Genomic DNA, 56,431 nt, shown 5'->3' on the forward strand with positions numbered 1-56,431 from the left:
ACCCGGTCTCGTAGAAGGCGTCGAGCGCCGCGGAGAGAATGGGAGTCAGCTCCATCGGCTCGAGGCGACGCCAGTCCGGCGCAGCGACACCGTCCGCGACGGTGTCGTCGGTGGAAGTTCCCATTGCCGTACCCAACCTATCGATCGCTACATTCGGACGGCTCGAGGATACCTGTGCGGCGGCCCCGGCCGGGACGCCTGCGCACTCGGGGACTCGCCGCGAGCGATGGACGCGCGCAGGAAGCACCACGGCGCGGGGACGACGAGGTGGGGGCTAACCCATCGGATCGTCGGCGCCGGCGCGTCCGGTGTCGTGGAACGGCGCCTGGAAGGTGCCCCAGCGCACGCACTCCCAGCCGCCGCCGGGCAGCGGGACCAGTTCGACGCTCTGGGTGTTGGCGAGGTGGTTGCTGGTCGCGAAGCTGCCCGGCACCCGGCCGAGGTGCGCGGCGACGAGACGGATGGCGGCGCCGTGGCTGACCACCACGACGTCCCCCGAGCCGTCGTCGAGGTAATCGGTGCGCAGCGACTCGACCACCGGCAGGTACCGGTCCAGGACGTCGAGGCCGGATTCGCCGCCGGGCACACGGTCGCGCAGGTCGCCGGTGTGCCAGGACTCGTACACCTTCATGAACAGCGCGTGGGATTCCTCGTCGCTGCGGTCCTCGAGCTCACCGACCTGCACCTCGTGCAGGCCTTCGCGGACGACGGTGGTCACACGGGCGGCGATCTCGACGTGCTCGGCGGTCTGCCGGGCGCGCAGGGCCTGCGAGGCGAACAGGGCTGTCGGCGGCTGCTGCGCGAAGCCCTGTCCGAGGGTGCGGGCCTGCGCGACGCCGAGGTCGGTCAGTTCGGCGCCCGGCAGCTTGGTGTCCAGGCGACGTGCGACATTCGCCACCGTCTGCCCGTGCCGGACCAGGATCAATCGGCCGCTCAACGCTCTTCCTCCCCGCGCCGCAGCCGTTGCAGCCACTGCGCATCCTCTTCGTCCGATACCGGGGCCACACCGTGCTGGGACACCGCCGCCCAGGAGCCGAGGAACCGCACCTGCGCGAAGCGGTGCAGCGCCTTGAGCGCCTCGGCGACGAGCGCGTCGTCGATGTGGCCGACACAGTCCAAGTGGAAAAAGTAGGTCCCGTATTCCTGGCGGGTAGGGCGGGACTCGATGCGGGTGAGGTCGATGCCGCGGGTGGCGAACTCGGTCATGGCCCGCACGAGGGAGCCCGGTTCGTTCGGCAGCTGCAGGATCACGGAGGTGCGGTCGATGCCGGTGCGCGCCGGCGTGGGGGCGGGCCGGGTGGCGAGCACGAACCGGGTGCGGGCGCCGGCGTGGTCGGCGACGCCGTCGGCGAGGACCGGCAGGCCGAGCCGCTGCCCGGCCAGGGCGGTGGACACGCCGGCGTCGGCCTTGCCGGCGGCGACGTCCTCGGCGGCGCCGGCATTGGACGAGGCGGCCACCACGTCGGCCTTCGGCATGTGGTCGACGATCCACTGGCGCACCTGCGCGGCGGCCACCGGATAGGCGTGCACGGTGCGGACCTCGTCGAGCGTGATGCCCGGCCGGGCCACGACGGTGAAGGCGACGTCCAGCTCGGTTTCGGCCACGATCTGCAGGCGCGGGCCGACCGCGAGGGCGTCCATCGTGGGGGGCACCGAGCCCTCCACCGAGCTCTCGATGGGCACCACTGCGCCGTCGACCGCGCCGTCGCGCACGAGTTGCAGCGCCGCGGGCGGGCTGGCGGCCGACACCCGCTCGACCGGGCCGTCGAAGGTGCCGGCGTCCTCGAACCGGGCGAGGGCCATCTCCGTGAAGGTTCCGGTGGGGCCGAAGTAGGCGATGCGGGGCACGCCTAGAAGGGTACGCATCGAACGTGTCCGGGCCCTGTCATCGCGGCAACGGGGTCATCGCGGCAACGGGGTCATCGCGCCGCCAGGCCGAGGGCTGCGAGGTCGCGCGCGACGCCGGCCGGGTCGTCGACCTCGACGGCGAGCAGGATCTCGCGCACGGCCGCGGCCGCCTCGGGGATCAGGGCGGTCAGCCGGCCGGGGTCGGGCGCGGCGAGGGCGGCGCGCACGTCGTCGCCGCGCAGGGCCGCGACGGTGGCGGCGAGCAGGGCGAGCACCTCGTCGGCGTCGCGGGCTCGGGCGACGTAACCGGTGCCGGCGTGGGCGAGGACGGACAGGAAGTCGGCGATCTCCCCCACGTCGCGTCCGGTGGGCAGGCCGGGGCTGTGTCCGGCGCCGACGAGTGCGCGGGCCGTCACGGGCAGGTCACCGGCGTCGACGTAGACGGTCAGAGGGGCGGGTACCGCGACGGCGAGCGCGTCGTCGAGGTCCGCCGCGGTGCAGTCGAGCTGGTAGCGGACCGGGACCGGGCGCAGGCCGGCCAGGCGCTCCGCGTCGGGGGCGACGTCGAGTTCACCGACGATCCGCACCGCCCCGGTGGTCTCCCCGAGGGCCTCGGTCAGCGTGGACACCGGCACCACGGGGTCTCCGATCGCGTCGAGCGCGGGGGCGGCGAGCGCGTCGGCGAGGGTCGGATGCCGGCGGGTGAGCAGTGCGGTGAGCAGGCCGCGGGGCTCCTCGCGGGACGGCGGCATTCCGAGGGTGAGCGGGATCGGCACGTCTCCAGGCTAGTCGCCGGGGTGTTGCGACCCCGCTCACCATGACTTAGGTTTGCCTCACCTACCATTCGAGGAGGATTCGATGCCGGCCACCACCGCCCGTTCCGCGCCCACGACCGCCGAAGCGGTCCGCACCGCCGTCGCCCGCACCGGCTCCGTCGCAGTTGTCACCGGCTCCGCCGCAGTTGCCACCGGCTCCGCCGCAGTTGCCACCGGCTCCGCCGTACTCGCCACCGACGGGGCCGCGCCCGTCACCGCGGTGCTGCACCACCTGCACAGCGACGGCGACCTGCTCGTCGTCGTCCCCGACGACTGTGCCGCCGTCGCGCTGACCTGGCAGCGCGGCGCCGCGGGCCTGCACGCCGTGCTGGAACTGACCGACCACTCGCCGCTGCGGCTGCGCAACCCCGTCCGCTCGCTCATCTGGCTCAGCGGCACCGCCCACGCCGTCGCCGAACCCCGCCGGCTCGCCGCCGACATCGCCGCGACCCTGCCCCACCCCGCGCTGCTCGACGTCGGGCACCGCGCCGAACTGCTGCGCCTACGGCTCACGTCCGTCGTCGCCGCCGACACCACCGGCGCCGAGTCCGTGGAGGTCGCCGACGTCCTCGCGGCCGCGCCGGACCCGTTCGCGGCCGTCGAGTCCGCATGGTTGCAGCACCTCGAGCAGGACCACGGCGACCTCGTCCACCGCATCGCCCGGCACATCCCCGTCAACGACCGGCGCGGCCGCATCCGGCCTCTCGGCCTGGACCGTTACGGCCTGCGCCTGCGACTCGAGTCCGGCCGCGGCGACCACGACGTCCGGATTCCGTTCCCCGAACCCGCCGACGACGTCGAGTCCCTGAGCCGCGCCCTGCGCCGCCTCGTGGGCTGCCCGTTCGCCAACGGGCTGCGCGCGAGGCACTGATCGGGCCCCGCGCTTCGGCGGTATCCTCGAGTCAGCACTCCCCCGAGCGCGTCGCACGCCGAAAGCCGGGAACCATGGCCGATTTCGATCCGGAAGCCACCCGCCCCGCGGGGCAGGGGATCGCGGCGGAACTCGCCGCGGCGGGGTTCGACGACGCCCTCGTCGTCGGCCGGGGCGGCTTCGGCGTCGTCTATCGGTGCCGGCAACGCTCCCTCGGGCGCACCGTCGCGATCAAGGTGCTCTCCTCCGACCTCGACGCCGAGAACCGCGAACGGTTCCTGCGCGAGGGGTTCGCGATGGGCGGGCTGTCCGGCCACCCGAACATCGTCAACATCCTCCAGGTGGGCGTCACCTCCACCGGCCGGCCGTACATCGTGATGCCCTACCACCCCAACGACTCGCTGGCGGTGCGGGTGCGCCGGGACGGGCCGATGCCGTGGTGGGACGTCGTCCGCGTCGGGGTCAAGCTCGCCGGCGCCCTCGAGACCGCCCACCGCGCCGGCACCCTGCACCGCGACGTCAAGCCCGCCAACATCCTCGTCACCGAGTACGGCGAGCCGCAGCTCACCGACTTCGGCATCGCCCGCATCGCCGGCGGCTTCGAAACCGCCACCGGCGCCTTCACCGGATCCCTCGCCTTCACCGCACCCGAGGTGCTCGAGGGCAAGCCGCCCACCCCGGCCTCGGACATCTACGGTCTCGGCGCGGCCATGTTCGCCCTCATCACCGGCCGCGCCGCGTTCGAGCGACGCACGGGCGAGGAGATCATCGCGCAGTTCCTGCGCATCACCAGCCAGCCCATCCCGGACCTGCGCCCCCACGGCATCCCCGACGACGTGTGCGCCGCCATCGAGCACGCCATGTCCGTCGACCCGGCCCGCCGGCCCGCGACCGCGGCCGACTTCGGCCGCGAGCTGCAGCAGACCCAGGCCCGGCACGGCCGCCACGTCGACGACATGGCCCTGCCCGGCGAGCTGCGGTTCCACGACCAGCCGACGGGCCGGCACCCCCTCGCGAAACCCGTCACGGCCACACCCGTCACGGCCACACCCGTCACGGCCACCGCGGCACCCGTCAAACCCGCACCGCCGGGACCGAACGGTCCCCCACCGCCACCGCCGCCCGGCCCACCCCGCCCGAGCGAACCCCCCGCGCGACGAACCGTGCGGCTGCCGGTGCTGCTCGCCGTGCTCGCCGTCGCGCTGCTCGCCGTCGCGGCCACGGCGGTCTACGTGGCGACACGGCAGCCCGGCGACGCCGGGACCGCCGCGGCCGGCGAGACCACCGAGGTCGCCCCGACCGCCGCGTGGCGACCGCTGCGGGACGCGCCCACCGCCCGCCAGCAGACCGCCGCCACCGTCGCCGACGGCACCGTATGGGTGTTCGGCGGCCTGGACGACTCCGGCTCCTCCCCCGCCCACGAGGGCTACGACCCGGCCATCGACACCTGGAAGGCCGGACCCGACCTGCCGATCCCGCTCAACCACGCGACGGCCGTCACGTGGGACGGCGTGCCCGTCGTCCTCGGCGGCTGGATCCCGGACGGCCCCGACCTCACCGCCACCGCATCGAACCGGGTCTTCGCCGTCCGCAACGGTGAATGGGTGGAGATGCCACCGATGCCCCGGGCCCGTGCCGCCGGCGCCGCCGTCACCATCGGAAACAAGATCTACGTGTTCGGCGGCCAGGCCGACGACACCCTGATCCGCCCCACCGACGTGTTCGACGGCACCACCTGGACCACGGTCGCCGACCTGCCGACCCCGCGCGAGCACCTCGCGGCCGCGACCGACGGCACCTACGCCTACGCCATCGGCGGCCGGGACCTGTCCGCCGACAAGAACGTCGCCACCCTCGAGCGCTTCGACCCCACCACCGGCGCGTGGACCGCCCTGCCCGACATGCCCACCCCGCGCGGCGGGCTCGGCGCCACCTACATCGACGGCCGCATCGTCGCCGCCGGCGGCGAGGAACCCACCCGCGTCCTCGCCGACGTCGAGGCGTTCGACCTGACCACCGGCACGTGGTCCGAGCTGCCGGACCTGCGGACCCCGCGGCACGGTCTGGCCCTCGGCGCGGTCGGCGACACCGTCTACGCCATCGACGGCGCCACCGGACCCACCCACGCCGAGTCGACCTCCGTCACCGAGGCGCTGCAGATCCCGCCGCGCCGCGTCCAGCCCGGGCCGGCGTGGCGGCAGCTGCGCGACGCCCCCACCGCCCGCCAGCAGACCGCCGCCACCGTCGCCGACGGCACCGTGTGGGTGTTCGGCGGACTCGACAACAACGGGTCCACCGCCCGGGTGGAGGGCTACGACCCGGCCATCGACACCTGGAAGGTCGGACCCGATCTCCCCCTCCCGCTCAACCACGCGATGGCCGTCGAGTACGCGGACGAGCTGGTCGTGCTCGGCGGCTGGGTGCCCGAGGGCGCCGACCTCACCGCCCGACCGTCGGATCGGGTGTTCGCGCTGCGCGACGGGCAGTGGACCGAACTCCCGGCCATGCCGCAGGCGCGTGCCGCCGCTGCCGCCGTCACCATCGGGGACAAGATCTACGTGTTCGGCGGTCAGGCCGACGACACCCTCCTCGCCACGACCGACGTCTTCGACGGCAGCGGCTGGAGCACGGTCGCCGACCTGCCGACCCCGCGCGAGCACCTCGCCGCCACCACCGACGGCACCTACGCCTACGCCGTCGGCGGCCGGGACCTGGCCGCCGACAAGAACGTCGCCACCGTCGAGCGCTACGACCCCGCCACCGACACCTGGACGCAGCTTCCCGACATGCCCACCCCCCGCGGCGGGCTCGGTGTCACCCACCTCGACGGCCGCATCGTCGCGGTCGGCGGCGAGGAACCCACCCGCGTCCTCGACGACGTCGAGGCGTTCGACCTGACCACCGGCACCTGGTCCGAGCTGCCACCGATGGGCGTCGCCCGGCACGGTCTCGTCGTCGCGACCGTGGGCACCACCGTCTACGCCGTCGACGGCGCGCAGCGGCCCACCCACGCGCAGTCCACCGCGTTGGCGGAGGCACTGGACTTCTGGTGAGGAAAGGCCGCTTCGCGGCCGGTGTGTCCTTCAGGTTGCCCCAGCCGCCCGAAGAACACACCGCGGCCCTACCTCCTCCGCGCCACATGACGCGGCCGACCGGAGGTCATCGTGGTCGGCCCACCGACGACCCGCCAGGCATGGACGGGAATGTCATCTCCGACGAACGACCGACGAGGACCCGTTCGAAGCTTGCACACCGCTCCGCGCCCGCACTCCGAGGGTCAGGGCTTCGGCGTGGCGGAACGTGCCCGCCACCAGCCCACCGCACCGGTGACGAGCAGCGCCCCCACGAGCGAGCCGATGATCCCGCTCGGCCGTAGCGACAGTCCGTCGCCGGCCAGAAGACTGACGAGCAGCCCGCCTACGAAGGAACCGGCGAGCCCGGCAGCGAAGGCGAGGGTCCAATCGATCCGCCCCGCCGACCTGCCCAGCAGCAACTGGGCCGCGGCGCCGACGACCATGCCGAACACGAGGATTCCGATGAGCAACATGGCGACAGCATAGACGCTGAGATCGAATGCGAATGATTATCGGGGCGAACGTCTTTCGGGACTCTCGCCGCTGTGGTGTTCACCGCGGCCGACCGGAGGGACCCCGGACAGCGCACGTCGAGTGCGGCCCACCCGTTCGCCTCGACTGTCGCTGCGCTGGGAGACGTCCGTGAACTCACCCGTGCGCGGGAACTGCTCGACGGTGTGCCCCCGAGCGACGAGCACGGGGTCCCCTGGCCGGTCTACACGCGTATGGCGCACGCCCTGCTCGTGGAGAGGTCGGTCGGGTCCGCCCGTGCGATCCACCTGGCCGATCCGCTGCGGCACACCACGAACGTCCCCGTCGTCACGGCACTGACGGCGAAGTGATATCGCCGTCCTCGTCACCCGAAGCGCGCTGTCGAGGTGTCGGCAACCCCTCCGGCGTGCAGGCTCTCGCGTTCGTCTAGGCGAGCCGCCTTGTCGCCGCACGCCTCGTCCGGGCCGACGAGACGCTCGCGGCTGCTCGGGTACTGTCCGCCCGGGAGCGGGAGATACTCGCCTACCTCCGCACCCCGATGACAGCGGAGGAGATCGCCGCCGCGCTGTTCGTGTCCGTGAACACCGTGCGAACCCACCAGCGCTCGATCTACCGCAAGCTGGGCGTCAACTCCCGTCGGGACGCGATCAAGATCAGGATGTGAGAGGCCCGCCGCGACGCGGCACAATCGCGACCGTGACGATCCGTACCTGGCTGACGCCACCGCCCCGGCCACCCGCCGAGCCCCTCGACCCGACGGCCCGCCGCGCCCTGTGGGTCGAGGTCACCATCGTCCTGCTCGTCACCTTCGGCCTGAGCGGGCTGTCGTCGATGCTGTCGCTGCTCGAATCCGCACTCGCACCGGAGCCGCTGTCCGACCAGACCGTCGCGCTGAACGTCCCCCGCTCGTCGCAGCAGTTCATCGACCTGGCCCGGCAGGTACTCGGCATCGTCCGGTTGCTGGCATGGGCTGCGCTCGGGGTGTACCTGCTGTGGCGCAGCGGCATCGGCCCGAAGGCGATCGGCTTCGCCCGGGACCAGCTGCGCCGCGGCCTGCTCCCCGGCGTGGGGCTGGCCGCGCTCATAGGAATCCCCGGGCTCGGCCTGTACCTGGTGGCACGGGCGGCGGGCATCAACCTCACCGTCGCGCCCAGCACTCTCGAGGACTATTGGTGGCGGCTGCCGGCGCTGGTGCTGTGGGCGATCGCGAACTCCGCCGCCGAGGAGGTTCTCGTCGTTGCGTACCTGATCACCCGACTGCGGCAGCTCGGCTGGTCGGAGAACTCCTCGCTGCTCGCCTCGTCGCTGCTACGCGGCAGCTACCACCTCTACCAGGGCCTCGGCGGCGGGCTCGGCAACGTCGTCATGGGTCTGGTGTTCGGCCGGTACTGGCAGCGCACGTCGCAGCTGTGGCCGCTGGTGGTGGCGCACGCGCTGATCGACAGCGTCGCATTCGTCGGCTACCAGGCGCTGCGCGGGCACGTGTCCTGGCTGCCCTAGCCCGGGCTGCGTACATTGGGAGGTCGTGAACGGCGACCATCCCGACCCCCGGCCCCGGCCCCGGCCGCCGCATCAGCCTCCGCAGATGCCGCCGCCGCGCCGCCCGGCACCGATGGGCCGGCCGGCGCCGCCGTCGTCGCCGTCGCCGGAGGGACCGCAGATCATCCGTCGCGACGGACGTCCCCCCGCCCCGCAGCAGGCCTGGTCGCAGGCGCCCACACCGCAGTACCGGCCGCCGGCACCCCCGCCGCGGCAGCCGCGGCCGGCCCCGCCGCCACACGAACCCCCGAGGCAGCAACCGCCGAGGCAGCAGCGCGACTGGGCGCCCAGACAGACCCCCGAACCGTACGACGAGCCGCGCCGCGCCGCGGCGCCCCCACCGCCGGCCCCGCCGCCGCGACGTCGGCCCACCCCGCCCGCGCCCGAGCCGGCCCCGCGCCGTCGCCCCGTCGGCGCCCGTCGCCTGCTGCGCCGCGCCGCGATCGTCGTGCTGGTGCTGATCGCCCTCGTCGGCGCCGGTGCCGTGTACCTCGACGGCAAGCTCACCCGCGTCGACGCGCTCGCCGACTACGACGACCGCGTCGGCGACACCCCGGGCACCAACTGGCTGCTTGTGGGGTCCGACAGCCGCACCGGCCTCAGCACCGAGCAGGAGCAGGAACTCGCGACGGGTGGGGAGACCGGCCCGGACCGCACCGACACCGTCATGCTGATCCACGTGCCCAGCGGCGGCGGGGCCACCACGATGGTGTCCCTCCCCCGCGACTCGTACGTCCCGATCCCGGGCCACGGCCAGGACAAGCTGAACGCGTCGTTCGCGCTGGGTGGTCCGGCGCTGCTGGTGCAGACCGTCGAGGGCGCCACCGGCGTGCACATCGACCACTACGCCGAGATCGGGTTCGGCGGCTTCGCCTCGATCGTCGACGACCTCGGGGGTGTGGACGTCTGCCTGCCGCAGGCCATCGACGATCCGCTGGCGGGGATCTCCCTGCCGGCCGGCTGCCAGGAACTCACCGGTCCGCAGGCCCTCGGCTTCGTGCGCACCCGCGCGACGGCGCTGGCCGACCTCGACCGGATGAACAACCAGCGGCTGTTCATGTCCGCCCTGCTCAGCAAGGCCACCGGCCTGAGCACGCTGCTGAACCCGGTGCGGATGTGGTCGCTGGCCTCCGGGGTCGCCGGCTCGTTGCGGGTCGACGAGAGCGACCACATGTGGCACCTGGCCCGGCTCGGGTGGGCGATGCGCGGCGAGACGGTGACCGCCACCGTCCCGGTCGGCGGCTTCGAGGACGTCTCCGGGATCGGCAATGTGCTGCTGTGGGATCGGTCGCGGGCCGTGCCGTTCTTCGACGCGTTGGCCCAGGACCAGCAGATTCCGCCGGAACTGCTGACGCCGCCGTCGTGAGCCCGCTCGCCCCGAGCCGAGCGAATGTATCGCTCATCTCCGTAGGCCGACGGAACGATACATTCGCTCGGCCCGGGGTCGGGCCGGGGTCGGCGACGGGACGGGTCAGCGCAGAGTGACCTGACGACTGCGCAGGCCGTCGCGCGAGCGCCGCTCGGCGGCGGTGAGCGGCGCGTCGACCGCCAAGGCATCGGCGAGCCGGGCACCGAACTCGGCGGTCGGGGCGACCCACTCGTTGGGGTGCCGCTCGGGGTCGAGATCGAACACCGGCACGAGCAGGCCGTGGGTGCGGAACGATCCGGCGAACCGCGAGCCCTCCCCCAGGTGCAGTCCGCCCGCGGCGTGCACCCGCGACAGCGCGGACATCAGGGTGTCCTCGTCCTCCGGACGCACCCAGCGCAGGTGCGCCTTCTCACCGGCATCCACCCACCAGGCGGCGACGACGCCCTCGCCCTCGAGCCGTGCGGACGGCATGATCGCGTCGTTGGCGTGCTTGACGGTGTGCGCGACGTCGGGTGAGACCTCGACGCCCTCGGGGATCCACCAGTCGAAGTCCTGGTGCACGGTGATCTCCGGGACGACGTCGACGTCGATCAGATCGTGCAGGCGCGGCTCGTCCGGTCCGGGTTCGGCGACGGCGAGCGACGACCCGGCCTCCGCCTCCCGGGCCCACGCGATCGCCGCGCCGAGCTCGGCGGCCGGGTCGGGGCCGGCGGCGGCGAGCTGCAGCCCGACGTACGCGGTGGTCTCGTCGCCCTCCTCGCGGGCGAGCGCGGCGACGGCGCCGGGCAGCACGGTGGCCGCGCGGACGGTCCGGCCGGGCGTGGTCAACGGCAACGTGAACACCGCCGACGGAACGAACTCGCGCAGGGCCACCAGGTCGCATTCGAGGGCGAGACCCTCGAACGGCCGGGTGACCGTGGCAGCCTCGGCCTCCCGGGCGAGCCGGCGCTGCTCGAGCTTCGCGGCACGGTTGCTGCCGGGCTTGGGTCCGCTGTTTCTCTTACTCTTCTTGGCCACGGCGCAAAACTACACGCCGCGCGAAGCGCCGAGCAGAAGCTTGGTGCGCCCCGGATGATTGGTGGCCACCCAGCCGACGCCGAGGTCGCGGCACAGTTCGACGTCGGCGGGATCGTCGACGGTCCAGCAGTAGGTGGCGCGGCCCGCGGCAGCCGCCTTGTCGACGAGCTCGGGGTGCTGGCGCAGCGTGAGGATCGAGGGGCCGATCGCGGTGGCCCCGACGGTGGTGGCGGCGCTGCCCCCGAGATAGCGGGAGGTGTCGCCGAGGAGCACCGTCGGCAGCAGCGGCGCCGACCGCCGCACCCGCCACACCGCGGCCGCCGAGAACGACATCACGACGACGCGGGAGAAGTCCGCGGAGGCGGGGGTGGCGAGCCGGAAGCGGGCCAGCTCGGCGAGGAGTTTGGCCTCGACGAGCCCGCCGTAGCGCACGGGGTGCTTGGTCTCGACGAACAGCTTGACGGGCCGGCTGGTCCAGTCGAGGGTCAGCTCGATCAGCTGCCGCAGCGTCAGCAGGCGCGCCGGCTCGCCGGGGGTGCCGTAGTCGAGCTCCCCGAGCTGGGCGAGGGTCATCTCGCTGACCAGGCCACTGCCGGTGGAGGTCCGGTCGACGGTGCGGTCGTGGATGCACACGAGATGCCCGTCGCGGGTGAGCCGCACGTCGCATTCGAGGCCGTCGGCGCCTTCCTGCAGCGCGAGTTCGTAGGCGGCGAGGGTGTGCTCGGCCCTGGCGGCGGAGGCCCCGCGGTGCGCGACGACGCGGGGTTCGCCGGCCGCCGTCACGAGGCCACCGCCTCGTCGGTGCGCGCGCCGACCGGTTCGATCGGCGCGATGGGTTCGTACTTGGGGCCGGTCGCCACGGTGCGGCGGGGCAGGCGACGGGGACGGCCCCGCAGGTCCTCGTCGTCGAACAGCCGCACCACGTGCAGTGCCGCGACGGCGACGGCCGCGGCGAGGGCGGCGGTCACCGCGGCGAGCAGCACCCCGTCCGCCTGCGCCTGCAGGGTGTCCCTCTGCCGCCACAGCACGTTGACGACGAACAGCACGCCGCCGAGCACCCACAGCACCCACCACGTGCGCACTGCTCGCCGTAGCCGCGGGTCGTCGGGACCGGTGATCTCGGTGAGGAAGACGCCGGGCATCGCGAGGTTCACGCCGGGCACGAGGCACCCGAGCAGCAGCGAGATCCGGCCGCGCGGGTCGGCGGCACCGCGGGCGGCGAACAGCCGTCGCCGCACGCGGATCAGCCGCAGCGTCGCCGCGACCCCGGCGGCGAGGGCGACGGCAGGGCCGCACAACTGGGTGGCCCACACCAGGGCGTCGGACGCCGCGAGAGCGAGCGGGTCGACGAGGCGCGTGCGGTTGTACAGCAGCAGCCCGTAGCGGACGGCCTCGGCGACGGCGGCGAGGCCGAATACGACGGCGGTTCCGGCGAGCAGGGTCGGGGCGAGATCCGCGAGGGTTTCCTCACGCGACGGGGTCGACGGCTCGCCGGCCGGGCGAGGATCGGCAAGGCCCCAGCGCGGCACCTCGTGGTAGCGCGGAGCCGGGCCCGCCGGCCGCCGTCGCGGCCGGGGACCGTCCTGGCCGGAGCGGGCCTGCGGCGGCCGTGCCACCCAGCGGAAGTTGCGGCGCCCCGGTGGAACGGGGGCCGCGGTGTCGTCGGGGGACAGCAGCAGCCCGCGGCAGCCCGGGCACCACTGCCGGGGCTGCCAGGACACGGGCCAGCGGTGTCCGCAGCGGACGCAGATCTGGTAGGCGGCCATCAACAGATCTTCGCCGAGGCGTCGCCGTCGTGCCCGAGATCCCGTTCGCCGGCCTTGCGCACGTCGAGCAGCACGACCTCGGGACCGATCGGCGGCACGTCGGCGACCGTGACGGTGGGCACGTCGGGGAAGCTCACACCGTCAATACTGGCACGCCGCTGCGGCGCATGCAGCGACCACCGGGGATCCCGCCCGCCCCATGGAGAAGGGCCGCCCGCCCGATTCGCCCCGTCCCGGCGGGGTCGGGTGAAAACGCCTCCGCCCGGGAGTTATCCACAGTTTCCACAGCTTCATCCACAGAGGGCTCAGTTTCCACAGCGGCACATCGCCTCACTCCGGGAACATTTCGGCGGTGAGCGGCCGGGCTGCTCGCGTCATTCGTTGCCCCACAGGCATCTTCTGCACCACCACCGCGCACGGTTCACGGCTTCCGGTGCACCGTCGGCGGCGAGTGCGCACTTCGGCGCAGACCGACGCGGTCACCGGCGAACTGAAATGATCGACGGCATGGAACTACGGATCTTCACCGAACCTCAGCAGGGTGCCACCTACGACGACCTGCTCGCCGTCGCGCAGACGGCCGAACGGCTCGGCTACGGCGCCTTCTTCCGTTCCGACCACTATCTCGCGATGAACTCCGCCGGCCTGCCCGGCCCGACGGACGCCTGGATCACGCTGGCCGGCCTGGCCCGGGAGACCTCCACGATCCGGCTGGGCACCCTGGTGACCTCCGCGACGTTCCGCCACCCCGGCCCCCTCGCGATCACCGTCGCCCAGGTCGATGCCATGAGCGGCGGCCGGGTCGACTTCGGGCTCGGGGCAGGCTGGTACGAGGAGGAGCACCTCGCCTACGGCATCCCCTTCCCGTCGCTGAAGGAGCGCTTCGACAAGTTCGAGGAGTCGCTCGCCGTGATCACCGGGCTGTGGCAGACGCCGGTCGGGGAGACCTTCTCGTACGAGGGTGCGCACCACCGCATCGTCGATTCACCGGCGCTGCCCAAACCGCACCAGCGCTCCGGTCCGCCGATCGTGATCGGCGGCGGGGGCAAGCGCCGTACTCCGGCCCTCGCGGCCCGGTACGCGGACGAATTCAACATCCCGTTCCAGTCGGTGGAGGCCACCGCGGCCCAGTTCGCCCGCGTGCAGGACGCGTGCCGCGCGGCCGGCCGCGACCCTTCCGAGCTGACGTACTCGAACGCGCTCGTGCTGTGCTGCGGTAGCGACGAGGCGGAGATCGCCCGCCGCGCCGCCCGGATCGGGCGCGAGGTGGACGAGCTGCGGGAGAACGGTCTCGCCGGCACGCCCGCCGAGGTGGTCGACAAGATCGCCCGCTACGCCGAGGCCGGGTCGCAGCGCATCTACCTGCAGGTGCTGGATCTGGCCGACCTCGACCACCTCGAACTGGTGGCGCGGGAGGTCATGCCGGAAGTGTGACGACGAGGCGCGGTCAGTGGCTGCTGGTGGAACCGAGGAAGGCCGCGATTTCGCGGCTCCATTCCCGGTTGCGGGTGCGATCCAGCCGCCACCGGCCGTAGCCGAACACCGCGGCGGCGAGCAGGGCCGCGGCGAACCAGAGCGAAAGCCCGACCAGGACCGAGGAGATCTTCGCGCTCGTCGCGCTCAGCGGCGCGAGCGCCTGTTCGCCGTTCGGATCGACCCAGATCTGCACGTCGGCGCCGGCGGGTGTGCCGTAGTCCACCGTGACGTCACCCCGGCGCTTCTCGTCGCCCCAGGCCCAGGTGGCGGGCGCGGACGCGGAGGCCACCATCGTGAGCTCGCCGGCAGTGGCGTCCGTGGTCTCGGCCGCAGCCTGCGTCTTCGCCGTCACGAGGGTGCGTTCGGCGGTCTGCTGCACGGCGAGGGCCGACTGGGTGTCCCAGGTGCGGGCGCCGACCCAGCCGGCGAGGGGGATCGTCGCCAGGACCAGGAGCAGCACCGCCACGGCGAGTCGCGCCTCGGCACGGTCGGTGCGCCGGATCAGCGGGTGGCGGCCGCGCAGCCCCCGCCGCAGGACCCGCAGGTATCCGCTCGTGTTCCGCATCATCTCGGCCTCGATCCTCTCCCCCGTGACAACTCCCTCTTTCCAGAGTGATACGCACAGCTAACGACGGCAAGGCGTTCCGGCCAACGTCACACAACCCGGAAGTCGCCGATGCCGATCCGTTCGGGACCGAGCGCGGCGCGGGGCGTGGCGTCAGGCGCCGAGGCCGACCGGGCAGCTCACCCCGGTGGCGTGGACGGGGCAGTAGCCGTTCGGGTTCTTCGCCAGGTACTGCTGGTGGTAGTCCTCGGCGTAGTAGAACTGCGTGAGCGGCGCGATCTCGGTCGTCACGGCGCCGTAGCCGGCCGCGGCGAGCCGGGCGCCGAAGTTCTCGGCGGTGGCCTCGGCGATCTCGATCTGCCCCTCGTCGAACGTGTAGATCGCCGAGCGGTACTGGGTGCCGTGGTCGTTGCCCTGCCGCATGCCCTGCGTGGGGTCGTGGTTCTCCCAGAACTGCTTGAGGACGCCCTCGTAGGAGATCACCTTCGGATCGAACACGACCAGCACCACCTCGGTGTGCCCGGTCCGGCCCGAGCACACCTCCTCGTAGGTGGGATTCGGGGTGTATCCCCCGGCATATCCCGCGGCCGTGGAGTACACGCCCTCGAGCCCCCAGAACTCCTTCTCCGCACCCCAGAAACAGCCCATGCCGAGAACGGCGGTCTGCATCCCTTCGGGAAACGGCGGCATGATGCGGTGCCCGTTGACGTAATGGGTGTCGGGAACGGGCAGCGGCTCGGCGCGGCCGGGCAGCGCCTGCTCCTGCGTGACCATCACCGACTTCGAACCCGCACGGGCGAGGATGTCGTCGAACCAGGACATGCCTCGATGCTACGCGCGCGGCTTCTCCACGGGTTCCGTCTCGGCCGCCACCTGGGGCGACGGGCGTGGCGACAACCACCGGGCGGTGATCCAGCGGGCGGCCGGCACCTCGACGCCGCGGTAGAGCAGTTCGGCGACGGCCGCGCACACCACCACGAAGGCGAGCACGGCACCGGTGCGGCCGAGGTGGGCGACCGTGTTCTCGTACACCCGGTAGAGCACCAGCGTGTGCACCAGATAGATCGCGTAGCTGCGGGTGGCGGTCCAGTGCAGCACCCGCGAGCGGGCGAACCGGCCGTCGATGCGGGAGAGCAGGACCACGCACGCGGTGACCACGACGATGGTCCACAGGTAGCGGCTGCCGGCCCAGTAGACCTGGTAGTCGGTGGCCAGGTGCACCACCTGGACCTGGGCGAGCAGCGCGACGATCAGCCACCGCCGGGACGTCAGCCGCGCCCAGCCGAGGTACACGATCTGGCCGAGGAACACGGTCGGCATCGTGGCCGCGACCTTGGACAGGAACGGCACCGTGTACGGCTCGGGCAGGTAGAGGTTGTACAGCAGCACCAGCATGCACACCACGGCGCCGAGGACGGGCACCACGATGGGCCGGGTCCGCAGGAGCGGCCGGGCGGCGACGCAGTACAGATAGAACGTGATCTGCACGGCGAGGGTCCAGGTGACCCCGAGGACCGCGACCTCGGGCTTCAGGAAGAACCCGCCCAGGAAGAAGCTGAGCACGGCCTCGACGCCGGAGACGCCGGTCTGGCCGCTGAACATCCCGTTGATCCCGAGCCGCACCAGCAGGATCGCGGCGAGGATCGCAACCCAGAACGCCGGCAGCAGCCGCGCGCTGCGGGCGACGAGGAAGCGCCGCGGTTCGTCGCGGATCGCGGAGCGGGTGATGAGCAGCCCGGTCAGGGTCATGAACATCGCGACCCCGAGGAACGACAGGTGCTGATTGAGGCCGGCGCCCTCGACGAGCACCCGGTACACGACGTCGATGACCCACCAGCCGGTGCCGAGGTCGTCGATGAGATAGAAGGAGATGTGCGAGTACAGCACCGCCAGGACGGCGACGGTGCGGAGCAGGTTCACACCGGGCAGGTCCACACGTGGCGCCGGGGCGTCGTGCGTCCCGTCGCTCGCGAGGGGCCGAAACACCCGACGATGTTAAGGGCCCGTTCACCCGCCGGCCGAATTGTCCGGCGTTTCCGCAGGTAGGTCGTCGGTCCCTTTTCGGACGCCGCCGCGACGCCCTCCGCCGCCACCGCCGCCCCGCACAACCGGCTGCGCGGGCGGTATTGCAGAGGGTGTACTTATGGGTTTGGGTGGAAACCCAGAAGTACTTGAAAATCACGCACGGGCCCCGCCGGGCCCGAAGAGAAGGGATCCTTCGTGGCTGAGTACACGCTTCCGGACCTGCCCTACGACTACGCCGCGCTCGAGCCGCACATCTCGGCGAAGATCATGGAGCTGCACCACAGCAAGCATCACGCGACCTACGTCGCCGGCGCCAACACCGCCCTCGAGAAGATGGCGGAGGCGCGGGAGAGCGGCACGATGGCGGCGCAGGCCACCAAGCTGGAGAAGGACCTGGCCTTCCACCTCGGTGGCCACACCAACCACTCCGTCTTCTGGAAGAACCTGTCGCCGGAGGGTGGCGACAAGCCGGACGGCGAGCTCGGTGCCGCGATCGACGATGCGTTCGGTTCGTTCGACGCGTTCCGCGACCACTTCTCGGCGAACGCGAACTCGATCCAGGGCTCCGGCTGGTCCATCCTGGCCTGGGACTCCATCGGCCAGCGGCTGATCATCGTCCAGCTGTACGACCAGCAGGGCAACATCCCGATCGGCCTGACCCCGCTGCTCATGCTCGACATGTGGGAGCACGCCTTCTACCTGCAGTACCAGAACGTCAAGGCCGACTACGTCAAGGCCTTCTGGAACATCGTGAACTGGGCGGACGTGCAGGCCCGCTTCGACCGCGCCCGCACCCAGACCGCCGGTCTGCTGGTCTAGTCGCGTCGCACTTCGCGAAGGGGATGCCGGATTCCGGCATCCCCTTCGCGCGTTCCGGAGGGACGCGCGACGGGGCTGGCACTCGGGGGCTCTTGTGTGCCAGCGGACGAAACGGTCATTCTTCACCTACCCAACGGCGTGTATCGGTCATCGACTGTCGTCACACCGAGGAGGTAGCGGGATGAGTGGGAACGAACAGATCGGCCTCGCCGCCTTCCACACCGGAGGATCCCTGCGGGGATTCGTGGTTTCGGGGCGGTGGCCGGAGAGCACGCGGGAATGGGCGCAGCTGCTCGCGGTGACGGTGCGGGTGGCGTCGCTGCCCGGCCTGCTGACCACGTCGACGGTGTTCGGGGTACGGGAGGAACTGCCCGACGACCCCGCGCCGGGCACGGTGGGCCTGGTGCTCGCGGAGGGTCCGGTGATCGGCGACGAGGCGGTGGAACCGGGCCGGTTCGCGGCGCACCAGCCGCCCGCCCTGATCATGCTGCACCCGCCGTCGGAGACGCGGCCGTCGCTGCCGGAGTGCACGGGCGCGGCGTCGGGGTGCGTGCTGCTGCCGGGGCTGCCGCACCTGGGCCTCGAGCACCGGGCCGCGTGGGTGGAGGCGGAGGCCGACGGGACGGTGACGTCGCTGGTCAGCCGGGTCGGAGTCGATCCCAACAGCGATCCCGACACCGCGGTTCTGGCCATGCTGCTCGCCGCCTGACCGGAACCCGCACCTCGAAGTTCGGGTTTCCAAACTTATTGCCGCCTTTGCCTTTTCGTGCAGCCCACGTTATGGTTGCCTAAGCGAAGGGGAGTAGCCCACAATCGCCCGGTCGACATACTGGCGTTCAGCCCGGCCCGGCGAACCGGATTCCGCACCGGTGGGCGAGACCTTCGGCCGCGACGCACCCGCGTCGCCCGGCCGGAGGAAGGTCCCCACCTCCTCCACACCGACACGCGAGGAGGAGGAACCCCCGGTATGTGGTCCGCCCTGGTCCTGAGTTTCGCCGTCGTGTTCGTCGCCGAACTCGGCGACAAGTCGCAGCTCATGGCGATGACGTTCGCCTTGCGCTACCGCTGGTGGGTGGTCCTGTCCGGCATCCTCGCGGCCACGACCGCGGTGCACCTCGTGTCCGTCGCCGTGGGCCACTACCTGGGCCTCGCGATCCCCACCTCGGCAATGGCGATCGTCGGCGGCCTGGCCTTCCTGTTCTTCGGCCTGTGGACGCTGCGCGGCGACTCCCTCGACGAGGACGAGCAGGGCAAGGCCGCCCGCGTCACCCGTTCGGCCTTCCTCGCCGTCCTGTCGGCCTTCTTCCTCGCCGAACTCGGCGACAAGACCATGCTCGCCACCATCGCCCTGGCCGCGGACAACGACTGGGCCGGCGTGTGGGTCGGCTCGACGATCGGCATGGTCGCCGCCGACGCGCTGGCCATCGTCGTCGGCGCCGTCCTCGGCAAGCACCTGCCCGAGAACGCGATCCGGCTGGCGGCGGCGGCGCTGTTCTTCGGGTTCGGCGCCTGGATGCTCGGCGAAGGCCTGGCCCCCGGCACGCCCGCCGGCCCGGTCGCGGGCGGGGTGACCCTCGCCGTCGCGCTCGCCGTCGTGACCGGCCGGGCGCTGCTGCGCCGCCGGACCGAGGTCGCACGGGTCCCCGTCGCCGTCGAGGCACCCGCCGAGCGGTAGAGCACCGCGCGGGTGCCCTGCGTCCGCCTCCCCAGGAGTATGCTTGCCGATAGGCAAGTAAATGGAGGTGGGCATCACGACCGCACACGACCGCTTCGACGAGGAAGACGTCAACCGCCTGCGCGTGGCGCTCGGCCGCATCGCGCGCCGCGTCGACCGCCGCACCGCCGGCGCAGGTGGACTCACCCGGTCCCAGTTCTCGATCCTCGCCACCGTCGCCCGGCGCGAGACCGTCGGCGTGCGCGAGCTCGCCGAGATCGAGGGCCTCAATCCGACGATGCTCTCGCGGATGCTCGGCAAGCTCGAGGACGCCGGACTCCTGACCCGTTCCCCGGACCCGGACGACAAGCGCGTCGTCCGCGCCCACATCACCGAGGCCGGTGCCCGTACGTTCGCCGACCTGCGTCGCATGCGCACCGCAGTGTTCACCGAGCACCTCGCGGAACTGTCCCCCGAGCGGCTCCACGCCCTGCACGACGCCCTGCCGGCGCTCGAAGCGCTCGCCGAGCAGATGTGCCGTCGCTCCGCGGAGGAGCGCCGATGACCGTCCTCACCGACCTGCGCGGCCAGACCTTCGCCGCCTTCCGCGGCGCCAACTTCCGGCGCTACATCAGCGGCCAGGCGGTCTCCCTGATCGGCACGTGGATGCAGACGGTCGCTCAGTCGTGGCTGGTGCTCGAGCTCACCGGCTCCGGCACCGCGATCGGCCTCGTCCTGGCCCTGCAGACCGTGCCGATGCTGCTGCTCGGCCCCTACGGCGGGGTGGTCGCCGACCGCGTCGACAAGCGCCGGCTCATGATCGGCCTGCAGTCCGCGATGGGTGTGCAGGCCCTGATCCTGGGCCTGCTCACCGTCACCGGTGCCGTCCAGCTGTGGCACGTGTACGTCCTCGCCGTGGTGCTCGGACTCAACCAGTGCTTCGAGAACCCCGCCCGCCAGTCGTTCATGCTCGAACTCGTCGGACCGGAGGACCTGCGCAACGCCGTGAGCCTGCAGTCGGTGCTGGCGTCCGTCGCGCGCCTGATCGGCCCGGCCGTCGCGGGCCTGATCATCGCCGTCGGCGGTCTCGGCGTGTGCTTCCTGCTCAACGCGCTCAGCTTCGTCGCCGTCGTCGCCTCCCTGGCGAGCCTGGACCTGTCCCTGCTGCGCCCGTCGCCACCCGCCGCCCGCGCCCGCGGCCAGCTCCGCGAGGGGCTCACGCACGTGCGGCAGACCCCGGCACTCGCGGTGCCGCTGCTGACGATGGCGCTGGTGGGCTGCCTGGCGTACGAGTTCCAGGTGGTGCTGCCCGTGGTCGCGCAGCAGACCTTCGGTGCCGGCGCCGAGACCTACGGCTTCCTCACCGCCGCGATGGGCGCCGGCGCCGTCGTGGGCGGGCTCGCCGTCGCCACGTGGGGTCGCACCGGCACGACCGCCGTGGTGGCCACCTCCGCGGTGTTCGGCGTGGTGCTGCTCGCGGCCGCGGTGGCGCCCACGCTCGAGCTCATGCTCGCCGCGATGGTGCTGGTCGGCGTCCTCAGCGTCGCGTTCACCGCCACCACCAACAGCTCCCTGCAGCTCGCCGCGGCCCCCGGCATGCGCGGGCGCGTGATGGCGCTGTTCGCGGTGGCCTTCCTCGGCTCCACCGCGATCGGCGGCCCGATCGCCGGGTGGGTCAGCGAACAGTGGGGCGGCCGGGCCGGACTGCTGCTCGGCGCCGCCGCGTGCCTCGTCGCCGCGGGCGTCGGCGCGACGCGCCTCGGACGCGACGGCGGGCCGGAGTCGTGACCCCGGCCGCCCGGTGCCGGGCGGCCGCGCCAGGGCCCGCTTCAGTCGAGCAGATCGGGCTGGGCGGCGACGATGCGTTGATACAGCGGCTGGAACTGGAACCATCCGGCGTACTCGAGTCCGACCTGGTCGTACGTCAACTTCGCGGTGGCGGCGTCGAGGGGGCGGGGGGTGCCGGCGGCCATGGCGATCAGTTGGGCCTGGCACGACCGTTCCATGGTGATGAACCACCACGCGGCCGAGTCGACCGTCTGACCCACGGTGAGCAGCCCGTGATTGGCGAGCACGACGGCCTTGTTGTCGCCGAGGGCGGTGGCGATACGTCGGCCCTCCTCGACGTCGAGCACCACACCGGTGTAGTCGTCGAACACCGCGTGATCGTCGTAGAAGGCACAGGCGTCCTGCGTCAGCGGCTCGAGTCCGATCTTCAGGCTCGACAGCGATTTGCCGTAGAGGGAGTGCGCGTGCGCGGCGGCCACCGCGTCCGGACGCGCAGCATGGACCTGGGAATGGATGGCGAAGGCCGCCCGATTGACGGGCCGGTTCCCCTCGACGATCTCGCCCTCGTGGTTGACCAGGATCAGATCGCTCGCCCGGATCAGGCTGAAGTGCACTCCGAAGGGGTTGACCCAGAAGTGGTCGGAATGCTCGGGATCGCGAGCTGTGATGTGGCCGGCGACGCCTTCGTCGAAGCCGCATGCACTGAACAGCCGGAACGCTGCGGCCAGGCGCTGCTTGCGGTGCAGGCGCTCCTCGTCGGCCGAGCCGAACGTCGGTGGCCGTGGCACCTCGATCCCCGGACCTGTCTGCGCTGCGTCGGTCATGAGCACTCCTTCCCGAGGGCCGATCTCGTGTCCCGGTTCATACTCGGCCTTCGCTTCGCCCGTGACCATCGGCAACAGAGCCGAACTTCGGGCATCCTGTTCGGCAATTTCACGAGAGCGCCGGCGCGACCATCGACCGGACGAGCCCGTCGACCGTGCGCAGATCCCACCCGGTCAACTGCTGCCAGCGTTCGAGCCGGTACGCGAGCGAATTGGGATGCAGGTGCAGTCTCCGGGCGGCCGCGCTGGCCGAGAACCCGCTCTGGGCGAACGCCGAGACCGCTTCGGCCAGGTGCGGGTGCCGGGCCGCGATCTCCGCGCCCTTCGCCAACATCGGCGCCAGCTCCTCCCGGTGTTCGAAGAGGATCGCCGGCAGCCAGCACTCGTCGAAGTCGGCGGTCTGTGCCCGGCCCCGCACCAGCGCGAGCGCGCGCCGGGCGTCACCGATGCTCGTTGTCGCCCCCTCCAGGCCCCGACGGGCGAGCCCCAATCCCACCGACATGTCGGGGCGCACGTGCCGGATCGCGTCGACGACCACCGAACTCGCGACCGTCTGGAAGACGGTGACGACCGTGGTGCCGCGTCGGCTGCACAGCGCCGGCGCCGGTCCGTCGTCCAGCGCGTGCTGCAGTCCCTGCAGCTGCACATCGGACCACGCCTCGGACGGCGTGCATGCGGCTCGGAACATCCCGTCCGGGTCCAGCCCCAGCGCAGCGGCCAGCGTTCGGGCCTCCTCCGTCGGGTGTCCCTGCTCGAGCAGTTCGAACAGCAGCGCGCGGCGATTGGCCCGTACCGCCTGCGCCGTGCGGGTGGCGTCGTCGTGTCCCATCGCCACCGCGGTCGTCCCCGCATGGACGAGGTCCCACAGCAGCCCCCCGGCGTGCAGCAGTTCCGTGGTGGGCTCCGGCGCGTGCTCGACGAGAGCGCGCCACAGTTCTCGCGACCCGATGTGGAAGGACTCGATCACATTCGCAAGGGTCAACCCCTGCAGTGCCCGTTGCCTGCCGAGTTGCCGGGCACGCTCGAACTCGGGGCCTGCCGGGTGCGTGTCTGCGGGACGATCCGCGAGCAACCGGAGGGTGACGAGGAACTGTTGCCGGGTCGATTCGCGGTGCTCGTCCGGCGGCACCACCAGGTAGGTCGGCAGACGTTCGCGGATCCGGTCGACCGCCTCGGCCGACAACGCGTCGAGGTCGGCGATCACCGCGTCACACAACCCGGCGATCGAACTGTCGGATTCCACGGTGCCCCTCCTCCGCTACCGGGCGTTACCGTGGTCGACGCTAGTCGCCGCACGACAGCTCCGGCGCGGGACGGCCCTACCACCGCTGCCGATCCGCACGAGCTAACGCGCGCTAAGGTGCGAGCGTCGACAAGGCGCACGCCGGACGGTGGCGCCACGAAAGGAGCACGGCAGTGGAAATTCAGGGAACCGCCGCACTGGTCACCGGCGCGGCCTCCGGTCTCGGCGCAGCCACCGCCCAGCGTCTCGCCGACGCCGGCGCGACCGTCTTCGGCCTCGACCTCGCGCAGTCCATCGAGCGCGTCGGCGACAAGGCGCCCGCCGGCGTCACCCTCATCGCCACCGACGTCACCAGCGCCGACGACGTGCAGGCCGCCGTCGATCAGATCGTCGCCTCGGGCCTGCCGCTGCGCCTCGTCGTCAACTGCGCCGGCGTCGGCTGGGCCGGCCGGGTGCTGTCGAAGAACGGCCCGCACGACCTCGAGCTGTTCCGCACCGTCATCACCGTGAACCTGCTCGGCACGTTCAACGTGCTGCGCCTGGCCGCCGACGCGATGTCCAAGACCGAGCCCGTCGACGAGTACGGCCAGCGCGGCGTCATCATCAACACGGCCTCCGTCGCCGCGTTCGAGGGCCAGATCGGCCAGATCGCCTACTCCGCCTCCAAGGGCGGCGTCCACGGCATGACCGTCCCCGCGGCCCGCGACCTGGCCCAGTACGGTATCCGGGTCAACACCATCGCCCCCGGCATCGTCGACACCCCGATGCTCGCCGGCGTCACCGACGAATACCGCAAGGGCCTCGAGGCGGGCGTGCCCTTCCCGTCCCGCCTCGCCCAGCCGTCCGAGTACGCCCAGCTCGTGCAGATGATCGCCGAGCACGACTACCTCAACGGCGAGACCATCCGCATGGACGGCGCGCTGCGCATGGCGCCGCGATAGGCGGCTCCGCCGCCGTGGTGTCCTTTCGGATCCGCCCGGATCCGATAGGACACCACGGCACACTGGTGCCATGCGCCTGGTGTGGCTCGTGGTCGCGGTCGTCGCGGTGCTCGCGTCGGCCCTGTGGTTCGGGCAGCGCCGGCTGATCTACCTGCCCGACAGGTCCCCGCCGCCACCGGCGCAGTCGCTGCTGCCCGGCGCCCGCGACGTGCTGCTGACCACCTCCGACGGGCTCGAACTCGGCGCCTGGTACGTCCCGCCCCGCGGCACGGCGCGGGGCTTCACGGTGCTGCTCGCCTCGGGCAACGGCGGCAACCGCGTCGACCGCGCGCCGCTGGCGTCGGCGCTCGCCGAGGCCGGCTTCGCCACTCTGCTCTTCGACTACCGCGGCTACGGCGGCAACCCCGGCCGCCCGAGCGAGGACGGCCTCGCCCGCGACGTGCGCGCCGCCCGGCAGTACCTCCTCGAGCACGAGAACGTCCGACCGGACCGGCTGCTCTACCTCGGGGAGAGCCTGGGCACCGGGGTGACGACGGGGCTCGCCGCCGAGCATCCGCCCGCGGGCATGCTGCTGCGCTCGCCGTTCGTCGATCTGCCCACCGTCGGCCGGCACCACTACCCGCTGCTGCCCACGGGGCTGATGTGGGACCGCTTCCCGGTCGCCGAGACCGTCGCGCGTCTCGACGTGCCGATCACCGTCGTCTACGGGACCGCGGACACGATCGTCCCGCCCGGGCAGAGCGAGGCCGTCGCCGGCGCCGCCCGCCGACTCGTCGAGAAGGTGGCCCTGCCGGGCGCCGAGCACAACGATCCCGTGATGTTCGGCCCGCCGGTGGTCGACCCCCTGATCCGGCTCGCCGAGGCGGTGACGCCCCCGCAGGAGTGATCTACAGGTCGGAGATGTGCGGGATCTCGTGCACCGCACGCTCGCTCATCCACTCGCGGAGCACCTTCGTGGCGATCACGTCGTCCTCGTTGTACTCGAGCAGGCGACGTCGCTGCTGCGGGTCGGGGTCCCCGTCGTAGCCGACGGCCTCGCGGTACCAGCTCATCGACGCCTCCCCACCGGCCTCCTCGTCCCGCCAGCGGTGCCCGGCGATCGGCGCGATCTTCTTGAGTCCCTTGCCGTTCGGGCACACGAACTGATCGGTGACGACCTGGTAGATGTCCACCCACTGCGGCGAGTCGATGAACTCGCGCACCTCGTCCTCGGTCGGTACCCCCGGGAAACCGGCGAACCGGCGGGCCGAGCCGAGCAGCCACTTGTCCTCCGCGGTACGCGAATAGCAATAGGCGGCAAAGGTTTTCCCACTCGCGGCGGCGGCGGCCCGTTCCGCGGACAGCCACGTCCAGAACTCGGCGAAGGAGCGGGCCTCGTCGTCGGTCGGCACCGGATCCCAGCTGACGAACGCCCGGTACGCGGAGATCCCGCCGACGTTGAGCAGCGTGCCCCACAGGTACGCGCCGTGCTCGTGGTAGCTCTCCATGTCGATGTCGATCTCGATGTCCGCACGCCGCACGTGCACGTGGTCGTGCCGCCGCACCAGCGGCGCACCCGCCAGCCACGCCTTGGCCACCACGACGGTGTCCTCGAACGAGCCCTGCGGCCAGGTCTCGGGCGGGTCCCCCTCCCAGCGGGCCAGCTGGTCGATCGTGTGCACGCCCAGCTCGCGCAGCACCGCCGCGCGCTGCCCCGGCGCCACCAGCGACACGTCGTGCGTCGCGCTCAGCTGCTCACGGCACCGCGGCCACCACGGGCAGGTCTTGCACTCCCCGATCTGCAACGGTTCCGTCGGCGTCTCGCCCCGGGCGATCGCGAGCCGGTCGGCCAGCCGCGCGTCGTAGTCCTCGAGGACCGCACTCAGGTCGTGCACCAGGATGCAGTCCCCGCCGTACCCGATGGCGCCGCCGACCTGCGCCGGGCTGGCCAGACCGTGACGCTCGAGCATCCGGTACAGGTGGGCCACCCGCATCTGGTCGCGCACCTGGCTGCGCACCTTGCGGGTCTCGTCGACCACCGGCTCCCACGCGAACAGCCCCGACGTCGTCGCGCCCCGGCCCGGGTCGGTGACCTTGTGATTGACCACGATCACCGGGATGTAGCCGCCGCGCTCGACGTCGCGCAGCAGGATCTCGGCCCGGCCCCGCCGGCCCGAGTCCGGCTCCGACGGCAGGACCGCGCCCCAGATCCGGTTCGCGCCGCGACGGCACGCGTCGAGGGTGGCTTCGGCGCGCCGCCATGCCGGCCCCTCGGGGTCGATCCGCGCCCAGTCGCCGGGGTTCGCGTCGAACAGCCGCTGCCGCACGGCCTCGCGGTGGGTGGCCGCCGCCTCCTGCCGCTGCTTGGCTCCCGGGTGCTCCGGGGCCGCGGCCAACTCGTCCGGAAAGGCCGCGTCCAGATGGACCCGGTGCCGGCAGCGGGTCAGCGCGCTCGCCTCGATCAGGACCGGCGAGGTCCGTCTCTCGCTGGATACGTTCACAGTGAAGAACAGTATTCGTCCACCTAGGGTCAACCGGAAACCCCCGTCACGGATAGGCTGACCCGTGGCGCCGTGGGCGCCGTACACCGAATGGAGGGTCCTGTTCGATGGCGTTGTTCAAGAGGCGGAAGCGCCGCGCCACCCGCAAGGCGGAGGCGAAGGCTCTCAAGCACAAGGCAAGGCTCGAGGCCAAACTCAACGCGAAGAATCAGCGCAAGCGCGACAGCCGCCTGACGAAGGCCGAGATCAAGGCGGCCAAGGCCCAGCTCAAGGCCGACAAGGCGCTGATCGAATCGCAGACCCGGGTCGAGAAGCAGCAGCTCGCCACGCTCAAGGCCCAGGAGAAGGCCGCCGCCCAGAAGGGCTTCACCGCGGCGAAGGTGCGGCGCTACCTCGCCGTCGTGCGGCTGCTCGCGCCGGTGCTCGTGCCGCTGGTGTACCAGGGCGTGACCGCGCTGCGCGGTCAGCTCGACGCCGCGCGCGCCCAGCGCATGGGCGTCGCCGTCGACCAGCTCGGCGAGTACACCGGTCACGGCGCGCACCTGAGCGCCCGCATCGCCGGGGCCGAGAAGTCGCTCGACGAGATCCTCGAGCGCCATCCCAAGGACGCCGAGACCCAGAAGTTCGCCGACGCCATCCGGGGCCGGCTCTCCGACCTGACGGCCGCGGTGCACGCCGCCGAGCAGATGCCGGCACCGCGCCGCAAGGCCGCGCACGCCGGCATCTCGCGGGAGCTGGACGGCATCGAGGCCGACCTGCTCGCCCGCCTCGGCGTGCGCTGACACCAGCGTGACGCCCGGCTCGACCCTGCGCGGCGCCGCCGCGGGAGCGCTGACCGCCGCCCTGGCGGTCGCCGCGCACGGCGGCGCCGGCGGCGGCGTGCCCGGCAACGCGGCGGTGGCGTTGCTGCTCGCCGTCGCGGCCGGGGTCGGGCTCGTCGCCGCCCACCTCCGCGCGGTGCCCACCGCGGTGCTGCTCGCGGCCGGGCAGGGGGCGACGCACCTGGCGCTGGCCGCGGTCACGACCGGCCACCTGCACGCGTCGGCGCCGATGCTCGTCGCGCACACCGTCGCGGTCGTTGCGTGCGCGGCCCTGCTCGAGGCGGCGCAACGCCTGTACGGGCCGCTGACCCGGGCGGTGCGGGCGGCATGGACCGCCGCGCCCCCTCGCATCGAGGCAGCCCGGGCGGTGCTGCCGGTCGAGGCGGGCCGGACCGTCGCGTCGGCCCGGCCGGCACCGTGCATCTCCCGGCGGGGGCCGCCCATCGCGGCGTGACCGCGACCCACCCCACCGGAGAGAGAAACCCATGAACATCCCGAACACCGTCGCCGCACGCCGGCGACAGACCCCACTCGTTCTCGCCCGGCTCGCCGGGCTCCTCGGCGCGGTCGCGGCGGCATTGCTGTTCGCGGCCGGCCCGGCCGCCGCGCACTCGGTTGTCATCGCCAGCACACCCGCGCCGGGCGAGCAGATCGCGCAGGGCCCCGAGCGCGTGAGCCTGACCTTCAACGAGGCTCTGCAGGAGTCCTTCGCCGCGCTGACCGTCGTCGGCCCGGACGGCAACCTGTGGTCCAAGGGTGATCCCCTCGTCGAGGACGCCACGGTCTCCGTGGCCGTCGGCGATCTCGGCCCGGCCGGCGAGTACACCATCGCCTACCGCGTGACCTCGGCGGACGGCCATCCGGTCACCGGCACCCAGGTCTTCACCCTCACGCAGGACGGTCCGGGCGCACCCGGTGCGGCGGCCGCCGCCGGTGCCGCGGCGCCCGCGGCGGACAGCGACGAGGACAGCGGCCCGGCCGTGTGGGTCTTCGTCGTCGTGGGCGTCGCCGTCCTCGCCGGCGTGCTGTGGTTCGTGCTGCGCAAGCCGAAGAAGGCCTGACGCCGGTGGCGGGGCGTTGACGACGAGCGGCACCGGCACCGTCGCGCACCGGGCGTGGCTGCTCACCGCCGGCGTCGGCGCCACCGCGGGCGTCGCCGCCGGATGGCTGCTGGCGAACCCGGCCGCGTCGAGCTGGGTGCGGGCGCTGTCGCTGTGCGTCGGCGCGACGGTGCTCGGCCTGGCCACGCTCGGTGTCATGGTGCGCGACGAGCGGCGGCCCCCCGTCGCCCCCGGCGACGTCTGGCGTGTGATCGCCGGTCTCGGCGGGCTCTGGGTGCTGACGGAGGTCGTGCAGCTCGTGCTGCAGGCCGCGGACACCACGAACGTCCCCGTGTCGCGACTCGGGGTGTCGCGCTTCGCGGAGTACCTCGGCAGTGCGGGCGCCGGCCGGATCGGCGTGGCCGCGCTGCTGTGCGTGCTGGTGTGCACCCTCGTCGCCGCCCTCGCGTATCGCCGGTCGGCGGCGTGGCCCACGGTCCCGGTCCTCGTCGCCGCGGCGCTGGCGCTCATCGCCCGGCCGGTCACCGGCCACATGTCCCAGCAGGCCCTCGGATCGCTGCTCGACGCGGCGCACGCCCTGGCGGCGGCGCTGTGGTTCGGCACGCTCGTCGCGCTGGCCCTGACCGTCCGGTCCCGCGGCGCGTGGGCCCGGCTGCTCCCCCGGTACTCGGTGCTCGCGGTGCGATGCGTCGCCGTGCTCGCCGCGACGGGCGTCGTCGACGCGGCGGTACGGCTCGGCTCGGTCACGGCGCTCGTCGACACCGGATACGGCCGCATCGTGCTGGCCAAGACGCTGACCCTGACGGCACTGCTGGCGCTGGCGTGGTGGTGGCGGCGGACGTGGGTGCCGGCCGCGGCCGCGCACCGGGTCACCGCGGAGGCGTCGCTGCGCAACGCGGTACTCGAGGTCGCCGCGACGTCCGTCGCGTTCGGGCTCGCTGCGGCGCTGGCCACCAGCGCCTGAGCTGGCCCCGCGGCGTCCCGGCGTCTGGATTGCGGGAGTGTGACCGCGCACAATGGGAGGTGTCGAGAAGAGTGCGACGAAACGGACAGGCACAACGGACGGGACGGTTGCCGATGTCCGAAACCGGTGCTGTGACGACCCGCGTCCGGCCGCACCCGGGCCGCCAGTGATGACCACCCGGACCTCCGCACTGCGGGTGGGATCGGCGATGCCCGATCCGCCGTTCGAGTTCTACGAGCGTGGCGGGCCCGTGGGGTTCGACATCGACCTCACCCGGGCCCTCGCCGGGCACCTCGGGCTGCGGTGGGAATTCGTCCCGCACGAGGGCGACGACTTCGAGACGATCTTCGACGAGCTGGCGGCGGGGCGCTTCGACGTCGTCGCCTCCGGCACCACCGTCACCGAGCCGCGCCGCGAGCGGGCCTCGTTCTGCGCGCCGTACTTCGTGTCCGGGCAGTCCCTGGCGGTCGACACCGCCCGTCACCCCGCGGTGCAGGGGGTGGCAGACCTGGCGGGCCTGACCGTCGGGGTGCAGCAGGGGAACACCAGCGAACCGGTGGTGAAACGCCTTCTCGCCGAGGGACGGATCGGCGGGATCCGGGTGTACGCGTACCACGAGATCGACCGTGCCCTGGACGAGCTGTCGACCGGCGGGTGCGACGCCTTCATGAAGCTCGGTCCCGTCCTGACGTGGCTGACCCGCGACCGGACACACGTCGACGTCGTCGAGTACGACATCACCCGCGAGGAGATCGCCCTGGCGGTGCGCCTCGGCGATGCCGCGCTGCGCGCCGATCTCGAGGAGGCGCAGCGCGCCCTCACCGCGGACGGCACGCTCGGCGCGCTGGTTTCACGATGGCTCTCCCCCGCTCGGGGCGACGGCACGTCGTCCTCCTGACGCACCGCGAAGCGATGCCGGCCGGGTGCGGCGGACGAGCAGAGCGACCGCCAGCACCGCGACCCACAGCACGAACGCACCGAACATCACGCGTTCGACCGCGCCCATGCCGGGGGTCGGCTCGGCGGCGGCGACCGCCGGCACGTACCGGCCCGTCCATGCTCCGAACGCCAGGATCGTCGCGACCGTGACCGCCGAGTACACCCGGAACCAGGTTCCGAAGGCAGCGGCCGCGAACCCGATCATCGCGCACCACAGCGAGACCGTCACCGCGCTGAGAACCAGGTGCATGGTGTCGGCGAGCGGCATGGCGGCCCCGGCCTCGATGTCCTCACGTCCGGTCATCGGAAACGGCAGCCACAGGGGTCCCACGAATCCGTAGGCCACCAGGAGAACTCCCGCGATGCGCAGGGGGCGGACGCCGCGGCCCGTCCGCCACACGCCGATCCCGAAGGCGACGATCAGCACGTCGTACACGAATCCCACAGCGGTCAGGGGTGCCCGGGTCGGCGCACCGACCGACGTCAGCTCGCTGATCGCCTGATCGAACCGGCTGTAGCCGTCGTAGAGCGCAGCCGCGAGTATCTCGTGCGCAACCACGTACAACAGCGACGACACGACCCCGCAGGCGAGCAGCACCGTCGACGCCGTGCTCGGACGGTGCGACCCGTCGCGCCGGGCCTGGGATGTGTGCGGAGCAGGGGTGGACACCGTCGACCTCCCCGGACGCCGACTCGGCGGTGCGGGCGCCCGATGGGTCCAGCATGATCCGGCCGGGGAGGCGACGCCAGAGACCTTCGGCCCCGATCCCCGCGGAATGTGAGCTATCCGTCGCCCGTATCCCCCGCCACGGCCGGTGCAGCATGCCACGCTGACGCACCGAGCCACGGACGCGCCGGGGCGGAAGGGACGAGGGTGTATCGGAAGATCGAACTGCGGGGCCGGCAGGGCTTCGAGGCGATGGCCTCCGATGCCGGGAGCCGCACCGAGCTGTTCGTCCCCGACGTGACGCAGTTCCGGTTCCGGATGGAGATCTGCAACGTCGGGGCGATCAGTGTCGGCCGGGTGCAGATGTCACCGCATCGTGCTCTGGCCGGCGTCGTCGAGGACGGCGAGGTCGCGAACCTGTTCCTGATGCTCACCGGCGAGCGGATGGTCGACCACGGCACCACCCGGGTACACGTCAAGAGCGGCCGGATCGTCCTGCAGGTCGGGTGGAATCGATACGAGGCCGCGGATGCGGACGGCTCGGACCTGCTCCTGGTGCGCATTCCCCGCCACCGGCTCGAAGAACGCGGACTCGATCTCGAGGAGACGGCCGTGACGTTCGGGCCGGCCAAGCCCACCCTGTCGACGCACGCGCTCAACGCAGTGGGAATGGCCATGCTCCGCGAACGCGGTCGTCACAACACCACCGCGGCCCCGCGCGGCGTGGAGAACGCCCTGATCGAGCTCGTGGTGGGGCTGCACCACGAATCGCTCGGCTACGGCGCCGATTCCGGCGAACTGTGCGGCAGCGCGTACACCCGCGCCCTCACCCTCGTCCGGGCCCATCACAGCGACCCGATGCTGACTCCGACCGTGATCGCGGAGCGGCTGCAGATGTCCTTGCGGAGCCTGCAGCGCGCCTTCGCGGCCCACGACACCACGGTCGCGTCCCAGATCCGGCGACTGCGCGCGCACCGCGCCGCCGTGCTCCTCCAGGAACCCGCCTATGCCCGCACCACGGTCGCCGAGATCGCGGCGATCGCCGGTTTCGCGTCCAGCGCCGAGCTGCGTCGCGCCCTTCGCGCGGTGCGCGGCGTGAGCCCGAGTGAGCTGCGACCGCACTGAGCTCGACCACACCGGGCTCGACCGCACCGGGCTCGACCGCACCGGGCTGCGACCACGCTGGGCCTCGACCCGCACCCCGGAACAATCGTGGTGCATTTCGCGTCACCACGGTGCATTCTGCGCCGCCGTGTTCCGGTGCCCGGCGAAGACCGTGTACCTGTTTGCGTCCGGGTGTCCTTTCCGTCCGTTTCCCGGGCACCTCCGAACCGTGAGAGGCGTGTGCGTGATGCTGGATTCGTTGTGGGACCTGTTGTGGTACACCCTGGTCGTCTTCGCGTTCGTCGCGTACCTGCTGATCCTGTTCCAGGTGCTGACGGACCTGTTCCGTGACCGTTCCACGTCCGCCGTGGTCAAGGTCGTGTGGATCATCTTCCTGGTCGTCCTCCCGTACCTGACCGCCTTCGTCTACCTGCTGGTGCGGGGCCGCGGCATGTCCGAGCGGCACGCGGCCGCCCACGAGGCGGCCCAGCACGCGGCCGACGACTACATCCGCAAGGTGGCCGGACGATCCCCGGCGGCCGAGATCGCCGAGGCCCAGGCACTGCTCGAGGCCGGGACGATCACCGGCGACGAGTTCGACCGGCTCAAGGCCAAGGCCCTGCGCTGACTACCACCGCTGACGTCGAGCCCGGCCGGGTGGTCACGCCGCGCGCTCGGCTGCTCGGCTACGGGCGCCGGTTCCACCCGATCGGTCTGGGCTTCGCGCTGGTGTTCTTCGTCTGGTCGATGACGCCGTCGTTGCTGCCGCGGGTGTGGTATCTGCAGGGCGTGGCGTCGGGGCTGAGCCTGGTGACCGGCTATGGGATCGGCTGCCTGCTCGCCTGGGTGGTCCGGCGCTGCGGCGTCGATCCGCAGTGGTCGGAGCGGACCCGCCGGGTCGGCTGGTGGATTCTGGCCGGGGCGGCGCTGGTGCTGGTGCCGGTGTTCCTCGTGCTGGGGTCGTGGTGGCAGCAGATCATCCGGGACCTGGTGGGGGTGCCGCGGGCCCAGCGCTCGTTCTATCTGCTGGTGCTGCTGATCGCCCTGGTCGTCGCTCTGGCGCTGCTGACGATCGGCCGGGGCCTGCGTGCGGGCACGAACCGGTTGACCCGGCTGGGCCGGCGGTACGTGCCCGGGCCCGTCGCCCGGCTCGGGGCGGTGACCCTCGTGGTGCTCCTGAGCGTGTTCGTGCTCGACGGCGCCGTCCACCGGGGTGTGCTGGGCGTGGCGGAACGCTCGTCCGAGGTGGCCGATCAGGGCACCGCACCGGGTGTGGTGCAGCCCGGGCTGCCGGAACGGTCCGGATCGCCGGCCTCGAACGAGGCGTGGGACACCCTGGGCCGGGAGGGCCGCACCTTCGTCGCGGGCGGGCCGAGCGCCGAGCAGATCGAGACCGTCACCGGGGCGCCGGCGCGCACCCCGATCCGGGTCTATGCCGGCCGCGAATCCGCCGACACGGTCGAGGGCATCGCGGACCGGGTCGTCGCCGAGCTCGAGCGCACCGACGCATTCGACCGCCGGGTGCTGGCGGTGGTGACCACCACCGGCCGCGGCTGGGTCAACGCGAACGTCGCCGGGGCCTTCGAATACGTCGCCGGCGGGGATTCGGCGATCGCGGCCATGCAGTACTCGTTCCTGCCCAGCGCGTTGTCGTTCGTCGCCGACCGGGAGACGCCCCGGCTGGCGGGGCGGGCGCTGTTCGAGGCGGTGTATGCGGCGTGGTCGGCGCGGCCCGAGCCGGATCGGCCGACGCTGGTGGTCTTCGGCGAGAGCCTGGGCTCGTACGGCGGTCAGGCGGCGTTCGCGTCGGGGCCGGACCTGGTCGCCCGGACCGACGGGGCGCTGCTGGTGGGTACCCCGAACTTCGCGCAGCCGTGGGGGGAGATCACCGCGGACCGCGACCCGGGGTCGCTCGAGCGGCTGCCGGTGGTCGACGCCGGCCGCCACATCCGGTTCGCGTCCCGCCCGGACGACGCGGACCTGCCCGGGCCGTGGCAGTTTCCGCGGGTGGTGTTCTGGCAGCACGCGAGCGATCCGATCACCTGGTGGTCGTTCGAGCTGTTGCTGCGGGAGCCGGACTGGTTGCGGGAGCCGCTCGGCCCGGATGTGGATCCGGGCATGCGGTGGCTGCCGTTCGTCACGTTCTGGCAGGTCACGCTCGACATGGTGTTCTCCGCCGACGTCCCGTCCGGGTTCGGCCACGCGTACGGGCCGGAGGCCGCGCAGTTGTGGGCGGACATCCTCGCCCCCGACGGCTGGGACGACGCGGTCACCCACCGGGTGCAGAACGCCCTCGCCGGGACGGTGTCCGACGACTGAACCGCTGTGGGTACCGAACAGCTGTAGGTACTGGACATCTGTAGGTACTACAGCGCCCCGGCGGCCACCCGCAGATCGGCGACCAGCCCGGCGAGGGCCTCGTCCCGCTGCTCCGCCGGTCCGCGCAGGATCGCCGACGGGTGGATCGTGGCGACGACGGCCGGAGCGGACGGAATCTGCACCTCCCCGTCGAGGTGCAGGATCTCCCCCCGGTGCGCGGTCACCCGGAACGACGGGCCGAGCAGCGACTGGGCCGCGGTGGCGCCGAGGCACACGAGCACGTCGGGCTGCACGGCCCGCAGTTCGGCGACCAACCAGGGCCGGCACGCGACGATCTCGCCGCGTGCCGGTTTCTTGTGGATGCGACGCCCGCCGGCGGCGGCCCGCTCGAACTTGAAGTGCTTGACCGCGTTGGTCACGTAGACCTCGCCGCGGTCGATCCCCGCCTCCTCGAGGGCCCGGTCGAGCAGCCGCCCGGCCGGGCCGACGAACGGCTCCCCGGCCCGGTCCTCCTGATCGCCGGGCTGCTCGCCGACGAGCACGAGCCGGGCCGTGGCCGGGCCGGCGCCGAACACGGTGCGTTCGGCGTTCCGGTACAGCTCGCATCCGCGGCAGCCGCCCGCCGCGGCCGCGAGCTCGGCCAGGTCGGTGGTCTCCGGCACGAACTCCTCGGCTCCCGGTTGCCTGCTCACCGCCACCTCCCTTCGGTGACGGACGGGTACCCACCGGCGCTCAGGACATGCGCAGCCGCGACACCCAGGCCCGTGTATCGGCGGGATCGATGACGTCGTCGAGTTCGAAGATCGTCGCGGCCTGCAGGGCCTTGCCGTGCTGGTAGGCGGCGGCGACGAGCTGCGCGAACAGCTCGTCGCGCGCGGCCCGGTCGGGTGCGGCCTCGAGTTCCTTGCGGAAGCCGAGCCGCACCGCCCCCTCGAGCCCCATGCCGCCGATCTCGCCGGTGGGCCACGCCACGGTGAACTCGGGTGCGTGGAAGGACCCGCCGGCCATGGCCATGGCGCCGAGGCCGTAACCCTTGCGCAGGATGATCGTGCCGAACGGGACGGTCAGGCGCGCACCGGCGACGAACAGCCGGCCGAACCGGCGCACCGTGGCCTCCTTCTCCGACTCGGGTCCGACCATGAATCCCGGTGTGTCGCAGAGGCTCACGACGGGCAGGCGGTGCGCCTGGCACAGCTCGAGGAAGTCGGCGGCCTTGTCCGCGGCCTCGGCGTCGATCGCGCCGCCGAGGTGGTGGCTGCTGTTGGCGAGCACCCCGTACGCCGCGCCCTCGACGCGGACGAGGGCGGTGACGATGCCGACACCGTAGTCGCCGCGCAGTTCGAGCACGGAACCGACGTCGGCGATCGCATCGATCGCCGCGCGCACGTCGTAGGCGCGCAACCGGTTCTCGGGAACGACGTGGCGCGCCAGCCGCGGGTCCGGGGCCGCCCACTCGCCGGCGGCGGCGGTGAAGTAGCCGAGGTACTGCCGGGCCAGTTCGACGGCGTGCGCCTCGTCGCGTGCGGCGAGGTGCACGACGCCGTTGCGGCGCTGCACGTCGATCGGGCCGATGTCCTCGGGCCGGTACACGCCGAGCCCGCCGCCCTCGATCATCGCGGGCCCGCCCATGCCGATGTTGGTGTCGGGAGTGGCGATCAGCACGTCGCACACGCCGGCGAGTGCGGCGTTGCCGGCGAAGCACCGCCCGGAGACCACCGCGACGGTGGGGACGCGCCCGCGCAGGGCGGCCATCGCGCGGAACGTCGACAGCTCCAGGCCCTGTCCGGGTCCGGCGTCGACGTCCCCCGGGCGTCCGCCGCCGCCCTCGGCGAACAACACGAGCGGCACCTCGCGGCGGGCGGCGAGGGCGAGCAGCCGGTCGGTCTTGCTGTGGTTGCGCATGCCCTGTGTGCCGGCGAGGACGGTGTAGTCGTAGGAGAGCACCACCGATTCGGCACCGTCGATGCGGGCGAGACCGCCGACGAGCCCGTCGGCGGGGGTGTTGGCGATCAGGTCCTCCTCGCTGCGCCGGCTGCGCTGCGCGGCGAGCACGAGCGGCCCGTACTCGACGAAGGTGCCGTCGTCGACGAGGTCGGCGATGTTCTCCCGCGCGGTGCGACGACCCGTCCGGTGCCGCTTGGCGACCGCGTCGGGCCGGGCGGCGTCGAGGGTGCGGGCGTGCCGGTCCCGGATCTCGGTGAGGTCGTCGCGCACGGCGTCGAGGTCCCGCTCACCCCCGTCGCCGGTGGCCGCGTCGCCGGACCCGGCGCGCACCACGGCGAGCACCTCCCCCGGCTGCACGGTCTGCCCCGGCCGCACCAGCAGGCGCACCACGGTCGCCGATCCGGAGGCGGACACCACGTGCTGCATCTTCATCGCCTCGAGCACCGCGACGGGTGCGCCCGGTGCGAGCGCGTCGCCGTCGGCGGCGGTCTCGACGACGGTGCCGACCATGTCGGCGCGCACCGCCTCCTCCCCCGCGTGCAGTTCCGGCGCGACGGCCGGTGCGCCGTCGGGGCCGGCGACGGCGAGGTCGGCGATCCGTTCGTCCAGCCACGACGTGTGCACGTCGGATGCCGCGAAGTCCTTGTCGCGCAGGATGTTCTGCAGAAACTCGGCATTGGTGGCGACACCCTCGACGAGCAGGTCGCCGAGCGCCGCGTCCGTCTTGCGCAGCGCCGCCGCGAAGTCGTCGATGCGGGTGTGGGTGATCACCTTGGCCAGCAACGAGTCGTAGCGCGGGCTGGTCGTCAGCCCGGGACGGCCGTAGGTGTCGACGCGGACGCCCGGCCCGGTGGGCGGCGTGAACACGGTGAGCGTGCCGGAGGCGGGTACGGCCCGGCCGTCGGGGCGCATCGTCTCGGTGTTGACGCGAGCCTGGACGGCGATGCCCCTCGCGGCGGCGGGCTCGCCGCGCACGCCGGCGCCGTCGGCGGTGACGCCGCCGGGCAGGCCGAGTTCGTCGAACCGGGCACCGCGGGCGATCGCGATCTGCGTCGCGGCCAGGTCGACGCCGGTGACCTCCTCGGTGACCGTGTGCTCCACCTGGATCCGGGGGTTCACCTCGAGGAACACCGCGTCGTCGCCGGCGACGAGGAACTCGACGGTGGCCAGACCCCGATAGCCCACCGATGCGCACAGCCGCGCCGCGGCCTCGTGCAGCGCGCGGCGCACCGTCGCGCCGAGCCGTTGCGCCGGAGCGATTTCCACGAGCTTCTGGTGGCGTCGCTGCACGCTGCAGTCCCGGTCACCGAGCGCGAGGGCCCGCACCCCGCCCGCGCCGTCGGGGGCCGCGACGACCTGCACCTCGATGTGCCGGGCCCGAGCGCACAAGGCCTCGGCGAACAGCGCGCCGTTGCCGAAACCCAACTCCGCCTCGGCCGTACACGCGCGGAAGGCGTCGTCGAGGTCCGCGGCGTCGCGCACGATCCGCATGCCGCGGCCGCCCCCGCCGGCGAGCGCCTTCAGGACGATGCCGCCGGGGTGGGCGGCGAGGAAGTCGCGGGCCGCGCCGGCCGTGACGCCCCCGTCGGTGGCGGGCAGCACGGGCACCTGTGCGGCGACGGCGGTGCGGCGGGCGGCGGCCTTGTCGCCGAAGATCCGCAGCACCTGCGGCTCGGGTCCGACGAACGTCACCCTGGCCGCGGCGCACGCTTCGGCGAATTCGGCGTTCTCGCTGAGGAATCCGTATCCGGGGTGAACGAGGGTGCAGCCGGTCTCGGCGGCGGCGCGCAGCAGCGCCTGCCCGTCGAGGTAGGCGGCCGGTCCGGCACCGGTCAGCGCGACGGCGCGGGTGGCGGCGGCGACGTGCGGGCTGTCCGCGTCGTCCTCGGCATACACGGCGACGGTGTCGAGGCCGAGTTCGGTGGCGGAACGGATGACCCGCAGGGCGATCTCGCCGCGGTTGGCTACGAGCAGCATGGGTGTCGGGGGTCCTGTCGGTCGGGGCCGGTCAGCGGAAGCCGATGAGCCGTTCGGACATCGCGATCATGTCGTCGATGTAGGACTGCTGTTCCTGTCTCGGGGCGCCGAGCAGGCGCAGGGCGCCGGCGCGTTGCGCGTCGGCGAGGGTGCGGGCGATGCGTTCGGGTGGCGCGCACGGGAGCACCTCGCCGGTGGCGTTGATGCGTTCGACGAACCGCACGTAGCGGCCCACGAGGCGTTCGCGCACGCTCTCCCACTCGGCGCCGACCTCGTCGTCGAGGCGGGCGCGGTGTTCGATCAGCTCGAGGATGCGGCCGTTGACGTAGACGGACTCGATGAAGGCGCGGGTGGTGGTGCGCAGCACCCGGCGCAGGTCGTCCACCGCCTGCCCCTCCATGTGCTGGGCGTCGAGGAACTGCCGGCACACGAGGGTGGCGAGCGCGCGGAACACCTCCTCCTTGGAGGAGAAGTACGCGTAGAAGGTGGCGCGGGAGACGTCGGCGCGGCCGGTGATCACCGCGACGGTGGTGCGCTCGTAGCCGAGTTCGCCGAAGCAGTCGCGGGCGGTCTCGAGCAGGGCCCGCCGGCGCGGGCCGTCGCTGTCCCGCCGCGCGGACCGGGCCCGTTCCTGGGCTTCGCTCGTCGTCACCCGCACAGCATGCGTTGACGTTGACGTCAATGTCAACGGCGGAGGCCGCGCTCGTGTCGCTCCGCGCCGCCGGGCGGGCGCGGACTCAGGACCCGCTGCGGCCCTCGGGGTGGGACGGGGACGATCCGGGCGAGCTCACCGGCCGGGGCCAGGGGTGCCCCGCCAGACGCTCGAGGTCGGTGTCGAACCGTTCGAGCCAGCGGGTGAACTCGGCGACCTCGGCGGGATCCCAGTCGACCAGCACCCGCTCGAGCCCGGCGACGGAGCGGGCGCGTTCGTCGTCGAGGCGACGGACACCCCCCGCGGTGATGCGGAACTTGCGCGCGATGCCCCCTCGGGGTCGGGGATGCGCTCGGCGAGAGCTGCGCCGGCCGCATCCGCCCGTGGGCCTGCGGTCCACCGCCCGGCCCCCGGTGCTGCCGACCAACGCCGCCTCGGTCGTGGTGGGGTTCGGGATGTACGCGCAGTCGCTCATCGTGCCGCAGCTGCTGCAGCTGCCCGCCGAGACCGGCTACGGCCTGGGCCAGTCGATGCCGGCCATGGGACTGTGGATGGCACCGGGCGGCCTGGTGATGATGGCCGTCTCACCGATCGGCGGAAGATTGTCCGCGACCCGCGGCCCGAAGGTCACCCTGTTGATCGGATGCCTGGTCATCGCCGCCGGCTACGTGGTGTCCCTGCTGCTCATGGGCTCGACGTGGGGCTTGATGCTCGTCGTCTGCATCGGCAGCGCCGGTGTCGGCTTCGCCTACGGGGCCATGCCCGCGCTGATCATGGGTGCGGTGCCGCAGTCCGCGACGGCGTCGGCGTCAACTCCCTGATGCGCGCAGTGGGCACCTCGGTGTCGGCGGCGGTGGTCGGCGTGGTCCTGTCGCAGATGAGCGTGCAGGTCGGCGGCTACAGCCTGCCGACCGAGGGCGGGTTCCGCACCGGGATGCTCATCGGCTGCGGTGTCGCCCTCGTCGCCGCCGCCGTCACCCTCGCCATCCCCGTCGCCCGGCGGCCGAGCCTCGAACCGGTGCGCGAGCCCGCCGCGGCCCGGGCGTGAGCCGACCCGGTTTACGCAACACGGGTGTTCTCGAAATGCACCGCACACCAACGAAATCCGCTCGTCCACTACCCTGTTCGCACACCCGCCGCACCACTACCATGGTCTGCATCCCATAGTGGACAACCGTCCTCCGGAAGGATCGATCATGACCACGATGGAAATGCCGCACGTCACCGAGTGCAGCGTCGGCACCTGCTCCTACAACCACGACGGCTGCCACGCCTACGCCATCAACGTCGCCGGGCACAACGGCAGCGCCGACTGCGAGACGTTCATCCCGCTGTCGACCAAGGGCGGCCTGGACACCGTCACCAGCAGCATGGTCGGCGCCTGCCAGCGCGCCGACTGCGTGCACAACCAGGATCTCGAGTGCACCGCGAGCGAGATCCGCGTGGGCGGCACCGGCAGCGGAGAGCACGCGGCCAACTGCCTGACCTACCGAGCCCGGTAGGTTCCGCCGACCTCACCGCCGCGGCCGCATCAACGCGCGCACCGCGTCCGTCAACGCGGCCGCCGACAGCTCGGGACTGATCGCGCGCTGCAGGCCCAGGCCGATGCCGAGCCCGAGCAGCATGGCCGACGCCTGCCCGGGATCCATCGTGGGCGTGACGTCGTACCGGTCGGCGAGCGAGCGGATCAGCTCGGCGATGAGCGTGCGCACCCCTTCGGCACCCGCCGCGATGCGGGACCGGATCTCCTCGTTGTGCCGGGAGCGCACCGAGAACTCGATCTCGAGCAGGGTCCAGCGCCGGTCGCCGATGGTGCGCTCGGCCCACGCCCCGAACGCGGTCACCACGTCGTCGAGCGACGCACCGGCCGCGAGCGTCGCGGCGATCTCGCCCATGCGCTCGGCCCGGATCCGGTCGAGCACCGCGAAGCACAACTCGTCCTTGTTGCGGAAGTTGGAGTACACCGCTCCCTTGGAATAACCGGCGTCCTCGGCGATCTGGTCGAGGGACGCCGCGGCGTAGCCGCGCTCGAGGAAGTGCTCGGCCGCCGTGGCGAGCAGATCCTCACGGGTGCGTGCCTGAGTCTCCTGGCGGGTCGGTCGTGCCACGACTCGACGGTACCGGAGCGGCCGAAGTTCGGATACTGTGGTTATCCGGATACCGACGGTATTCGAATGGGGATCACGGGAGACGAGGGGACGACGCGATGGACGAATACCGGGTGGTGGTGATCGGCGCCGGGATCTCCGGCATCGGCGCGGCGATCGCGCTGCGACGGCGCGGGATCACCGACTTCGTCGTCCTCGAGAAGGCCGGGACCCTCGGCGGCACGTGGCGCGCCAACACGTACCCCGGATGCGCCTGCGACGTGCCCTCGCTGCTGTACTCGTACTCCTTCGCCCGGAACCGGGACTGGAGCCGAATCTTCGCCGGGCAGAACGAGATTCGCGACTACATCGAGCACACCGCCGACGCCCGCGGCGTGAGGTCCCACGTCCGGTTCGGGATCGAGATGCTGCGCGCGGACTGGGACCCGATCGACGCGCGCTGGACCCTCGAGACCACCGGCGGGACCGTGCGGGCGCGGTTCCTCGTCGCCGCCGCGGGACCGTGGAACGAACCGCTCGTACCCGACATCCCCGGTCTGTCGCAGTTCCCCGGCGAGGTGTTCCACTCGGCGCGCTGGAACCACGACTACGACCTGCGCGGCAAGCGCGTGGCCGTCGTCGGCACCGGAGCCTCGGCCGTCCAGTTCGTCCCCGAGATCGCGCCGGACGTCGCGCGGCTGCACCTGTACCAGCGGACGGCGCAGTGGGTGCTGCCCAAGCCCGACCGCCGGCTGTCGGGGTTCGAGCGCCGGCTGCTCGCCCGCGTCCCGGGCGCGCGACGACTGGTCGAGGCGACCGAGTACGCGCTCATGGAGGCCCTCGGCCTCGGCTTCCGGCACCCGTGGCTCATGCGGCAACTGCAGTGGATCGGCCGCGCCCAGCTGCAGGCGCAGGTCCGCGACCCGCGGCTGCGCCGCGCCCTGACCCCCGACTACACCCTGGGCTGCAAGCGGCTGCTCATGTCGAACACCTACTACCCCGCCCTCACCCGCCCCCACGTCGAGGTCCACCCGAGCGCGGTGCGCGAGATCCGCGGCTCCACCGTGATCGCCCAGGACGGCAGCGAAGCCGAGGTCGACGCCGTCGTCTTCGGCACCGGCTTCCATATCCTCGACATGCCGATCGCCGGCCGGATGTTCGACGGACAGGGACGCAGCCTCGACGAGCACTGGCAGGGCAGCCCGCAGGCGTTCCTGGGGTCGTCCGTCGCGGGCTTTCCCAACGCGTTCGTCCTGCTCGGCCCCAGCCTCGGCACCGGTCACACGTCGGCGTTCCTCATCCTCGAAGCCCAGCTCGAGCACGTCGCGACCGCGATCGACACGGCGGTGCGCCGCGGCTGGCGCACCCTCGAGGTGCGGCGCGACGTCCAGGACGCCTTCAACGACGAGGTCCAGGCCGCCCTGCCGGGCACGGTCTACAACTCCGGCGGATGCCGCAGCTACTTCTTCGACGCCAACGGCCGCAACAGCTTCAACTGGCCGTGGTCGTCGGCCGCGCTCCGTCGCCGGGTGTCGGCGTTCGACCCGGGCGTCTACGCCGTCACGCGCGACGACGAACCCGTGCCCGCCGGGTGATCCGTGTCCGCCGGTGATCCGTGCGCCCGGCGGTCCTCGGTGCCCGGATGGCCGGCGTACCGTCGGGGCATGGCCCGCAGGTCCGCCACCCGCCGCCGTCCGCCCCCGTCGGACGGCTACCTGTACGAACCCAGCGAGCGGCGGGTCCGCGGAACCTGGGCCGGTCACACCGTGGTCGACACCATCCGCGCGCTGCTCGTGTGGCCGCCCGGCCATCCCGTCCCCTTCTACCTGTTCCCCCGCGACGACGTGCGCACCGATCTCCTCGCGCCCGCCCCGGCACCGGGCGACAGGAACGACGTCGCGCGGTGGTTCGACCTGACCGACGACGAGACCCGGGCGCCCGCCGCGGCGTTCGTGCTCGACGTCGCGGGACTCGAGGAGTACATCGGCTTCGAATGGTTCGGCCGCCGGGGAGCGGGCATCGAAAACTGGTACGAGGAGGACACGGAGATCTTCGTTCATCCCCGCGACCCGCACCACCGGGTCGATGCGCTGCCCAGCAGCCGGCACGTGCAGGTGTCCATCGCCGGCACGGTCGTCGCCGAGACCCGGAACCCGGTGCTGCTGTTCGAGACCCACCTGCCCGTGCGGTACTACATCCCGCCCGCCGACGTCGACTTCTCGGTACTCGAGGAGACGGAACTGCACACGTCGTGCCCCTACAAGGGCACGGCCCGGTACTGGAGCTTCACCGGAACGCCGCGGGCCGAGAACGTCGCCTGGTCGTACCCGGATCCCCTCCCCGCCGTCGCACCGATCGCCGGCCACGTCGCGTTCTACAACGAGGCGGTGGACCTCGTCGTCGACGGCGTTCCCGTCGCGCGTCCGGGCGGCTGACCGCGCCGGCTCACCGCTCGAGCCGGATCCACGGGCCGCCGTCCCCCGCGGCCCGCAACCGAGTGCCGAAGATCGCCGACGACTCCTCGAGCGCCGCGCGCAGCCAGCGCTCCTGCGACTGCGTGACGTGTTCGAGCCGCATCCGCCGCGCCCGCACCGGCATCATCCGCAACTCCCGCAGCTCCCGCGAGTCCGCGTCGAACGAGACGACATACAGCAGGCGCAACTCGTCGCGGAAGCGCTCGTAGCCGCCGATGCCCTCGTAGTCGTTGATCAGGTCGCCGCACCCGTACAGCACCGGCTTGCCGCGGTAGACCTCCAGCGGCCGCGGGTGATGGGACGAATGCCCGTGCACCACATCGACGCCGCCGTTGATCAGACGGTGCGCGAACCGCACGTGCTCGTCCGGCACCGCGTAGCCCCAGTTGGATCCCCAGTGCACCGACACCACCACCACATCGCCGGCCGCGCGGTCGGCGTCGATCCGGGCGAGCAGCCCGTCGGCTCCCGCCTCCGACACCTCCGGCAACAGCGCCACCCCGGGCCGCGTCGCCGTCGCGGCCCACCACGGGGCGATCCCGCTCGACACCGCACCGACCGACCACACCCGCACCCGGCCCGCCCCGACCGGGACCGTCGCCGGCCGCCACGCCAGCCGATCGTCGCCGCCCGCGCCGGCGAGCCGCAGTCCCGCCGCCGTGAGGACCTCGACGGTCTCGCGCAGACCACGGACGCCGAAGTCGAGCACGTGATTGTTGGCCAGGGTGCACACGTCGACCCGTGCGACGGTGACCACCTCGACGTTCGCCGGATTCATCCGGTAGTGGATGCCCTTCTCCGGCGCGTAGTCCCGCGACGTGGTCACGGACGTCTCGAGGTTGACGATCCGAACGTCCGGGGCGCACTCGTCGAGCACGGACAGCGCGATACCCCACGGCCAGTCGTATCCCGCGGGCCGCGGAATCGCGCCGCTGCGGGTCTCGGCGAGTTCGACGTAGTCCCGGGCGTCCTTCACGTAGGACTCCCGCAGCGTGGGACCTCCGGGGTGCAGGAGGATCTGGTCCACACCCCGGCCGGTCATCACGTCTCCGGCGAGGAAGAGCGTCACCGTGCCCGGCACACCTGCGACAGTAACCCCCGGCACCCGGATCCGTCGCGCGTCCACGGGCACAGGTCAGCCCGACGCGTAGCTCGGCTGCTCGGTGACGTCGCCGAGCACGACCAGCGTCGCGAGGGTGTTCTCCCACCGGATCCGGACGGCGCCGACCGTCGCCTGCACGACGGTCCCGTCCGGGCGGCCGAACTCGCACAGTTGCCCGGTCCGGTCGTGCAGCGAGCGGACGGTGACGGAACCGTCGGGCCACGTGCCGCCGGTGAAGATCTCGTGCAGCGCCCGGTTCTCCACGTCCTGGGCGTCGACGCCGAGCAGCGCCGCAAAGGTGGGATTGGCGTAGGCGATGGCGCCGCCGTCGCGCACGGCGATGATGGGGACGGGCAGCAGATCGAGGACGGCGGGCAGGGGCAGCGGCGCCAACCGATCCGGCAGGTGCGCCCAGGTCGCGGCCTTGGCCCGATACAGATCCATGTCGGCGTCGTGGTAGAGGTCCATGGGGTCGCTGACGACGCCCGCCGCGACCCCGAAGCTGACCGGCACGGGATTCGCGCGGACCATGTCCTCGAGCACCGCGCGCCCCTCCTCTTCGTCCGTGTCCGGGAGCACGACGAGGAATTCGTCGCCGCCGAGACGCGCCAGGATCCCGCCGCGCGGCACCTGCTGCGCCCACGCCCCGGCGGCGTCGCGGAGCAGTGCGTCACCCGCGGGATGCCCGTGCTCGTCGTTGAACGCCTTGAATCCGTCGACGTCGAGCAGGCCCAGGCAGACCCGGGTGCCGCGGTCGCGCGGCCGCGAGCGCAGTTCGAGGTCGAGACCCGCGCGGTTGCGCAGGCCGGTGAGCGGATCGCGGGTCGCCGCGTTCACCAGCAGCCGTCCCACGGCCCCGAAGATCGCCCCGGACCCGAGCAGGGCGGCGGCGACGATCACGTAACCGACCCACAGCAGGCGCGTCGGGGCGACGGCCGCGGCGCCGAGGGTCGCCGCGGTGAGCGCCCCGATCCACAGGACGGCCTGCCGCGGTGGCCAGAACGCCGAGAGATACATCGACAGGAACATCGATCCCATGACGCTGATGAGGATGCGGGAGGGATCGACGTGGAACGCGATCACCGCGGGCATCGCGACGACCGCGCACGCGGTGGCGGCGACGATGGGGGTGCGTCCCGGACGCCGTGGCGCCCACCGCAGGATCCCCAGCCCGGCGATGCCCAGCGCCAGCGCCGAGGCCATGCCGGCGAAGCTACCGGATCGGGCGATGGCCGGATCGAGCAGGGCTGCAACGATTCCTACCGCGACGAGCCCGGTGCTGACTGCCAGGTACCACACGAGCAGACGGCGCCGCTGGACCCGGAGGTTCTCCGTCGCACCGTGCAGCACCTGGCGATCGCCCACAGCCGGATTATCGCGTTCGTCGCACCGCGTGTTTCCGGCTCTGCGAAATGCCGGCCGTCACCGGCCCGGCAGCCACTGCATCGCCTTGACGAAGGGCGGCATCACCTTCGACCACAGCTTCGGCGGAACCCCACGGGGCCCACCGAGATTCATCACCCGGGTCGTCGCGATCGTCTGCGGCTCGGTGTACTTGATCAGGCCCTCGGCGCCGTGCCGGCGGCCCATACCCGAGATGCCCATGCCGCCCATCGGCGCGTCGGTGCTGCCCCACGCCGGCGCGTAGCCCTCGTCGACGTTGACGGTGCCCGCCCGCACCCGCGCCGCGATGGCCTCGCCCTGCGCCTTGGTGCCCGCCCACACGCTGGCATTGAGCCCGTACTCGGTGTCGTTGGCGCGACGGATCGCCTCCTCGACGTTGTCCACCGGGTACACCGACACGAGCGGACCGAACGTCTCCTCCCGGTAGCACTCGGCGTCCTCGGGGACGTCGGTGAGCACCGTCGGCTCGTAGAACAGGGGGCCGAGATCGGGCCGGGCCCGGCCGCCGGCAACGACGGTGGCGCCCTTGGCGACGGCGTCGTCGACGTGCCCGGAGACGGCCTTGACCTGGGTCTCGTTGACCATGCTGCCCATTTCGACGCCGTACTCGTAACCCGGCCCGAGGGTCATGTTCCGCACCCGCTCGCCGAGCATGCGGAGGAACTCGGGGGCGACGGACTTCTCCACGTAGATCCGTTCGATGGAGATGCACAGCTGCCCGGAGTTGGAGAAGCACGCCCGCACGGCCGCGTCGGTGACCTCACGCAGGTTCGCGCCGGCGGTGACGATCATCGGGTTCTTGCCGCCGAGTTCGGCGGAGAAGCCGATGAGGCGGCGGCCCGCCTGCTCGGCGAGGAGGCTGCCGGTCTGCGAGGAGCCGGTGAACATGAGGTAGTCGGCGTTCTCGACGAGGGCGGTGCCCACGACGGAGCCGGGCCCGGGCACCACGGCGAACAGGTCGCGCGGCAGGCCGGCCCGATAGAGCAGTTCGACGACGGCCAGCGCGCAGTAGGGGGTCTGGCTGTCGGGCTTGAGGACGACGGCGTTACCGGCGAGCAGGGCGGCGATCGCGTCGGAGACGGCGAGGGTCATCGGGTAGTTCCACGGTGCGATGACCCCGACGACGCCCTTCGGGTGGTAGCGCACGGTGGTCTTCGTCAGGCCGGGAAGCATGCCCGTGGCGCGGCGGGGACGCAGCAGCCGGGGCGCGGTGCGCGCGTAGTAGCGCGCGGTGAGGGCGATGTCGAGGACCTCCTCCTGCGCCGACGCGCGGGCCTTGCCGGTCTCGGCCTGGGCCATGTCCATCAGTTCTTCGCGGTGGGCCAGCACCAGGTCGTGGTAGCGGTGGAAGATCTCGGCGCGTTGCTCGACGGAGCGGCGTGCCCAGTCGACCTGCGCGACGCGGGCCCGCTCGAGGGCGGCCCTGGCGTCGTCGGCGGTGCCGATGGGAACCGTCGCGAGTTCACGACCGGTGAAAGCCTCCACGACCGAGCGGGTGGGACGGCTCGCTGCGTCCGGGATGGCGATGAGCTCGGCCAACCGTGCGAAGGTGGCGGCGCTGGGAGCAGGCATGTCATACCCCTACTGGTGAGTAGTTCTTGCAGTTACACCAACCTACCGCGCAGCGTGGTGCTTGTCACAGAGCGGGCTGTTCGCCGCCCGGCAGCCCCGCTAGCCTGAGGAGATGGACCCACCGGTCACCCGGTATCTTCCGCGCGACGGCCACGGCCTCGCGTACCAGGTGGTGGGTGAAGGCCCGGTGGACGTCGTGTGGTTCCTCGAGATCCAGACCCACCTGGACCTGATGTGGACCGACCCCCACCTGCACTACCTGATCGAACGCAACGGCACCTTCGGCCGCTCGGTGTACTTCCAGCGCCGCGGGATCGGGCTGTCCGATCCGCTGGACCGGGTGCCCAGCCTCGAGGAGCAGGCCGACGACGTGCTGGCCGTGATGGACGAGGTGGGGATGCGCCGGGCCACCCTCGTCGGCGTCGCCAGCACCTGTGGACCGCAGTGCCTCGTCGCCGCCCGCGCCCCGGACCGCGTCGCCGGCCTGGTCCTCGTCCAGCCGTTTGCCGAGCGTCTCCTCGGCGGCGACGGTGAGCCGCACGGATGGACGCCGGTGCGGCGGGCGGAGTTCGTCGACAACTGGCGGACCGTGGGCCGGGAGTGGGGTTCCGGGGCCTCGGTCCGGATGTGGGAGCACCACGCCGACAACCCCTACAACCGGCGGCTGATGGCGATGCTCGAACGCTGCTCCGCGACACCGACCACGACGCAGGCGCACCTCGAGTGGATCTTCCGGCTCGACTACTCCAGCGTCCTGCCGTCGATCCAGTGCCCGGCCCGGGTGCTGCTCCCGGCCGCCAGCCCCGTGCCCCGCGCCGCCGCCGAGTTCGTCGCGCGGCAGATCCCCCGCGGTTCGTTCCACCTGTTGCCGAACGCCCTGCCCGGCGCCTCGCTCGGGGAGGCGTGGCGGCCGATCCTCGACCACGTCGAGGAACTCGCCACCGGGATGCAGCATCCCGTCGACGCCGACCGCAGCCTCGCGTCGCTGCTGTTCACCGACATTGTCGGCTCGACGAAACTGCTCGCCCGTATCGGCGACGGCGCCTACCGCGACCTGCGCGCCGCCCACGAACGACGGGTCCGGGCCGAGGTGGAGCAGGCCGGCGGCCGGCTCGTGAAGGTCACGGGGGACGGGACGTTGAGCCTCTTCGACGGCCCGGCCGCGGCCGTGCGCTGTGCCGCGCGGATCCGCGACGACGCCCGCGGTCTCGGCATCGAGATCCGGGCCGGCGTCCACACCGGGACCGTCGAGCACGCCGGACCCGAGCTGACCGGATTGTCCGTGCACATCGGGGCGCGCATCGGCGCGACCGCCGGTCCCGGCGAGATCCTGGTCTCCCGCACCGCCCGCGACCTCGGCACCGGCTCGGGCCTGAGGTTCGCCGACCGGGGCCGGCACCGGCTCGCCGGGGTGCCCGGCCGATGGCAGCTGTACGCGCTCACCGACGCGATCACGGACCCGCCCCCGATCGCGCACCGGTCCCTCGACCTGTCCGTGCTCGACCGGGCCGTGCTCCGCACCGCCCGGCGCGCACCGCAGGTGCTGCGGGCGGTCGCGGCTCTCGCCCACGCCCGGCAGCACCGGCAGGCGCGGTGAGCGTGGACCGGAAGACCACGATCACCCGTGCGTGACCCTCGTGTGAATCAGCAGGCGAGGTCTCGGTGGCGGGCTCGGCCTGCCAGGCTTCGGTTGTGATGAGGCCGGAACCGGGACGGCGCTACCGATCCGGTTCCCCAAGATCCGGCCCTGCGAGTCAGCACTGAGCAGGATCGCCGTCGGCGGCCGCGAGCGACTCGGCGGTGCCGGGCGAGACAGCCAGTAGATCGTTTCCTGCAGTGATTCCAGATCGTCGACCGACATCAGGACCGCGGCCGGTTTGCCGTGCCGGGTGATCGTGATGATGTCGTGCGTGGCTTCGTCGCTGTCGACCAGCGCCGAGAGCTTGTCCTCGGCTTCGCCGAGCGGCACCTCGTGCACGAATATTGCCCTCATGCGCACCCGGTAGCAGGATGTGGGCGACACCGCGCCCCGCCGCCGCCCAAACGGCTGGTCCCCGAACGCCGAACCGTACGGAGCCGTTGTCGTGCGTTATTCAACGAAGACCATCGGTCAGTTCCGGATGGTCTCGACGACCTCGCCTCACTCGGACGCACCCTGCACCGACGCAGAGCCGACGTGCTCGCCTGCGTCGACCACCGCGCCTCGAACGGACCCACCGCGGCGATCAACGCCCGACTCGAAGCACTGCCCCGTCACGCCCTCCGATTCGGCAACCCGACCCCCACCGGATCCCGTCACTGCCGCACTGCGGCAACCTCACCCGCGCGATCGAGGCACTCCAGGACCGGAAGAGCCCGTACAGCGGCACCATGGGGCCATGGACACCGCGCCGGAACCCGCTGAACCCGACACTCGCGACTGGACCTTCGTGCTCGACCGAGGGTGCCCCGAGTGCGGGTACACGCTGCACGATCCGGCCACGACCGGTCAACGCTTGCGCGCCGGCGTGCCACGCTGGCAGGCCGTGCTGCGACGGCCGAACGTCGCCGAGCGTCCCGCTCCGAGGGTGTGGTCGACGCTCGAGTACGCCTCCCACGCGCGCGACCTCATCGCCGTCCTCGGACAACGAGTGCGGGCGATGATCACCGAGGACACCCCGACGTTCGCCGATTACGACGGCGAGGCCGAGGCGATCCGCCGGCGGTTCTGGGCGGCAGATCCCGCCGCCGTGGCCCGGCAGATCGCGTCACGCACCGACGAGACCGTCAAGATCGTCGAGGGCGTCGAGGACTGGCGGCGCGACGGCCTGCGCAGCGACGGCCGCCGGTTCACCGTCGCGCAGTTGTGCCAGTATCTGCTGCACGACGTCGAGCACCATCTGCACGACGTCGCGGGCTGATCCGGCCGAGCCGCGTAGTGGTGGGGTCCAGGACCGAGCGGCGCGGCGGTGGTGTACCGGCAGCACCGAGCCGACCGGCTCCGTGCGCGCGACCCGTGACCGAACCGTTATAGTCGGCGTCATGACGTCGGTTCTCGGTGTGTCGGTCGGGGCCAGCGCTGTGCGCTTCGCGTGCCGCGACACCGAGAGCCCCCACGGTCCGCTCTTCCGATCACGGTCGGTGACCGCGACCCTCGAACGGCCGGGAGACCCGGCCGCCGCATCCCTCGACACGGTGCTCGCCGAAACCGACGAGATCGACGAGGCCCAGGCCATCGGCGTCGCGTACCGGAACCAGGCGCAGGCCGGTGCCGTCCAGGCCGCGATGACCCGACTCGAGATCGGCCACTTCCACTTGGTCCCCGAAGTGACGGCCGCGCTCGAGAGGCTGGAGACGTCCGGGGATCTCGGCGACCACGAGACGCTCGTGTTCTACGACCTCGGCAGTTCCGGCCTCACCGTCACCGTCGTCGACCGCCCCACCGGGCTCGTGCTGAGCACCGCACGCTCGGACCGGATCAGCGGCGACCTCCTCGACCGGCTGATCTACCACCATCACCTGGAACTGCACCGCTTCACCACGCCGGCCGACCCGGCAGCACAGCTCGCCCTCACCGCCCGGTGCCGCGACGCGAAGGAGCAGCTGTCCACCCACGGCGCGGTGTGCATGCCCGGGGAGGGCGGTCTGCTGCTGCTCTCCCAGGACAGCTTCGATTCGCTCATCGACGGCCCCGTAAAAGCCTCGGCCCACCTCACCCGGGAGGTCATCCGCCGCTCCGGCCGCACTCCCGACGCCGCGGTGCTCCTCGGCGGCGGTGCGCACATCCCGCTGGTCACCTCCGTGATGCAGTCCCGGCTCGACCTCCCGGTGATCGTGCCCGCACAACCCGAACTCGTCGCGGCCGAGGGTGCGGCGCTGCTGGCCCGCCCCGCCACCGGCGAGGCGGGCGGCACGGTGATGTCCCCGACAACGGCACCCGCGCCCCACCAGACGAGCAACACCGTCGACACCCGGCACACCGTCGAGACGACCGCACCGCCGCGGACACCTCGACGCCTCCTCCTCGCCGGCAGCGTCGTCACCGTCGTCGCGGCGATCGGCCTCGGCACCGGCCTCGGCACCGACCTGCTGCAGGGTTCCGAGCGGGACGCACAGCCCACCGCCCCGCCACCGCCCACTACGACCGCGGACGTGGCCCCGCCCCCGGAAGCCGCCCCGCCGGTGGTCGACACGCAGCCGACGATCCCCGCACAGACCGAAGCGCGCACCACGAACCCGCCGCAGACACACAATCCGCCCCAGCCCCCCGCCACCCCCCGGACGCAGAACAGTGCGCCGGCCGACACATCGGCTCCGCCACCCCCACCGGAACCAGCCCCCCTCATTCCCGGTCTCCCGCAGTACCAACTGCCCACACTTCCCCCACCCCCGCCGCTCCCCCTACCGGAACTGCCCCCGATACCCGGACTCTGAACCCCTCGAGCCCACACACCATCGACATGTTCTGAGGCGTGACGCTTGGTCCTTGCTCGACGGCAGGCCGGTGAGCCCCCACCAGGTGTGGTGGATAAGCACGATTACCCACCACTCATGTTGCGGTGCAGCAGAGTTGGACGGAACGACGGGCGAGGAAGGTGCCATGGTGCCTGTGCCCGCTTGGCGTGGGAACACGGGTTCGGGACCGGGACCGTCCCAGCCGATCAATCCGGCCGGATCGGCGGCAGCGAACAGCGCCACGACGGCATCTTTGCTGGTGCCGTCCGGCGACCGACCGGCGATCGGATCGAGGTGGTGTTCGTGCTGGAGGTGCGAGACGTGGCGACCGTACGCGCCCGGTTGTGCTGGACGCGGTAGTGGTGGCGCCCACGTCATTCCGGCTCGTGCCGGAACGACGTTCCTACGCCACGGGCGAGGCCCCCGGAACCAGGGATTCCGGGAGCCTCGCCTGTGTTGCGCTGTCAGAGGCAGTCGTTGCCGGGCGCGGGCAACTCGACCCCGAAGTCGCGTCGCATGATCCCGACTCCCGTGCCGGACAGGGTGCGCAGCTTCGTCGGGTGCAAGCCGACCTCGAGTGCCTGCTCGACAAGGCCGAGCAGGCGCGTGTCGGACAGCGGATGCAACGCCGCTTCCTCGCGGGCGGCGTCGAACGCGCACCCTGCGTCCGGTCCCTGGACGTCGACGTAGGCGAAGACCCGGCAACCGTCAACGCTGCCACTCGCCCCGCTCTTCTTCGCCATGGTCGCGGAGGGTGCGCACATGCGCCTTCCCGCGTGCGCCCGCTGGAACGTGACCGAATCCGATCCACCAGGATGTGACCTGCGTCCGCACCGCAGCGAGGGGGAGTATCGGCCTCTGCTTGCTTGCTGCTGTGCGCCGCCGCCGCTCACTCACAAGAAGCCTCCTCCTGCTGCTACTGATGGATAGGACAGCAGGTTGTCCGTGGCATTCTTCGCGTGAGGCGGCAGGTCCACGCCCCCGGGACGGTTTCGGCGACCGGCTTGTCGATCCGAGGGAGCGCTTCCATATGCTTGGTGTTGCGCACGTCCTGATCGGCGTCGGTCGTGAACTGTTCCACCGATCCGGAACGCTGACCGGCGAGTGACGTGCGTCTCGTCCGGGCCGGCATCCAACCACCGGACGTGTCCCACGAGCCGGAAAGGCAGAGGAGCACAGTGAGCACAGCAGAATTGGCACAGTGGAACTCCGAGGAGGCTCTTGCGGAAGCGATGATCCCGATCATCGGTGGCTTACACCGCACGCGCTCGGTGACCATTCTGCTTCACAGCCGCTCCCTGGTGAACAAGTCGGTCATCAGCATCCTGCGAACCCATCGTTTCGCCCGACAGATCAGCGGCGACGAGCTGTCCGTCGAAGAGACGTTCCCTTTCCTCGAGGCACTGACGCATCTCGACCTCCGGCCCTCCAAGATCGATCTCGGACTGCTGGTGATGAACTACCGGGCGAACGGCGACGGAGTGTCGATCCCTGAGTTCGTTGCACGCAGTCTTGCCGAACTGGCCGGTACCGCTCCGACGTCTCCGCAGCCGCAGGATGTGATCCTGTACGGATTCGGGCGCATCGGTCGACTGGTGGCTCGACTCCTGATCGAAAAGGCCGGCTCGGGAAATGGGTTGAACTTGCGCGCCGTGGTGGTCCGAAAGGGAGGTAGTGACGACCTGACCAAGCGCGCCTCGCTGCTGCGTCGCGACTCGGTCCACGGGCAGTTCAACGGCACGATCAAGGTCGACCCAGAGAACAACACCCTGATCGCCAACGGCAACGTCATCAAGTTCATCTACAGCAACGATCCGACGAGCGTCGACTACACCGAGTACGGCATCGACAACGCCATCCTGATCGACAACACCGGGATCTGGCGCGACCGCGACGGGCTGTCGCAGCACCTCCGCCCGGGGGTGGCCAAGGTGGTGCTCACCGCGCCCGGCAAGGGCGACGTGCCCAACATTGTGCACGGCGTCAATCACCGCGACCTCGACCCGACCGAGAACATCGTCTCGTGCGCATCGTGCACCACCAATGCCATTGTCCCGCCACTGAAGGCCATGGACGACGAGTTCGGTGTCGCGCGAGGCCACGTCGAGACCGTGCACTCCTTCACCAATGACCAAAACCTGCTGGACAACTACCACAAGGCCGATCGGCGCGGCCGATCGGCGCCCTTCAACCTCGTGCTCACCGAAACAGGTGCCGCGTCGGCCGTGGCGAAGGCGCTTCCCGGCCTTCAGGCAAGGATCACCGGTAACTCGATCCGCGTACCCACCCCGGACGTCTCCGTCGCCATCCTCCACCTTCAGCTGGGGCGTGAGACCACCAAAGATGAAGTGCTCGAACATCTTCGTCAGGAATCGCTGACAGGCGCACTGAGTCGGAATCTCGACTACACCGCGGCAACCGACGCCGTGTCCAGCGACTTCATCGGTTCACGCGCGGCATGCATCATTGACGCCAACGCGGCAATCGTCGACGGTGACACCGCCATTCTCTACGTCTGGTACGACAACGAGTTCGGTTACTCATGCCAGGTGGTGCGTACCGTCCAGTACCTCTCGGGCGTGGAGTACGCCGTCTACCCCGTCACGGGCAGCGCTGCCGTGGAGCCGGTCGGTTCGCCTGCCACTGCCCAGTGACATCGCACCTGCGAGGGGTCGTCTACGGGGTGAATGCCGTGGCAGCAGCGGTATGGGACCGAATCGTGGAGAGTTCTTCTACGGCACCACGAGCGTCTACCGGGCTGAATCGGGCAGGCACGTCCTGACGGACGAACTGTCGCCTGTCACGTACTGGCGATTCACGGTTCCGGAAGGCGAACCGCCGAAGGACTCCCACGCCACGGTCGAGCCGCGCTGCACGTGCATCCGTTCGAGGACTTCAACGGCCGAGCGGTCCGGGTGAGGGTCGCCGAAGCGATGCGGCGGCTGGATTTCCCGTTCTCGAGCTCAGCGTCGAACGGGACACCGCCCCACATGCCCGGTATGTGGCGGCGCTGCGGGAGTGGGATCAGCACCGGTCATTGGCTCTGCGGTGCGAATTCTGGCGGGACGTTCGTTTCGCATCGTCGGACGATCAGGACTGAGGGCCCTGCCTGCGACGCAGCATCGAGCCGGGGGGTAGGGGTGCCGCCGGTGAGCTCCGGTCGAACATGAGGGACAAGCACGCACAGCCGGGTTCGATCGAGGACGAACGCGGCTGTGCTGCGGGCTGAGCCGAGTACCTCGACTACAAAGCGGAACAAGCGCCTCCCGAGTGCGAAGACCCCGAGGCGGCGGTGTCGAACCGAAGGCCCGGCCCGCCTCGACGCAAAGCTGCATGCGTGGCGTGCACGCAATGCACTCATGCTTCCGCCAGCGCGTTCGATCCCTCCCGTCGGGACACCGGCACCCTCCCTGGTACAGGGATGATCCAGTTCCGTCCGTGGAAGCACCGACTGGAAGTCCGTCCGCGGAAGACGAGAAGGGCCGGTTCGTACTGTGCAGTCCCCTGCAAGGCGCAGTCCGAACCGGCCGCCCTGCAGTGTCGCACGCTCGGTCGAGAGCGGCCCGAGATCGAACATGAGAAACCCCGCCGGAGAGAGTTTGGGGGGCAACTCCGGCGGGGCCTCGTTGACCGTCACGATGCCGGTGCGACCGATGCCGACGAGAAAGACTCTCGGTGATCTCACCGACCCTCGGCGCAGCCACCTGCGGCGGGGTGAGTGGCTCCGCTGAAATTCGGAGGACCGGTGTCCGCTTCGAAGCGGACACCGGTCCTTTTGCTTGGATCTCAGAGTGATGTGGGGAGTACGACGAGAAGCCAGGCCAGGATCGGGGCGACCAGGACGATGTAGCCGGTGTACTTGAACAGCGTGCGCTGGAATTTCTCCCGGTCGGGGACCTGGGCATTGGCAAGCACCATGACCCCATTGCTCGACAGCGGACTGACATCGACGATGACAGCGGCGAAGGAGACCGCGGCGACGAATCCGACGAGGCCGAGATCGCCCATCAGCAGCAGGGGCGCGGCGAGCGGCAGGACGATGCCGAGGGTGCCGATGGACGATCCCACGGCGGAGACCGCTGCGACGGCGTAGCAGAGGACCAGGGCGGTGAGCATCGGGGAGCCCAGTGATGCCGCCGCGTCTCCGAGGAATCCGATGGTGCCGTTCTCTTTCAGCACGCTCATGTAGGTGAGCATGCCGCAGACGAGGAGCACTGCGGACCAGGTGACGTTGTTGACGGCCGGCTTGTGCTTGTTCGGCGCCAGAACGAGCAGTACGGCGGCGATGACCATAGAGCACACGC

General features: G+C 71.8%; 56 protein-coding genes and 2 pseudogenes (2 of these 58 running past the window's edge). 31 read left to right on the forward strand and 27 right to left on the reverse strand.

Annotation, left to right across the window (positions count from 1 at the left end; translation table 11 throughout):
* The 4 genes from OCS65_RS00290 to OCS65_RS00305 form a co-directional block, all read right to left on the reverse strand.
* Positions 1-124 carry the 5' end (the start) of a TetR/AcrR family transcriptional regulator gene (locus tag OCS65_RS00290; protein ID WP_006944631.1) on the reverse strand. 524 nt of this gene lie to the left of the window's left edge, so the window shows 124 of its 648 coding nt (coding positions 1-124); it begins with the start codon at positions 122-124; the stop codon falls past the left edge of the window.
* Between the two features lie 150 nt (positions 125-274).
* The gene (locus OCS65_RS00295; protein ID WP_231772167.1) at positions 275-937 is read right to left on the reverse strand and encodes a histidine phosphatase family protein; all 663 of its coding nucleotides are present in this window, start codon (positions 935-937) and stop codon (positions 275-277) included.
* Positions 934-1,848, reverse strand: a complete 915-nt coding sequence (gene pheA, locus OCS65_RS00300; protein WP_065923216.1) for a prephenate dehydratase — start codon at positions 1,846-1,848, stop codon at positions 934-936. Before pheA ends, OCS65_RS00295 begins: the two co-directional genes overlap by 4 nt.
* Positions 1,849-1,919: 71 nt before the next feature.
* Entirely contained in the window at positions 1,920-2,624 is a 705-nt protein-coding gene (locus tag OCS65_RS00305) for a hypothetical protein (RefSeq protein ID WP_029546941.1), read from the reverse strand.
* 82 nt (positions 2,625-2,706) lie between these two features.
* Between OCS65_RS00305 and OCS65_RS00310 the strand changes: the two genes are divergently transcribed.
* On the forward strand, positions 2,707-3,534 hold the full coding sequence (locus tag OCS65_RS00310; RefSeq protein ID WP_263508390.1) for a DUF2470 domain-containing protein: 828 nt from the start codon (positions 2,707-2,709) through the stop codon (positions 3,532-3,534).
* Between the two features lie 74 nt (positions 3,535-3,608).
* Positions 3,609-6,587, forward strand: coding sequence for a serine/threonine-protein kinase (locus OCS65_RS00315; protein ID WP_263508392.1), 2,979 nt, complete (start codon positions 3,609-3,611; stop codon positions 6,585-6,587).
* A gap of 224 nt (positions 6,588-6,811) precedes the next feature.
* Here OCS65_RS00315 and OCS65_RS00320 read toward each other — a convergent pair whose 3' ends face one another.
* Complete coding sequence (locus tag OCS65_RS00320) at positions 6,812-7,081, reverse strand: hypothetical protein (protein ID WP_006944638.1); 270 nt, start codon at positions 7,079-7,081, stop codon at positions 6,812-6,814.
* A 72-nt stretch (positions 7,082-7,153) separates the two neighbouring features.
* Between OCS65_RS00320 and OCS65_RS00325 the strand changes: the two genes are divergently transcribed.
* The 4 genes from OCS65_RS00325 (at position 7,154) to OCS65_RS00340 (ending at position 10,005) form a co-directional block, all read left to right on the forward strand.
* Positions 7,154-7,450, forward strand: coding sequence for a hypothetical protein (locus OCS65_RS00325; RefSeq protein WP_065923219.1), 297 nt, complete (start codon positions 7,154-7,156; stop codon positions 7,448-7,450).
* Positions 7,451-7,593: 143 nt separating this feature from the next.
* Positions 7,594-7,764, forward strand: a complete 171-nt coding sequence (locus OCS65_RS00330; RefSeq protein WP_072633908.1) for a response regulator transcription factor — start codon at positions 7,594-7,596, stop codon at positions 7,762-7,764.
* A gap of 32 nt (positions 7,765-7,796) precedes the next feature.
* The gene (locus OCS65_RS00335; RefSeq protein ID WP_006944640.1) at positions 7,797-8,600 is read left to right on the forward strand and encodes a CPBP family intramembrane glutamic endopeptidase; all 804 of its coding nucleotides are present in this window, start codon (positions 7,797-7,799) and stop codon (positions 8,598-8,600) included.
* Between the two features lie 112 nt (positions 8,601-8,712).
* Positions 8,713-10,005: an LCP family protein gene (locus OCS65_RS00340; protein WP_420833255.1), complete on the forward strand. Its 1,293-nt coding sequence runs from the start codon at positions 8,713-8,715 to the stop codon at positions 10,003-10,005.
* 105 nt (positions 10,006-10,110) lie between these two features.
* On the opposite strand, the gene OCS65_RS00345 is transcribed toward OCS65_RS00340, so the two are convergent.
* From OCS65_RS00345 to OCS65_RS00360, 4 genes are read right to left on the reverse strand one after another with little or no spacing between them, the layout of a single operon-like run.
* Positions 10,111-11,025 carry a DUF5926 family protein gene (locus OCS65_RS00345; protein ID WP_231772171.1) on the reverse strand — a complete coding sequence of 305 codons (915 nt, stop codon included), beginning with the start codon at positions 11,023-11,025 and terminating at the stop codon, positions 10,111-10,113.
* 9 nt (positions 11,026-11,034) lie between these two features.
* A complete protein-coding gene (locus OCS65_RS00350) occupies positions 11,035-11,808 on the reverse strand; it encodes a glycerophosphodiester phosphodiesterase (RefSeq protein WP_065923220.1) in 774 nt (257 codons plus the stop codon).
* Entirely contained in the window at positions 11,805-12,791 is a 987-nt protein-coding gene (locus tag OCS65_RS00355) for a DUF4328 domain-containing protein (RefSeq protein WP_072633905.1), read from the reverse strand. Before OCS65_RS00355 ends, OCS65_RS00350 begins: the two co-directional genes overlap by 4 nt.
* On the reverse strand, positions 12,791-12,928 hold the full coding sequence (locus tag OCS65_RS00360) for a hypothetical protein (protein ID WP_206531166.1): 138 nt from the start codon (positions 12,926-12,928) through the stop codon (positions 12,791-12,793). The genes OCS65_RS00355 and OCS65_RS00360 overlap by 1 nt, the downstream gene beginning before the upstream one ends.
* 370 nt (positions 12,929-13,298) lie before the next feature.
* Here OCS65_RS00360 and OCS65_RS00365 point away from each other — a divergent pair, with 370 nt between their 5' ends.
* Positions 13,299-14,225 (forward strand): LLM class F420-dependent oxidoreductase, encoded by a 927-nt coding sequence (locus OCS65_RS00365; protein ID WP_029546935.1) that lies wholly within the window; start codon positions 13,299-13,301, stop codon positions 14,223-14,225.
* A gap of 13 nt (positions 14,226-14,238) precedes the next feature.
* On the opposite strand, the gene OCS65_RS00370 is transcribed toward OCS65_RS00365, so the two are convergent.
* The 3 genes from OCS65_RS00370 to OCS65_RS00380 form a co-directional block, all read right to left on the reverse strand.
* Positions 14,239-14,835 carry an Rv1733c family protein gene (locus tag OCS65_RS00370; RefSeq protein ID WP_006944648.1) on the reverse strand — a complete coding sequence of 199 codons (597 nt, stop codon included), beginning with the start codon at positions 14,833-14,835 and terminating at the stop codon, positions 14,239-14,241.
* A gap of 150 nt (positions 14,836-14,985) precedes the next feature.
* Positions 14,986-15,654, reverse strand: coding sequence for a peptide-methionine (S)-S-oxide reductase MsrA (msrA, locus tag OCS65_RS00375; protein WP_006944650.1), 669 nt, complete (start codon positions 15,652-15,654; stop codon positions 14,986-14,988).
* A 9-nt stretch (positions 15,655-15,663) separates the two neighbouring features.
* Positions 15,664-16,767: an acyltransferase family protein gene (locus OCS65_RS00380; RefSeq protein WP_006944652.1), complete on the reverse strand. Its 1,104-nt coding sequence runs from the start codon at positions 16,765-16,767 to the stop codon at positions 15,664-15,666.
* Positions 16,768-17,052: 285 nt separating this feature from the next.
* Between OCS65_RS00380 and OCS65_RS00385 the strand changes: the two genes are divergently transcribed.
* From OCS65_RS00385 to OCS65_RS00405, 5 genes are all read left to right on the forward strand, one after another.
* The gene (locus tag OCS65_RS00385) at positions 17,053-17,676 is read left to right on the forward strand and encodes a superoxide dismutase (protein WP_263508396.1); all 624 of its coding nucleotides are present in this window, start codon (positions 17,053-17,055) and stop codon (positions 17,674-17,676) included.
* Positions 17,677-17,857: 181 nt separating this feature from the next.
* Positions 17,858-18,385, forward strand: coding sequence for a hypothetical protein (locus tag OCS65_RS00390; RefSeq protein WP_006944656.1), 528 nt, complete (start codon positions 17,858-17,860; stop codon positions 18,383-18,385).
* A gap of 258 nt (positions 18,386-18,643) precedes the next feature.
* The gene (locus OCS65_RS00395) at positions 18,644-19,351 is read left to right on the forward strand and encodes a TMEM165/GDT1 family protein (RefSeq protein ID WP_161995337.1); all 708 of its coding nucleotides are present in this window, start codon (positions 18,644-18,646) and stop codon (positions 19,349-19,351) included.
* A 124-nt stretch (positions 19,352-19,475) separates the two neighbouring features.
* Positions 19,476-19,895, forward strand: a complete 420-nt coding sequence (locus OCS65_RS00400; protein ID WP_029546932.1) for a MarR family winged helix-turn-helix transcriptional regulator — start codon at positions 19,476-19,478, stop codon at positions 19,893-19,895.
* Positions 19,892-21,118, forward strand: a complete 1,227-nt coding sequence (locus OCS65_RS00405; protein ID WP_072633903.1) for an MFS transporter — start codon at positions 19,892-19,894, stop codon at positions 21,116-21,118. Before OCS65_RS00400 ends, OCS65_RS00405 begins: the two co-directional genes overlap by 4 nt.
* 41 nt (positions 21,119-21,159) lie before the next feature.
* Here the strand turns inward: OCS65_RS00405 and OCS65_RS00410 are convergent, their stop codons facing one another.
* Positions 21,160-21,942, reverse strand: coding sequence for a class II aldolase/adducin family protein (locus tag OCS65_RS00410; RefSeq protein ID WP_006944669.1), 783 nt, complete (start codon positions 21,940-21,942; stop codon positions 21,160-21,162).
* A 109-nt stretch (positions 21,943-22,051) separates the two neighbouring features.
* Complete coding sequence (locus OCS65_RS00415; RefSeq protein ID WP_029546930.1) at positions 22,052-23,185, reverse strand: PucR family transcriptional regulator; 1,134 nt, start codon at positions 23,183-23,185, stop codon at positions 22,052-22,054.
* Positions 23,186-23,358: 173 nt separating this feature from the next.
* On the opposite strand from OCS65_RS00415, the gene OCS65_RS00420 reads away from it, so the two are divergent.
* Both OCS65_RS00420 and OCS65_RS00425 read left to right on the forward strand, forming a co-directional pair.
* On the forward strand, positions 23,359-24,126 hold the full coding sequence (locus OCS65_RS00420; RefSeq protein WP_006944673.1) for an SDR family NAD(P)-dependent oxidoreductase: 768 nt from the start codon (positions 23,359-23,361) through the stop codon (positions 24,124-24,126).
* A gap of 70 nt (positions 24,127-24,196) precedes the next feature.
* On the forward strand, positions 24,197-25,012 hold the full coding sequence (locus OCS65_RS00425; RefSeq protein ID WP_065923221.1) for an alpha/beta hydrolase: 816 nt from the start codon (positions 24,197-24,199) through the stop codon (positions 25,010-25,012).
* Between the two features lies 1 nt (position 25,013).
* On the opposite strand, the gene OCS65_RS00430 is transcribed toward OCS65_RS00425, so the two are convergent.
* Positions 25,014-26,606, reverse strand: coding sequence for a TM0106 family RecB-like putative nuclease (locus tag OCS65_RS00430; protein ID WP_029546929.1), 1,593 nt, complete (start codon positions 26,604-26,606; stop codon positions 25,014-25,016).
* Positions 26,607-26,713: 107 nt separating this feature from the next.
* Between OCS65_RS00430 and OCS65_RS00435 the strand changes: the two genes are divergently transcribed.
* The 5 genes from OCS65_RS00435 to OCS65_RS00455 all read left to right on the forward strand — a co-directional run bounded on the left by OCS65_RS00435 (position 26,714) and on the right by OCS65_RS00455 (position 30,350).
* Complete coding sequence (locus tag OCS65_RS00435; RefSeq protein WP_065923222.1) at positions 26,714-27,388, forward strand: DUF6474 family protein; 675 nt, start codon at positions 26,714-26,716, stop codon at positions 27,386-27,388.
* Between the two features lie 7 nt (positions 27,389-27,395).
* Positions 27,396-27,881: a hypothetical protein gene (locus tag OCS65_RS00440; protein WP_263508402.1), complete on the forward strand. Its 486-nt coding sequence runs from the start codon at positions 27,396-27,398 to the stop codon at positions 27,879-27,881.
* Positions 27,882-27,912: 31 nt separating this feature from the next.
* A complete protein-coding gene (locus tag OCS65_RS00445) occupies positions 27,913-28,488 on the forward strand; it encodes a copper resistance CopC family protein (protein WP_263508404.1) in 576 nt (191 codons plus the stop codon).
* 16 nt (positions 28,489-28,504) lie between these two features.
* Positions 28,505-29,452, forward strand: coding sequence for a CopD family protein (locus OCS65_RS00450; RefSeq protein ID WP_263508406.1), 948 nt, complete (start codon positions 28,505-28,507; stop codon positions 29,450-29,452).
* A gap of 169 nt (positions 29,453-29,621) precedes the next feature.
* Positions 29,622-30,350 carry an ABC transporter substrate-binding protein gene (locus OCS65_RS00455; protein WP_029546926.1) on the forward strand — a complete coding sequence of 243 codons (729 nt, stop codon included), beginning with the start codon at positions 29,622-29,624 and terminating at the stop codon, positions 30,348-30,350.
* Here the strand turns inward: OCS65_RS00455 and OCS65_RS00460 are convergent.
* The gene (locus tag OCS65_RS00460) at positions 30,303-31,061 is read right to left on the reverse strand and encodes a DUF998 domain-containing protein (RefSeq protein ID WP_231772173.1); all 759 of its coding nucleotides are present in this window, start codon (positions 31,059-31,061) and stop codon (positions 30,303-30,305) included. The genes OCS65_RS00455 and OCS65_RS00460 overlap by 48 nt on opposite strands.
* A gap of 204 nt (positions 31,062-31,265) precedes the next feature.
* Here OCS65_RS00460 and OCS65_RS00465 point away from each other — a divergent pair, with 204 nt between their 5' ends.
* From OCS65_RS00465 to OCS65_RS00475, 3 genes are all read left to right on the forward strand, one after another.
* Complete coding sequence (locus OCS65_RS00465; protein ID WP_161995342.1) at positions 31,266-32,183, forward strand: helix-turn-helix transcriptional regulator; 918 nt, start codon at positions 31,266-31,268, stop codon at positions 32,181-32,183.
* 226 nt (positions 32,184-32,409) lie between these two features.
* Positions 32,410-32,790, forward strand: coding sequence for a PLDc N-terminal domain-containing protein (locus OCS65_RS00470; RefSeq protein WP_029546925.1), 381 nt, complete (start codon positions 32,410-32,412; stop codon positions 32,788-32,790).
* A 29-nt stretch (positions 32,791-32,819) separates the two neighbouring features.
* The gene (locus OCS65_RS00475) at positions 32,820-34,481 is read left to right on the forward strand and encodes an alpha/beta hydrolase (RefSeq protein WP_263508410.1); all 1,662 of its coding nucleotides are present in this window, start codon (positions 32,820-32,822) and stop codon (positions 34,479-34,481) included.
* Positions 34,482-34,528: 47 nt separating this feature from the next.
* Here the strand turns inward: OCS65_RS00475 and OCS65_RS00480 are convergent, their stop codons facing one another.
* The 4 genes from OCS65_RS00480 to OCS65_RS00495 form a co-directional block, all read right to left on the reverse strand.
* Positions 34,529-35,173: a UdgX family uracil-DNA binding protein gene (locus tag OCS65_RS00480; protein WP_420833222.1), complete on the reverse strand. Its 645-nt coding sequence runs from the start codon at positions 35,171-35,173 to the stop codon at positions 34,529-34,531.
* A gap of 40 nt (positions 35,174-35,213) precedes the next feature.
* Positions 35,214-38,402 carry an acetyl-CoA carboxylase family protein gene (locus OCS65_RS00485; RefSeq protein ID WP_263508413.1) on the reverse strand — a complete coding sequence of 1,063 codons (3,189 nt, stop codon included), beginning with the start codon at positions 38,400-38,402 and terminating at the stop codon, positions 35,214-35,216.
* Positions 38,403-38,433: 31 nt separating this feature from the next.
* Entirely contained in the window at positions 38,434-39,060 is a 627-nt protein-coding gene (locus tag OCS65_RS00490) for a TetR/AcrR family transcriptional regulator (protein ID WP_029546921.1), read from the reverse strand.
* 79 nt (positions 39,061-39,139) lie between these two features.
* Positions 39,140-39,454, reverse strand: coding sequence for a hypothetical protein (locus OCS65_RS00495; RefSeq protein WP_263510394.1), 315 nt, complete (start codon positions 39,452-39,454; stop codon positions 39,140-39,142).
* On the opposite strand from OCS65_RS00495, the pseudogene OCS65_RS00500 reads away from it, so the two are divergent.
* Both OCS65_RS00500 and OCS65_RS00505 read left to right on the forward strand, forming a co-directional pair.
* Positions 39,414-40,102, forward strand: a pseudogene (locus OCS65_RS00500) (MFS transporter); the annotation flags it as partial. The gene OCS65_RS00495 and the pseudogene OCS65_RS00500 overlap by 41 nt on opposite strands.
* Before the next feature lie 148 nt (positions 40,103-40,250).
* Positions 40,251-40,556 (forward strand): DUF1540 domain-containing protein, encoded by a 306-nt coding sequence (locus tag OCS65_RS00505; RefSeq protein ID WP_006935328.1) that lies wholly within the window; start codon positions 40,251-40,253, stop codon positions 40,554-40,556.
* A gap of 12 nt (positions 40,557-40,568) precedes the next feature.
* Here the strand turns inward: OCS65_RS00505 and OCS65_RS00510 are convergent, their stop codons facing one another.
* Positions 40,569-41,162, reverse strand: a complete 594-nt coding sequence (locus tag OCS65_RS00510) for a TetR/AcrR family transcriptional regulator (protein ID WP_006935330.1) — start codon at positions 41,160-41,162, stop codon at positions 40,569-40,571.
* A 98-nt stretch (positions 41,163-41,260) separates the two neighbouring features.
* Between OCS65_RS00510 and OCS65_RS00515 the strand changes: the two genes are divergently transcribed.
* Both OCS65_RS00515 and OCS65_RS00520 read left to right on the forward strand, forming a co-directional pair.
* The gene (locus tag OCS65_RS00515; RefSeq protein ID WP_263508416.1) at positions 41,261-42,736 is read left to right on the forward strand and encodes a flavin-containing monooxygenase; all 1,476 of its coding nucleotides are present in this window, start codon (positions 41,261-41,263) and stop codon (positions 42,734-42,736) included.
* Between the two features lie 69 nt (positions 42,737-42,805).
* Complete coding sequence (locus OCS65_RS00520) at positions 42,806-43,576, forward strand: DUF427 domain-containing protein (protein WP_029546918.1); 771 nt, start codon at positions 42,806-42,808, stop codon at positions 43,574-43,576.
* 10 nt (positions 43,577-43,586) lie between these two features.
* On the opposite strand, the gene OCS65_RS00525 is transcribed toward OCS65_RS00520, so the two are convergent.
* The 3 genes from OCS65_RS00525 to OCS65_RS00535 are packed head-to-tail and all read right to left on the reverse strand — an operon-like array spanning position 43,587 to position 47,693.
* A complete protein-coding gene (locus tag OCS65_RS00525) occupies positions 43,587-44,696 on the reverse strand; it encodes a CapA family protein (RefSeq protein WP_084648692.1) in 1,110 nt (369 codons plus the stop codon).
* Between the two features lie 54 nt (positions 44,697-44,750).
* Complete coding sequence (locus OCS65_RS00530; RefSeq protein WP_065923233.1) at positions 44,751-46,082, reverse strand: diguanylate cyclase domain-containing protein; 1,332 nt, start codon at positions 46,080-46,082, stop codon at positions 44,751-44,753.
* 57 nt (positions 46,083-46,139) lie between these two features.
* Complete coding sequence (locus tag OCS65_RS00535) at positions 46,140-47,693, reverse strand: succinic semialdehyde dehydrogenase (RefSeq protein WP_029546915.1); 1,554 nt, start codon at positions 47,691-47,693, stop codon at positions 46,140-46,142.
* Between the two features lie 112 nt (positions 47,694-47,805).
* Here OCS65_RS00535 and OCS65_RS00540 point away from each other — a divergent pair, with 112 nt between their 5' ends.
* Positions 47,806-49,290, forward strand: coding sequence for an adenylate/guanylate cyclase domain-containing protein (locus OCS65_RS00540; protein ID WP_029546914.1), 1,485 nt, complete (start codon positions 47,806-47,808; stop codon positions 49,288-49,290).
* 157 nt (positions 49,291-49,447) lie between these two features.
* On the opposite strand, the pseudogene OCS65_RS00545 reads toward OCS65_RS00540, so the two are convergent.
* Positions 49,448-49,671, reverse strand: a pseudogene (locus OCS65_RS00545) (type II toxin-antitoxin system Phd/YefM family antitoxin).
* Between OCS65_RS00545 and OCS65_RS29885 the strand changes: the two are divergent.
* From OCS65_RS29885 to OCS65_RS00560, 3 genes are all read left to right on the forward strand, one after another.
* Positions 49,666-50,097, forward strand: coding sequence for a transposase (locus OCS65_RS29885; RefSeq protein ID WP_420833223.1), 432 nt, complete (start codon positions 49,666-49,668; stop codon positions 50,095-50,097). The pseudogene OCS65_RS00545 and the gene OCS65_RS29885 overlap by 6 nt on opposite strands.
* A complete protein-coding gene (locus OCS65_RS00555; RefSeq protein WP_231772179.1) occupies positions 50,072-50,593 on the forward strand; it encodes a DinB family protein in 522 nt (173 codons plus the stop codon). Before OCS65_RS29885 ends, OCS65_RS00555 begins: the two co-directional genes overlap by 26 nt.
* Before the next feature lie 121 nt (positions 50,594-50,714).
* Positions 50,715-52,106: a DUF7159 family protein gene (locus tag OCS65_RS00560; RefSeq protein ID WP_231772180.1), complete on the forward strand. Its 1,392-nt coding sequence runs from the start codon at positions 50,715-50,717 to the stop codon at positions 52,104-52,106.
* 485 nt (positions 52,107-52,591) lie between these two features.
* Here the strand turns inward: OCS65_RS00560 and OCS65_RS00565 are convergent, their stop codons facing one another.
* A complete protein-coding gene (locus OCS65_RS00565; RefSeq protein WP_251550025.1) occupies positions 52,592-52,870 on the reverse strand; it encodes a DUF4192 domain-containing protein in 279 nt (92 codons plus the stop codon).
* Positions 52,871-53,305: 435 nt separating this feature from the next.
* On the opposite strand from OCS65_RS00565, the gene OCS65_RS00570 reads away from it, so the two are divergent.
* Positions 53,306-54,781 (forward strand): glyceraldehyde-3-phosphate dehydrogenase, encoded by a 1,476-nt coding sequence (locus tag OCS65_RS00570; RefSeq protein WP_102799200.1) that lies wholly within the window; start codon positions 53,306-53,308, stop codon positions 54,779-54,781.
* A gap of 1,132 nt (positions 54,782-55,913) precedes the next feature.
* Here the strand turns inward: OCS65_RS00570 and OCS65_RS00575 are convergent.
* Positions 55,914-56,431 carry the final stretch of an SLC13 family permease gene (locus tag OCS65_RS00575; RefSeq protein ID WP_065923236.1) on the reverse strand. 895 nt of this gene lie beyond the right edge of the window, so only the last 518 of its 1,413 coding nucleotides appear in the window; its start codon lies off the right edge, out of view — the gene reads right to left on this strand; it ends in the stop codon at positions 55,914-55,916.

This window comes from Rhodococcus aetherivorans (genome assembly GCF_025722975.1).
GTDB lineage: Bacteria > Actinomycetota > Actinomycetes > Mycobacteriales > Mycobacteriaceae > Rhodococcus > Rhodococcus aetherivorans.

Excerpts from the sequence above, each read along its gene's own strand:
- OCS65_RS00310 (WP_263508390.1), top strand. The coding sequence starts at position 2,707 with ATGCCGGCCACCACCGCCCGTTCCGCGCCCACGACCGCCGAAGCGGTC.
- OCS65_RS00315 (WP_263508392.1), top strand. The coding sequence starts at position 3,609 with ATGGCCGATTTCGATCCGGAAGCCACCCGCCCCGCGGGGCAGGGGATC.
- OCS65_RS00320 (WP_006944638.1), bottom strand. The coding sequence starts at position 7,081 with ATGTTGCTCATCGGAATCCTCGTGTTCGGCATGGTCGTCGGCGCCGCG.
- OCS65_RS00340 (WP_420833255.1), top strand. The coding sequence starts at position 8,713 with ATGGGCCGGCCGGCGCCGCCGTCGTCGCCGTCGCCGGAGGGACCGCAG.
- OCS65_RS00355 (WP_072633905.1), bottom strand. The coding sequence starts at position 12,791 with ATGGCCGCCTACCAGATCTGCGTCCGCTGCGGACACCGCTGGCCCGTG.
- OCS65_RS00365 (WP_029546935.1), top strand. The coding sequence starts at position 13,299 with ATGGAACTACGGATCTTCACCGAACCTCAGCAGGGTGCCACCTACGAC.
- OCS65_RS00370 (WP_006944648.1), bottom strand. The coding sequence starts at position 14,835 with ATGATGCGGAACACGAGCGGATACCTGCGGGTCCTGCGGCGGGGGCTG.
- msrA (WP_006944650.1), bottom strand. The coding sequence starts at position 15,654 with ATGTCCTGGTTCGACGACATCCTCGCCCGTGCGGGTTCGAAGTCGGTG.
- OCS65_RS00390 (WP_006944656.1), top strand. The coding sequence starts at position 17,858 with ATGAGTGGGAACGAACAGATCGGCCTCGCCGCCTTCCACACCGGAGGA.
- OCS65_RS00395 (WP_161995337.1), top strand. The coding sequence starts at position 18,644 with ATGTGGTCCGCCCTGGTCCTGAGTTTCGCCGTCGTGTTCGTCGCCGAA.
- OCS65_RS00405 (WP_072633903.1), top strand. The coding sequence starts at position 19,892 with ATGACCGTCCTCACCGACCTGCGCGGCCAGACCTTCGCCGCCTTCCGC.
- OCS65_RS00410 (WP_006944669.1), bottom strand. The coding sequence starts at position 21,942 with ATGACCGACGCAGCGCAGACAGGTCCGGGGATCGAGGTGCCACGGCCA.
- OCS65_RS00425 (WP_065923221.1), top strand. The coding sequence starts at position 24,197 with ATGCGCCTGGTGTGGCTCGTGGTCGCGGTCGTCGCGGTGCTCGCGTCG.
- OCS65_RS00435 (WP_065923222.1), top strand. The coding sequence starts at position 26,714 with ATGGCGTTGTTCAAGAGGCGGAAGCGCCGCGCCACCCGCAAGGCGGAG.
- OCS65_RS00445 (WP_263508404.1), top strand. The coding sequence starts at position 27,913 with ATGAACATCCCGAACACCGTCGCCGCACGCCGGCGACAGACCCCACTC.
- OCS65_RS00455 (WP_029546926.1), top strand. The coding sequence starts at position 29,622 with ATGACCACCCGGACCTCCGCACTGCGGGTGGGATCGGCGATGCCCGAT.
- OCS65_RS00470 (WP_029546925.1), top strand. The coding sequence starts at position 32,410 with ATGCTGGATTCGTTGTGGGACCTGTTGTGGTACACCCTGGTCGTCTTC.
- OCS65_RS00485 (WP_263508413.1), bottom strand. The coding sequence starts at position 38,402 with ATGCTGCTCGTAGCCAACCGCGGCGAGATCGCCCTGCGGGTCATCCGT.
- OCS65_RS00505 (WP_006935328.1), top strand. The coding sequence starts at position 40,251 with ATGACCACGATGGAAATGCCGCACGTCACCGAGTGCAGCGTCGGCACC.
- OCS65_RS00515 (WP_263508416.1), top strand. The coding sequence starts at position 41,261 with ATGGACGAATACCGGGTGGTGGTGATCGGCGCCGGGATCTCCGGCATC.
- OCS65_RS00520 (WP_029546918.1), top strand. The coding sequence starts at position 42,806 with ATGGCCCGCAGGTCCGCCACCCGCCGCCGTCCGCCCCCGTCGGACGGC.
- OCS65_RS00535 (WP_029546915.1), bottom strand. The coding sequence starts at position 47,693 with ATGCCTGCTCCCAGCGCCGCCACCTTCGCACGGTTGGCCGAGCTCATC.
- OCS65_RS00540 (WP_029546914.1), top strand. The coding sequence starts at position 47,806 with ATGGACCCACCGGTCACCCGGTATCTTCCGCGCGACGGCCACGGCCTC.
- OCS65_RS00555 (WP_231772179.1), top strand. The coding sequence starts at position 50,072 with ATGGACACCGCGCCGGAACCCGCTGAACCCGACACTCGCGACTGGACC.
- OCS65_RS00560 (WP_231772180.1), top strand. The coding sequence starts at position 50,715 with ATGACGTCGGTTCTCGGTGTGTCGGTCGGGGCCAGCGCTGTGCGCTTC.
- OCS65_RS00565 (WP_251550025.1), bottom strand. The coding sequence starts at position 52,870 with ATGGCGAAGAAGAGCGGGGCGAGTGGCAGCGTTGACGGTTGCCGGGTC.